We start from the raw sequence: 57671 nt of genomic DNA, 5'->3' as shown, positions 1-57671 counted from the left end.
ACCATGGCCGGGCTGGCCCTCTTGATCAGCCCGCCGTGGATCACTCCGTCGCGAAGTTCCCACTCCCACTTCGTCTTGGCCCGGGCGCCGTTGACCAGTCCATCCCGATGGCAGACGTAGGCATGCGGACCGCGGCACTCCCCGCACGCGGCCTCTTCCCGCAGGTGCAGGTCGCACAGGTGCAGGCCGCACATCTCGCCGGCCCGGAACCCGCCATCGCTCAGCCACTCCACCACCAGCCGATCCCGCAAGGAGTTGACCTCATCCAGCAACACCGCCCGCGCGCCGTCCGGCAGTATCTTCTTGTGCCGACGCCGCACCGACTTCGGCGCCAGCGGATTCGCCTGCATGCTCCGCTGCAGATGGCCGAGCAGCGACCGGTCCCGATCCCGCTGGGTCGGCATCCGGTGCAGCTTCAGCGCCCCCACCAGCTCGGTGTTGACGCCCGACTCTGCCTGCTTCAGATAGAAGCCCTTCACACACGCCGCGGCGCCGCGCAGAGCATCGTTGCCGTACGGCCGCTTACCCACCCGCCACGGGCGCCCATAAGGCCCGGCGACCTTCGCACCGATCGCACCCATGTACCGCTCAAGGTCACCGAACCCGACGTCCTCCGGCGTCAGCCCTTCGTACTCCAGCCACCGAAGGTGATCGACCAGCAGATAGGCGTACGTCCGATCCGACCCCGAACAGGCATAGCTGGCCAGGTACCGGTCCGCCCCGCCGTGCACTCCGCGCATCGAGTCGAAAATGGTGTACGCCACGCGGCCATCGCCGTGCCGCACCGACTGCACCCTGAGCTGCCCAACCGACAGCGTCCGCACCACAGTTCCTCCGAGCCGACCTGCCCACCGACATGGCGAACATCACGGCACCGGTCGGCAAACGAGTACGTGACGTACGCGGTCACTGGCTCGGCGAACATCCCGAACAGCCCTCGCCCCAGCCGGAAAAACGACGGGGCTACGACCCTGTGGCGGTGCCCGACGCCGCCGGGCCGGCACGAAGCCGGGGACGTGTGGAGGTACTGGAAGGACCCGGCGGACACCATCCCGCTCGGCCCCACCACCCTCCTGGCCCGGACCGACCTGGTCCGCGCGGCACCCATGGGCGGGTTGGTGCAAGGCGAGGACTACTGCGCCCTCGCGATCACCTGCCTCGCGCCGGGAATCCTGCTGCCCGTCCCGGTCTACCGGTACCGCAAGCACGCCGGGCAGATGACCGCACAGAACTCGTACGACCAACTGGAGGCGAAGGCACGGGTCTTCGCCCACCGGTTCGGCGCCAGCCTGCGCGCCGCGTCGCTTTCCCTTCGCGATGCCGCCTCCGCCACCACGTAGTTGGGGCACCCGCCTTCATCGCGCCCCGCTCCGCCCATCCATCCAACCGAGAAGGCCCATGCCCAACGACCCCGCCCAGGACAGGCCCCGGGAGAAGGTCCTCATCTCCCCCCCCATTACCGTCTTCGTAGCCCCGCAACGGGGTTACCGGCCTTCGGAGTTGGCATGACTACCTCCCCTTGTCGAGTGCATGGCCCGGGGGGTGGTGTCACCAGCTCCGAAGGCACTGACAGACCGCTGATTAGGGGCATGACCACCGGCCTTTCCGCAGGTCGGGAGGCTCTTCGTAATGTGGATGTGGCGATCAGTGCCGTGGCAGGCCGGGTGAACAGCACCGAAGGAACAACGACGTGATCGACACCAGCGACATCGACGTCTACCTCGGCCTGGACGTCGGCAAGGGCGAACACCACGCCACCGCACTCACCCCCGCCGGGAAGAAACCCTTCGACAAGCGGCTGCCCAACAGCGAGCCCAAGCTCCGCGAGGTCTTCGCCAGACTGCAGGCCAAGCACGGCACCGTCCTCGTCATCGTCGACCAGGTGGCCTCGATCGGGGCCCTGCCGCTGGCCGTCGCCCGGGACCTGGGCTGCCACGTCGCCTACCTGCCCGGACTGACGATGCGGCGGATCGCCGACCTCTACCCCGGCGAGGCCAAGACCGACGCGAAAGACGCCTTCATCATCGCCGACGCGGCCCGGGCGATGCCGCACACGCTTCGCTCGGTCGACCTCGACGACGAGACGATCGCCGAGCTCCAGATGATCGTCGGCTTCGACGACGACCTCGCCGCCGAGGCAACCCGCCTGTCCAACCGGCTCCGCGGCCTGTTCACCCAGATCCACCCGCACCTGGAACGAGTCATCGGCCCGCGCATGCAGCACCCGGCCGTCCTCAGAATGCTGGACCAGTTCGGCTCGCCGACCCAGATCCGCAAGGCCGGACGCCGACAACTCATCACGCTGATCCGCCCGAAGGCGCCCCGCATGGCCGAGCGTCTGATCAACGACGTCTTCACCGCACTGGACGAGCAGACTGTCGTCGTCCCGGGCACAGACGCTGCCGCGCTGATCGTCCCCAGCCTCGCAAACTCACTCCAGGCGGTGCTCGACCAGCGCAAAATCCTCGCCCACCGGATTGAGGAACTGCTGGAGGCCCACCCTCTTTCCAAGGTCCTGACGTCCATGCCCGGCATCGGCATCAGGACCGGAGCCCGCATCCTCATCGACGTCGGCGACGGCACCGCGTTCCCGTCCGCCGCCCACCTCGCCGCCTACGCCGGCCTCGCCCCAGCCACCCGAAGCTCCGGGTCCTCCATCCGCGGCGAACAGCCCTCCAGACGGGGAAACAAGCAGCTCAAACGAGCCTTCTTCCTCTCCGCGTTCGCCGCCCTGGCCGACCCCGCCTCCCGCACCTACTACGACAAGAAGATTGCTCAGGGAAAGCACCACACCCAGGCTCTCCTCTGCCTCGCCCGACGCCGAGCGGACGTGCTCTTCGCGATGCTCCGCGACGGCACCTTCTACCAACCACCAACCCCGACTACCCCTTGACCAAAGCCATAGGGGCCCCCCGCTATCTGGCCGCCAGCCTCCCCAGCGACCACCACCAGCTCCTGGACGTCTTTGCCGAGGACTCCGCGTGGAGCGTGCACACCGACGACTCGTCGTTGACCGTCACCAGCCCGTGCCGGCGCATCACGATCCGCCATGATCAGACAGCCGTGGGCCGCGGCCCCCATCTGGTGATCTCGGCCCGCACCGACGAACAAGCGCCTGAGCGCGGCGGACGAACATCAACGGCAATGTGCCGATCGAGTTCGTCTCCACGCTCATCGGCACCCTGGCAGCTGAACTTGCCGCCGACCCGGATCACGTCATCTACGGCATCGGCGCCGAGCCGGGCCTGTTTGAGCTGTACGTCGACATCGACTCCTGGAGCTACTTCGACGACTTCGGGCTCTCCGGATTCATCTCGCACGACGGGCACGCCGCCGTGGTTGGGCGCCCCGCGGACTCGCCCGCGCCGCCCATCCACGGAGACGCATCCATCACCTGGCACCTGGCCGCCTCCCCGGACGACCTCGGTCACCTGTGGGACATCTCGTTCACGGAGAAGACGCCTTCCTTCCTCATGCACGCGGTCGTCGCCGAGACCCTGGACCCTCGGCCCACTCTGCGCTCCACGGCCTTCCCGTTCCCCAAAGCCGTCGTCCCCGTGGTGACCATCGAACGCGTCCCGTCGCCGCCCCGTCCCCCCTCGAACCACCGCGCAGCACCGAGCCCAAGCACACCCCGAAGTCCCGCTGAGCCCCGTCCGCCTGGACGAACGAGCCCGCGGGCTCGACCCACCAGGACCTTGACGCCCACCCCCTCCGCCGAGATCACCCTCACCACCAGCCGCGCCCTGGGCCTTGTCGCCATCGCCTCCGGCGAGAAGTACCAACAGGCCCACCGCGCTCTCAAAGACGCCGGATTCCGCCGCCTGTCCAACGGGGTGTTCGTCTCCCCCGCTGACCGACGCACAGGCCGTCCGGTCCACCGCCAGTGCCCTGGTGCACCACGCCCACGAGCACGGCGCCACCATCACCCCCAGCAGCCGGCCCTACCTCGGCGACATCGGCACCGAGATCGCCGCCCGCCTCCCCGGCGCATGGAGCGCCCAACTGGAGATCTACAGCCACCCGCTGTGGCAGGAAGACCTCTCGCCTGCGCTGTGGGAAGCCGGCGACCTCTACCGCGCTCTCGTAGACCACCGCGTCCCGTTCGCGTCCGTGCTGAAGTACGACACCGGCACCGAGCTGCTGCTGATCGAGCGCCCCGGTCACCGCAGCGGCTACCTCCTCGGGGCTCTCACCGAGCACGAGAAGGAGGACCCGCACGATGACCCCAGCACGCCACCCAGCATCGTGCTGCCCGCCGATCCCCAACTGGCCGCGCACGCCGTCTCTCACACGTTCCTGCCCGCCTACCGCCACGCCGTGCACAACCGGGACCTGAACACCGTCCTGAGATCGCTGGAACGTATCCGGGAAGAACACCAGACCCTCCAGGCGATCAAGGACTCCGGCCGGTGCAGCGACGGTGTCCCGCTCGGCGACTCCCGCCTGATCGCCGGAATGGAACGGGACTTCGCCGACCACGCCTGGCTCTCCTTCGTCCATGTTCTCGACCATGCGACCCTGCTACTGACCCGGTGCCGTCCTGCTGCCAGTGCCTGGCGCGAGGACGCCGCCGCGCTGACCCGACTGCGCGAGGCGCTCGCCAGCAGCCAGGACGCCTGGAAGGAGTGGAACGACACGCGGCGTGAGCTGTACTCGATTCCCCGGACGCTGCCGGCCCACGAATGGAGCCAGGCCCGTGGGCAGCTCGGCCTCGCCGTCCTACCGGCCATCGAGACGTGGCTCGCCGACAGCGAAGCGTTCGAGCGCCAGGCCCGCGCCGCCGTACCGGGCGGGCCGGCATCTCTGCCCGCGCCCAGCCCGCGGCTGCTCACCACCCGCCCCACGCCGCCGCCTTCGCCTCGCGCCGCGGCAGCACACCGCTGACCGCTCACGCAAAGGATTCGCCTCTGTCTGACCATTTCCGCTTCGGCGTCCACCCGGATCACGGATTCGTGGCCGCCGCCACCGCGAGGATCCCCGCGCACCTCGCGAACTGGTTCCTCGTCCGCGAGCAGTTCGAGCCCGTCCCCGACACGCCGGGCCTGTACCGGCTCACCAATCCCGAGCAGGACGGGACCCGCCATACCCGCCAGGCCGTTCACGACTTGCGCCGCCACGGCTATGAAGTCCAGGCCGACTACAGCCTCGAGCCCGGCCGCAGCGCCAGTCCGCCGCAGCCGGTGGTGCGCAACGGGCTGATGGAACGCCGCAACCGCATCGCGCAGGCAGCGGCCACCCGCTCCCCCCAACAGCGCACCGCTCCTGCCGCCACCCTCCCTGAGTTTCTGCCACAGCCCGGCGCCGTGCCGGTGCGCGGCCGTACCCAGACGGCCGGGAAGGGGCGGAGTCGATGAGCGACGAGCCGATCCGCATCACCCGCGGCCAGGGTGGCGAAGTCGACGTCGAAGGCGCGGTCGATGGCTTCGCCGCGAGCGTCCTCAAGCATGCCGGGTTCGACACCTACCCCACGCTGCGCGGCGTCTGGATCCGGCTGCCGTTCGACCTGGGCCGCACCTGGGAGAACGAACACGCCACCTGGGCGGCCGAGATGCTCACCGCCGCCCGCTACAGCGTCGACCTCGATCCCGACCTACGCAACTCGCCGCCGCCTGGTCCCGCCGCGCCTTCGGCGCCGCTCCGCGCAAAGGCGATGACAGCCCAGCCTCCCCCACCCACTGCCCCAAGACGGTCCGGGCGCTGAACCCTCACCGACGCGACGCGTACTGCCGCGCAGGACCCACCGTGGTGTATTTGGCCCCGCCAGTCCCAGATCCGTTCGTTCTCAGCAGGTCAGGGACGAGAACCTCGCGCCCTGGGCGAATTGAATGACCGTCACCCAAATGGGTGACCAGCGCTCTACGGCCAGGGCCGGGCTCCGCGAGCCGGCCCGGCCGCCCGGCCACCGGCCGGACCTGCGGACATCCGCAGGACCTGTCCGCCACCGCAGCATGCTCCGGCCGCAGTATGCGACGCAGCCCCACTCCAGAAAATACCGACCGCCAAACATTACCCATCACGCATTTGGGTGACCGACGCGAAAAGTCCGGCCCACTCCCCCAGCATTTGACACCCCGCAAAATCAAATACCGGGCCGCCGCGCAAAATTATACCGACCATTTCGGTGACACGGCGGGAATACCGATCCGCATTTCCGGTCCCGCGAAATCACTTCAGTGATAGAGTCTTAAGAGCCATCCACAATGACGGCGGGGCCTGCCCGGACTCCAACCAGTACAGACCCCGCCAGGGTTGACGTGGATGCCACGTAGGAGTCCGCCTCGCGCGGACTCCTACGTGGACACCCTGGCTAGAGCAGCCACGACTTGACCACTTGCGCGGCGCGCACAGCGATCAGCCCGAGCTGCGCCACGAGGGCCACAGCCCTTAAGCGTCGAAGCCGGCGCACGCGCAGGCGACGCCGGCTCCTCGACCTCTCGACCGACTCTCCATTATCCAGGGTCACGTCTATCACCCCCTTCCGATTCACGCCCGGAAAAGGGCTTCTACAGGGTTCAACTTACCATCCCAAGGGGTGGTCAACTCGCTGCTGGACACGCGATCCTTAACCGTCCCGCGCGCGGTTGGGCGAGTTAGAGATTGGTCGCCTACCACCCCAACGGAGAAATCAATACCAGCTTTAGGCCGGATTCCGCAGGTCACTCAAGGTTTCCTGCAAGCCTTAAGCGTCAATCACCGATCCGGAAGTCTCCTCAACCGGTTTCGAGACCCGTCCACTAAGTGGCGCAGGTCACAGATCTTGCTTCCATGTGCGCCCTTCAACCGAGGCACCTCGGCCGACGCCGTCCTCGTCACACCTCTGTCGGGCCTAGCGCCGTCCGCCACGTCCGACGGGCACCCATGCACCGCCCCCGATTCCCCACAACTACCAGGAGTTCTATGACCGTCCGTACGAAGTGGACCGTTCAGCACGCCTGTGGTCACGAGATCACGCACGACCTGTCCGGCCGCCCCGCCGACCGCCGCGCCGGATTCACCCGCTGGCTTGAGGGACGCGACTGCACCGACTGCTGGAAGGCCGCCCGCGACAGCGACGATGCCAGCAAGGAGGAGTGGCTCGCCGCCCGGCGTGCCGCAGAGCAGCAGGCCGCTGCGGAGTGGACCGAGCAGTTCGAGATGCCGCCGCTGGACGGCACCGAACGCACCCGCGGCTGGGGCGAGCGCTCCCGCCACGAGCTGGCCACTCGCGCGTACGCCGCCTTGGTCACCGAGGGCACCTGGGACGAGACCGACTGGGCGGTACTGGAGGAGAAGATCCGCACGATCAGCAGGGCCGGGTGGTGGATCGACCAAAGGGATGCCGAAGGCACCGATCTGCCCGAACTCCTCGACGCCGCCACTGAGAACGACCGCAGTACCGAGAACCCGTTCCGGTAGACACAGGGGCTTATACCCGACGATCCCCGGTTACCGAAACCAGGGATCGTCCGGATCCTTGTTCCTCCCACCGCCTCCCCTGCTTGTGATCGTGGAAGGAACCCCCTGCTGTGCCCGACGCCGATTCCCGCCATCCGCACGCCCCAGGTGACATCGTCACCCCCGAACGGGACATCACCCACCAGCACTTCCGGCCCGGCGACCAGGTCGTCATCCTCAAGGGCACCTCCGGCAGCGAACTGTGGGGCGACGTCTACAAGGTCGTCACGCCCTCGTGGCACACGCCGACCGACGAGGAGGGGTGGCGGCTGTACGACCCGGCCGGTGGCGAGCGCACGTACCTCACCGCTCACCCGCGCTACCTCGTCCATCTCTCCCGCCGCTGCCCGGACTGCCTCATCTACCAGCAGGCGCTGCGTACTTACCTCGTCCCCCGCCTGGCCGGGGCCGAACAGGCAGTCGACTGCGGCTGGTACTCGGTCAACAACCTCAGTCAGGTGGTGCACGCCGCCGATGCCCGAGGTGGGCAATGATCATCCGTATCCATCCACGCGACATCAGCTCCAGCGAGCCGCTCGCGGAAGCCCTCGGCCGCCCGGTCAGCGATCAAGAGGGTCTGACCGAGCACACGGTGGTCGCCCACTGGCCGGGGCTGGACTATTGCACGCTCGACGACGAGCAGAAGACGTGGACGTCCGCCGAGTGGGCCGAGTACTTGGACGACCCCAGCCGGTGGCACGCGTTAACGGCGAGTCCGCAGGGCGACCGGCGCGCCATCTGGCACGCGGATGTGCGCCTGCACCCCAGCGACCGTGACCTCATCGGCCCCGAGTGGTCCGAGATCGCCCACCGGATCGCCCGCATGGCGGGCATCCAGCGGCCGGGGGATGACCACGGCTGCCGCTGGATCGCCGTCCAGGCACAGTCCGGCCGCCTCGACCTTCTCGCCAACCTCATCCGCCCGGACGGCAGATGGACCGCCCAGCCCCACCGGCTGTTTCCGGCCCTGGCGGCCGAGTGCCGGCGAATCGAAGCCGAGCTGGGCCTCCGCGCTCCCCGGCTCGGTCCTGATCCCGAGCATGCCGCCCGGTTCGGCCAGCGCTCCACCGAGCCGGCCAACGGCGCTTCACCAGCCGCTGTGGACGCCACCACACAACTAGCAGGACTGCTACGGCAGCTCGCCGACGAGAACACCGGACCGCTCGCGACCGTGCGCGGCCTCGTCGAGCACGCGGCCCACCGTCTCGACCGACTCCCGCACACCTACGGCCCGGCCGCAGGACACCAGCTGGAGCTGATCGCCCGCCGCTTGCACGGCGTCCAGCAGGACCTCGACGCCACCGCCGCCGCCCTGCCCGCCACCGCGCGACGGGCGCCCCTCTCGACCCGGATGGCCTCCACGCCTCCTACACCCGGCGCCCGGCTTACCCGCTGACCCGACTGAAGGAACCATCTTCTTGGCCCTTGCCGAACGCTTCTTGTCCCTGGGGCGCGACGTGCACTCCGGAGAAGTCCTCGCCCGCGGCGGCGATCCGGAAGCCCACAGCATCCTGCAGCGCACTGGCTTCGTCCCCGTCGTCCGCCTCCACGAGACCTATCACCGCCTGCCCCTCGGTCTCGATGCAGCCGAGGAGGAACGTCTTGCCACTCGTGCCGTGGCCCGGCTGCGGGCCGTGCGCTACCACGTCGACGCCGATGACGCCTTCGACACGAAGACGCGCGAGGCGCACTACCTGCCACTCGGCTCGCAGGTCGCCCACCTCGCCGAACGGATCGGTGAAGCCATCACGAGTGACGAGGTCGCCGACGCGCTGACCGAACTGACCGCCCCTCACGACGGAGTGCTTATCGCACTGGGCGGCGTCCTCACCGCGACCGCCGCCTTCTATGAGGACCTGGGCCAGGGCGCGGATCCGCACACCGCGAAACGGCTGCGGTACCTCGCCGAGCACCGGCTCGGCGTCATCCGGTCCGACCTCACCCACCTGCGCAACGACCTCGCCGACCGGCACCAGGCCCATCCCCAGCGCCGCACGTGCACCACCGAGGTCGGCCGGACGAACGCGAAGCCTCCGCCGCCTGCGCCTGTCCCGCGCCCCCACCTCGCCTGGCCACCAGCCCCGCCGCCGCACCCGCCCAAGCAGCCCCGGTACACCGGCGGCGCTGACCCCCACCCCCGATTCCTTTCGAGGAGACCATGCACGACCCCACCCCCGACATGTCTCTCGGCTCGTTTGCTGCCGTCCTCGCCGGCGAACTGCCCGGCGCCTGGACCAGCACGTATCACCCGGACCGCGGCGGCAACCACGACGCCCTCACCGACCACGTGTGGGACATGAACGATGTCGCCGACACCCTGGCCAAGCGCACCGTGGACCACTGCGCCGTTCTGACGTGTGACGACGGCACCCGACTGTTCGTCGCGGACCTGCTGGGGGCCAGCGAGGGCTACCTGATCGCCGCCATGGCCCCCACCGACGCACCGGCCGAAGCGTTCCGTGGCGTCCGCGAGCCCGACGGAATCGCGGTGGCCGCCGATCCGTTCAGCGCCGCCGAGGACATCCATTGCGACCTGCTGCCCCGGTACGACAAGGCCCTCGCCCAGATCCGCCACAACGCCGCCCGCCTCACGGCGCCACCGGCCGCCGAGCCCGAACACCTGGTGATGACGTGGTCCGGCAACGCCATCGTCGTCGACAAGCCCGACCGCGACGACATCGCCCAGATCCTGACCGGCGCCGGCTTCGCCTTGGACGCGGACCGGAAGGAGTTCGTGCTGTCCGATGGCGACTCATTCCACGTGGCCGCTTCCGTCCGCGCGGCCGGTGACCGCCTGTCCGAACTGGGCGTCGGCGTTCTGCTGTCCCACTCACCTGTCCGACCCGCGCCCAACACCGCGCCGGCCCACCTGCCCGCCACACCGGCTCCGGCCTCGTACCGGACCCGGTGACGAACCAGGCACCCGGCGACGAGCCGGTGTTCTTCGTCGACACCTACGTGACCATCACGCGGGATCCGCGCACTCGGCTCGTCGTGGCGATCGGCGGCGACGACCGCGCGGCCAGCATCCTCCAGAGGACCGGCGGCTTCATCCGACACCCCGGTCCGCGCGGCCCGTACCACCGCCAGCCCCATGTGCTGTCCGCCGAGGAACAGCGTCGAGGTGCCACCGGCGCGGCCCTGGCCCTGATGCAGGCCGGATACAGCGTCCACCTCGACCCCGGCCTCAACACCCTCGACACGCCAGACGAGGGCCGGCAGGCCACCCACCACTACCTGGACCAGCTCACCGAACGCGCGCGCAACGCCGACGTCGGCCCCGAACTGGCCGCCGTCCTCACCGAGATCGTCGCCCCCGGCGACGGCGTGCTGCCCCGCCTGGGCGACGTCCTGGTGGCTGTCTGGATGAGTTGGGACGAGCACCTCCCCAGCGCCGGGCGCACTGCCGCCCCGGCCGAACGGCTGATCGACACGGTCAACAGCCTGTCCCACCACACCCAGCGGCTCGAAAACATCCGCGACCAGGCCGCCCGCCCGCCATCGGCTCCATCCAGCCGCGCCACGGCCACGCCCGTCCTTGTCGCGGGCCGCCGGCGCCGCTGACCGCCCCTCCCTTCCGACACAGGAGCGTCCACCCCCGATGGGTAACCGTGCCGACGACGAAGGCACTGACGTCGAGATCCACATCAGAGCGCTGACCGACACGGTCCACGCCGACACCCCCACCGTTGCGCCCGAGGAACTCCTGGCCCTGCTCGACCAACTCGGCTTCGAACGCAAGACCCTGACCACGGCCGGGCCCGTCTATGTCTGGCACGAGCTGCCAGACCACCTCAGCGAGGCCGCGAAGAAGAGGCTCGCCACCAGCGCCGTTCCCTCGCTGATCGTGTCCGGATACCTGGTCAACATCACCGATGCCGTCTGGGATGCCGCCGCCAATCAGGAAGCCGCAGAGGCAGTGCGCCGCTGCCGCGCCGGACACCTCGGCCGCCTCCGCGGTCCGCGCCCGCGGCGGTGCGGCGACACGGCGCCCGCGGTGAGCCACGATCGAAAGGAGTCCCGCTCGTGAGCCTGGCGGACGAGTACGCGGTTGACGCCGAGTTCTATCACCGCGTCGGCACGATCTACGTCGATACCCGCACCAGCGCCCCGGAGCAGCTGCTCGTCCTGCTCGACGGTCTCGGCCTCGAACGCCACGGCCAAGGGGGCGAAATCTGGCATCAAGTCCCCGACCAGATGGACGAGATCGCCATGAAGGACATGGCCGACCGGGCCGCGTGGCTGCTGGCCCGTCACGGTTTCCAGGTCTCCATCGATGCGGGCCTCTTCGGCGGCACCGCCTACCGCGCTGCCCTCGCCGTATCCCCAGCACACCGGCCGTCACTCGCGTCCGCGCCACCTGCCGCGCGCGCCGCGCCCTCGCCGCACGCGCTGACCGCCCACCGCACCGGCCCCGCAACGGGGCCGGACCCGCCCTCACTTGGAGTCCCCGTCACCCGCGAAACCGAGCGCACCCCACCGCCCATCACCGCCGACCGCAAGCCGCGCCTGGTCACCGCTCTCTTCCGCCGCTACCTGCGGGCCGTCACCGCCGACAGTTGCACCCGGACCAACCTGCTGGCCGGCGGGCACCCCGAGGCCGCCCTCGACGAAGCCCGGCGCAGGGACCTGTTCCTCCTCGTCGACAGCCACCGCATCCGCCACCACAACTAGCAGTACGAACTGGCCCGTTCAGGAGGCCCATGACCAACCCGCCCCTCTCCGTACGGCTCGCCGACGACGTCGCGCACCAACTCAGCCAGCTCACACAGCTCTTGGCCCAGGCCCCGGCGCACGAGGCCGCCCAGATCCTCGGCAAGGTCCTCGACTCCGACAAGGGACTGCTCGGAGGAGTCACCGCACTGGTCGCCACCGGATCACGCTTCGCCCAGGACCACTCCCAGCGCGGCATTCTGCACCCCGAGGTGTGGCTGGCCCTGGGCCGCGCCGCCAACGAACTGAGCAGCGTGGGCGAGGACCTCAACGAGCACACCGGCACGATCAGACAGCTCGCCACGCCCGCCATCCCGGCAACTAGCCAGGCCGCGCGGCCCACCGGATCGGCGATGGTCGTCAGGCGGCACCGGTGAGACAGAACAAGCAGTGGGCCGGCTGGGGCGCCACCGGTCAGCAGGCCCAGCAGCACTACCTCGTCGAGCCCCGCCATCTCGCTGGCGGCGGCGACCTGCGCCACGTCACCGAGTACCTGCGCGCCTCCGGGTGGAAGGACAAGTCCAAGACCGGCGGCCCCCTCGTCTTCCACAGCCCGGACAAGTCCGTGCGCATCGGATACGACCCGTTCACCCAGCCCGGCGGCTGGACCATCAGCGGGAAGAAGACCGCGCACCAAGAAGCATGGCACGCGACCTTCGGCCGGCAGACACCCGTCGAAATCGTCGCCAGCCTCACCGACGCCCTGTTCACGACCCGCAAGGCGCACGCCCCCAACGTGTGGGAGCCCCTGCTGCAACAGGGCTGGGAGACCGAGCGCGGCCAGCACGTCACCACCCGCAGCCCGGACGGCGACGCCTTCGTCCGCTTCCACCAGTCCAGCCCCGGGCAGGCGCACTGGTGGGCCGGCGCCCGCAACGAGCACGGCCGCATGTGGGAGGCAATGTTCACTCCGACCACGCCGATGCATCTGGTGCAGGCATTCAGCGCGGCGCTCGCGGATCCGCAGCCGGTGATGCGGCCCCTCGGCCGCGTCCCGTCCTCCCAGCGGATCCGCACCACGTCCGTGTCCGTCCTGCCCTCACAGCTCGGCGCGTGGCAGCAGGCCCGGATCACCGCCGCCAGAGCGGCCATGTGGGCCCGCAACTCCGTCGCCACCAACCGGGCTCGCTCCAGCCCCGGCGCTCACCCGTACGCGACGTCCGACGGCCGACGCCGCTGACCGGCCTCGGGTGGTCACGCCCGCCGCCCTGTCCCCAACTTCCCTCGACAGCAAGGAGGTTCATTGCCCGTCTGAACTGCGACGACGCCCCCACCACGGGAGATATCCACAGGGCTGTCCACAGCCTGGCCCGGCTCACCACCACGTTCACTCAAGGACGCTGATGCCCAACCCCTCCACCCCCAGCTCCGACCAGATCGCGCAGGCGACCGCAACCCTGACCCAGCTCAAGGACTACCTGCGCACCAACCCGCCCGTCAACGACGTGCTGCCGCTGCTGGCTCGCCTCCTCGACGAGGACACCGGCGTCCCCATCCTGCTCGGCGACGTCCTGCGCAGCGCCGCGCGCCTCGTCTCCCTGCAGACCGCCATCCCCAAGACCGACGAGATCCGCCTGATCATCGACGGGCTCCGGGACGCCGCCCAGGAGGCCACGGACTGGCACGTCCTTCACTGGGACGTCCAGCGCCTGAGCGGCCACGCGTTCGAGCCCGCAGGTCCGCCGACGACGTCGTGACCCGCCCCTACATCGTCAGCAAGGCTGAGGACCCCTGGTCTCGTATCTGGTTCGACACCAGTCCCCGTCATCTCGCCGGGCCCGGCGACCCGCGCCATGTCACCCAGGCGCTGCGGGCCGGCGGGTGGAAGAACTACGCCGACCCTGACTTTCCTCATGTCGTCCTGGCCAGCCCCGACTTCCGGTACACGCTCGTGCTCGAACCCGCTGCGGACACGTACTCCGCCTGGTGGCGGATCTCCGCACAGCGCTGGCATGCGTCGTACGGCGGCAACACACCCGCCGAGATCATCGCCGGATTCACCGACGCCCTCCTACAGCCCGTCCCAGCCGCGGAACCGGGCGTATGGGCGACGCTGCAAGCGGCAGGCTGGACCTACGAGCGCGACGAGCGGGGCAATGAGAGTGCGCGCCATCCGGACGGCATCACCACCATGGAGCGGCGGGCGACGCTGACGAGCGACTACTTCAGCTGGAGCGCCGAAGTTGCGCTTCCCACCGGTCTCGGCGGCCACCAGCGGCTGTGGCACGCGTACTTCGACGACCGCACGCCCCGCCACCTGCTCGCCGCCTTCGCCACCGCCCTCACCGACCCCGCGCCCGTGCCGCGCGGCCACTACGACGTCCCGCACTCCCACCTGGTCAGCCAGGTGGAACGCGGCGCCCAGCGCGAGCAACTGGCCGCCGCCCACGAGGCGCGTCTGAAGGCCATACGGGCCGCCGCCCGCAAGGCCCGCCGCAGTGGCGCGCCGAACACGCACCCCTCGGCGCCGATTCCCGCCGCCGAGTTGGCCGCTGCTGCGGCCCCGGGCCGCTGAACCACGCGGCGCGGCCCTGGTGGCCGCGCCCCCTCGCCGTCACATCTGTATGCCCGAAGGCCCTTCTTGACCATTTCGCTTGAACCCGCGAGCCCGGCGCACCACCTCTATCTGAGCCAACTCGCCATCTACCTGCGGGAAAGCAGGCAGATCCTCGCTGCCTGGGACTCCTACTCCGACCAGCACTCCGACCCCGACACGCACCAGCCCTACGACGAGGACGCCTACGGCCTGCGGCAACGCCGGCGCGACGCCGACACCCTGGGTGCCTTCGGCCGCGTTTACTACCACGCCGACGCACTGGTGCACGTCGCCGAGCAGCAGCTCGCCCAGCTGCCCGCCTCCGCCCGGACTCGCCGCTACGCCTGGCAGGTGCGAGAACTGTGCGACAGCACCAAGGGGCTGTACGCCGTCCACGACTACTGGCTCACCGTGCGCCGCGCACTGCCCGCGCGTGCCCGGCCCGGGACCAAGGCGTTCGAGGAGCCGCTCGCCGAAAGCTACGCGGACGCCTGGCACTACCTCGACCAGTGGGCGATCCACGGCCAAGCGCTCTTCGCCATCAACGCGCTGGCGCAGAAGCAGCCGAAGGCATCCGCGCCAGGATCGGTCAAAACGACGCCCGTGCCCAAGACTGCCGCAGCGTCATCTGCGGCCCGGCGGTGGCGCGCGTGAGCAACACCGTCGAGTAGGCGCTCATCACCCCGCGCCATCTCGCGGGCGGCGGAGACCCCGGGTGGATCACCGTGCCGCTGCACCGCGCCGCCGGCTGGAGCTACGGACACGACCCGCTGATGCCGCGCGTCCTGCTCACCAGCCCGGACCAGCTCACCCAGCTGCGTCTGGACCCCGACCCGGACGATCCGGGCTGGTGGACCATCCGGCACGCGCGTACCGCGGATCACCCCGGCTGGACGGCCACCTTCGAGGCCCGCACCCCCGTCGAGATCATCGCCGCCTTCACCGACGCCATGGCCGATCCTTCCGGCCCGCCCACTGCAGCGCTCGATCCCTGCGCCCCGCTGCGGGACGCCGGCTGGGACACGCCGCGCCCCTCGGCGGCCCTGCCTCCCCCGACAACGTCGCGCGCGTCTGGCGGATCGGCGCCCCCGGCCGGGATCTGTGGAGCATCGAGACCGCGGTCATCCAGGACCCGACGATCTGGCGGGCCGTGTTCACCGGCACCACCCCGCTGCACCTGATCGCGGCCGTGACGCAGTCGCTCGCCGACCGGACGCCCATCACCCGCGATCCGAGCCGGATCCCGGGCCTGGCCCGCGACCGCATGACCGTGCACACCCGTCACGTCCCCGCGCCGGACATCGCCTTCGCCCTGGAGCGACGCGTCAGCGCCCTCGCCGCCCGGCACCGCACAGCAGCTTCTTCCCCGCCCCCGCCGCACGGCCCTTCGCCGCGCCGCACCCGCTGACCGGCCCCGCCCACGCCGCGCTCCTCACCCCACGTACCTGGAACAGCCCTTGCCCCAGCCCTCCTCCACCTCGTCCACCGACGGCTACGACATAGCCTTCCGCGTCCTGGGCGTCGTCCTCGCCATCGCCGTCCCCCTGTCCAATCTGGCGTGGCTGGGCGGCAACCTCACCGCCTGGGCCACCAACGCCGCTCCCCGTGCGCCCTATCAGCCCGTGCAGGCCCTGCTCCATCCCGATCAGCTGTGGCCCCGCCTCGGCGACACGTCCCTGCTGCTAGGCACGCGCATCCTGCCCGGCGCCGTGCTGCTCGCACTCGGTATCACGGTCGCCATGGTGTACAAGCGGCACAAGGACGGCGGCGGACGCAGGACGCGCGTCGCTGGCATGGCCAAGCAGCGGGACATCGAGCCGCTGATGTCCAAGGCCATCACCGCCAAGGCCCGCTCCCTGCGCCCGAGTCTGAAGGACGCCAAGCACCTCGACCCGGCCGACACCGGCATCCTGCTCGGCAACCTCCAGGGCACGAAGTACGAAGTGCGCATGGGGTACGAGGACGTCGCCGTCGCGATCATGGCGCCGCGCTCCGGCAAGACCACGTCGCTGGCGATCCCCTCCATCCTCAACGCGCCCGGTCCGGTCCTGCTCACCTCCAACAAGGCCGCAGGCGACGCCTACACCGCCACGCTCGACGCGCGGGCGGCCGTCGGCCGGACCTGGTCGATGGACCCGCAGCAGATCGCCCACGCCGAGCGGGCCATGTGGTGGAACCCCTTGTCCGACGCCAAGACCCTCGACGGCGCCGGCCGCCTCGCCGGCCACTTCCTCGCCGCCAGCGTCGACGCCTCCCAGCAGGGCGACTTCTGGTCCAAGGCCGGATCCAACATCCTCTCGCAGCTGTTCCTGGCCGCGGCCCTCGACGAACGGCCGATCACCGACGTGATGCAGTGGCTGGCCTTCCCCGCCGACCGCACCCCGCTGGACATCCTGCGCGACCACGGCCTCGCCGCCGTCGCCGCCCAGCTCAAGGGCACCGTGGAAGGCCCGCCGGAAACCCGCGACGGGATCTACGAGACCGCCCGCCAGTACGCCGCCGCCCTGCTCAACAGCGAGATCGCCGCATGGGTGACTCCGCAGAAGGACGTGGCGGAATTCAAGCCGAGCGAGTTCGTCACCTCGAAGGACACGCTCTATCTGATGTCGAAGGACGGCGGTGGCGGCGCCTCGGCCGTCATCGCCGCGTGCGCGGACTCGGTCATGCGGGCCGCGACAGCCCAGGCCGAACGCGCCGGAGGACGCCTCGACCCGCCCATGCTCGCGATCCTCGACGAGGCCGCCAACGTCTGCAAGATCAGCGATTTGCCGGACCTGTACTCCCACCTCGGCAGCCGCGGGATCATCCCCATCACGATCCTGCAGAGCTACCGGCAGGGCCAGAAAGTCTGGGGCGACGCCGGAATGGACGCCATGTGGAGCGCCTCCACGATCAAGGTCATCGGGTCCGGAATCGATGATCCGGACTTCGCCGACAAGCTCAGCCGTCTGATCGGCGATCACGACGTCGAGACCACTTCCACCTCGACGTCCGAGTCCGGTAAGTCCACGTCCGTCAGCGTGCGGCAGGAACGCATCCTGGCCGCCGACGCCATCCGCGCCCTGCCCAAGGGCACCGCGCTCGCGTTCGCCACCGGCATGCGCGCGGCCATGCTCGACCTGCGCCCCTGGTATCTCGAGCCCGGCGCCGGCCAACTATCCGCCGCCTCCGCCCGCGCGTCCCAGGGCATCACCGAACGCGCCGTCACCAAGGCCGCCCCGAAGCAGACCGACTTCGGCACCGCCGCCTAGTCCGCGCTCCCCTTCCCGCCACTCAACTCGCCCACGGAGGCGCCCATTCACACCTACGAGCCCGCCGACCTGGAAGACATGGAGCCGCACAAAGCCGTGGATGCCGTCATCGCCGACATACGCGGGCACCGCATCACCGGTGATGGAAGCGGCCTGTTCACCGCCACCCGGCACATCGGCCTGCTCTGCCATCTCGCCGCCCGCATGGCCGCTGACGCCGAATACCAGCTCGCTCCGAACATCTCCGACCTTCCTCCGGCCCAGACCCTGGGGCAGACGGCCGCACACCTGGGACGGGCCATCGCCCACTACACCCAGGCCCTCTCCCCGCTCGTCACCCTCGCCCAGCCCGGCGCGCAGGCCACGCTCCAGAAACAGCTCGACGCGATCGACCAGCACAGCCGCCTGCGCGTCCACCTTGACGACGCCGGAAAAGCCCTGGCAGCGGCCCGCGCCTGTCTTGGTGCGCCCCGCAATCCCGCGACACCGAACACGACCGCCGCCGTATCCGTGCAGGCCACGACCGTACGGCGCCGCTCGTGACCACGCCGCCCACCGAATCATGGTTGTTCGACGTGCCGCCACCGCTGACGCCCGTGGAGCGGCTGCTCCGCCTCGCCGATCAATACACCCGGCACAACGATGCGCTCGACCTCCTCTTTCGCACGGCAACCTCGCCCGAGCCGCAGGCCCACGTCGCCTCCGCCAAGCGCCTGGCGTCCGACACCCGCACCGCGGTCAAGGCCATCCACGATGAACGGCTCTACGAGAGCACGGAGTTGACGGAGACAGTGGTGCGGCTCAAACAGCTCGCCTTCCTCACCACCGCGTCAGCCGACTTGGGCGTCCGGGCGGCTCGTGAGCTGACTGCCCTGGCTCCTCAAGCCGCGGTCGGCTGCGCCGCAACTCTCGCCACGGAGACGCGGCGACGTCACTGGTCGACCGCCATCGCACCGGATGAACGGCTCACTGCCGCGCAGCGCACCGCCCTGGCGCAGATCGCCTGCGGGCATGTCGTGGCCAGCAGCTCCCTGGGGCGGGAGTTCACGCGTTCCAGGGAGCCCAAGGTCCTGATGAGCACGCTGCGCGCCCTGGAGTCGAAGGACCTTGCCGAACGGACTCCGAACTCCGCTCTCGGCGCCTACCTCGGCGGCCCGGCCCAGGACCGCGTGTGCCTCACACAAGCAGGCGTCACCGCCCTCGCCTCCGTCATCGGACTACCTCCAGCGCGGCCAGGCACCGCCCCCGGCACCACGCCCCGCCCGATCCCCACCGCCACACAGGCAACCACCCGAATCCGCTGAACAGCCGCTCCCGGGAGCCACCCCATCTCCACAACTCCGCTCGACCTGAACGAACAAGTCCGCCAACTCCGCCAATTGGCAGGAGACTTCGAAGCCCTTCGCGCACGCGTACGCGACGTCTCCTACACTCCCGGCAGGGACGCGCTGCGCCGAATCAGCCCTCTCCTGCTCAAGGCGCAGGACCTCACGGCCACCGCCCTGCTGGGCCTGACCGTCCTCGATAACAGCGCGTACACCGACATCGCCGGCAGCCGCGCCGGCCTGGAGCTGCTGGCCTCGGTCGTGGTCGCTTCCTCCCTTGCCGGCAACGACCTCGCCAACGCGCTGTATGCCAACCCGTACGAGGGCGCGCAGTTCTCCGGCTACCCCGCTGACGATGAGTCGGTGCGCACGGCAAGGCACACCGAGGCCATTCCGCGTATGGCCGAGCACCTCGACGATGCCGCTCATCAGCTCGACCTGAGCGCGACCGGGTGCCGCTAACTCGCCCACGCCATCACCGATGACCTGGCATCCACGCAGAAGCGCCAGGCGGCATCCGCACAGCAGACGGCCGGCCCCGCGCCGTCACTCCCGCACAGTACGACGCCCTCAAGTCCCTCCTGGGCGGCGGACGGCTGTATGAGAGTTCAACACGAGGGCTGGGCGTCACTCGCGTCGCCACCGACGACGGCACCCACGTCTCTATCGCCACCTACCGGGCTCTGGAAAAACGCGGACTCGTCACCGCCGACAACAGCACCTCGCTCTACCACGGCCAGAAGATCACCGTCGCCGAGCACGGCCAGCGAGCCCTGGCCAAGCCGCGCCCGCACGCCGCGCTGACCGCCGCCGGGACCGCCGCGCCCAAGGCCGCGGTGAGGCAGGAGGTACGCCGGTGAACCCGTACACGCACGACGACCGGGTCATGGTCTCGCCTCGGTACATGGCGGGCGCCGGAGACCGGATCGCCGACGTGATCGGCCCCCTCATCCACCTCTTCGGCTGGCGCCACGAGCACGACGCCGCCTCCGGGCACGTCAAAATAGACAGCCCCGACGGCAGCATGTTCCTCGACTTCTACCCGCTGCACCCACTCGGCCGGTGGGTCACCGTTGGCCACCATGAGCCGTTCTGGGAAGTGATGTTCAGCAGGCAGGCGCCCCTGGAGGCGGTGGCCGCCGTCACCCAGGCACTGCCCCAGCTGCTCGGCGATGCCCGGCGCTCCGAGAGAATCCCGATCACAGACGTGCCCCTGGAGCAGCTCGCCGAGCTGAGCGACTGGTCCGCCGACGGCGGCACTCTCACCTCACCCGACATGTACTGCAGCCTGCGGCACACGCCCGGCGAGGACATCTCCTGGCAGGTCGAGCACCTCTACTACGAAAACGAGCCGCTGGCCACGTTCACGCAGGACGCCCCCGAGGCGCTCGTCTGCAACTTCTTCGCCCACCTGGCCACGCCCTTGGCCGTGGAGCGAGCCTACGCCGATGTCCCCCTCAGCACACGGCACGCGGACAGCGCCCTGATCACGCCCGTCCGCGGCGCCTCGGTGAACCCGCACGTCCATCACGCCCTCACCCAGCGCGACCGCGCCACTGCACGCCGCCGCTGACGCCGCCCCCGAAAAAACGGACCCCCCTGCCCCAGAACATCGCGTCCACCGCACCTGCCGAACAACTCCTGCTTCTGGGTGCCGACTTCACCCGGTACAACGACGCCCTTCTGCGACACCGGATCAACGGTCCCAGCCCCTCGGCCTTCCTCACCGCCCAGGCCACCGCCGCCCAGCACCTGGCCCAAGCGGCGCTGGACATCGTGGACACCCTCAACGCCCAGCGGATGTACCACAGCCCCGTGATCCGCTCCGTGTACGCACGCGTGCGTCAGCTCGCTCACCTGGCCACGGACACCGCCGATCACCTCCTGGACGCCGCCGAAATCCTCGACAACACGCGCGCCGGACTCCCCGTCGAGATCGACGACTCACTCCTGGTCGTGCTGACCGGCCAGCAGGCCCTCGGGGAGGCCTGCAGCCGCCTCACGCTTGTGAGAGATCTGACCGCGCTCGGGGCCGACGACGCACTCACGGCCGCCGAGGCGTACGTCGCCGAGCGGCTTCGCCGAGGCTCTTCACTCCCGCACCAGCCACCCGTCCTCACCGCGGCCCAGGACGCCGCACTGCGCGCCGTCGCACGCGGCGAGGTGACAATCGCCGACAACAAGCCCTACGTCCGCGCCGACGACCTGCGCGTGACGATCAGCACCGTGCGCGCCCTGGAGGCCCGCGGCCTCGTGGCCCGCGAGGAGTGCCCGCTGTGGCTCACAGACGAGCGGGTCCACCTCACCCCCGACGGCGGCCGTGATCTCGCCGCCGCCTTCGGCCGACCCAAGCACCTCGCACCCACCACGGCGCGGCCCGCAGCGGCCCTGCCCCAGGCCACCGCCGGCCGCACCCGCTGACCCCCGCGCCCGATCCTCGGGAGAACTCACGCCCACCGACGCCCCGCGTCCGGGTGGACCTGAGCGGCCAGCGCGAGGGCGATGTGTCGTGCGGGGTGCACCTGCTGCCGTTAGACCGCGTCGCGCACATCGTCACAGCCGCCCAGGACGCGGGCGCCGAACTCAGCGCGGCGCTTGCCCGACCGTGGAGAACCAGCGCCGTCGAGCCCACGCCACACGCGAGCCGCTCGTCCTCCTCCGTCCCTCGCCCCAGCAGTACGTCGAGTCGGCCACCGATCTGCTCGATGCCACCCCCGCCCTGTCAGGCCATCCAGCGCGACTCGCTCACGATCGTCAGCCTGCCTGCGAGCGAGTCCCGTTGAGGTCCGAAATTCGCACCCGTCACACCCAGGACTGCCCATTTCCAATCAGCCTCAGTTCCGTGCCCTCTCCTTGGGCGCGGGAGTTCAATCCAGCACCCTCCTCGCCCTGTCCGCCGCAGGCGCCCTTCCCAAGGTCGACTACGCGATATTCGCCGACACCGGCTGGGAACCAGCAGCCGTCTACAGCCACCTGAACCGCCTCGAACGAGAAATCGCCGAACCTGCCGGAATAACCATGCTGCGTGTCACGTCCGGGAATATTCGCGACGACGCTCTCGACCCGGAGCACCGGTTCGCCTCCACGCCTCTCTACATCCTCAACCAGGACGGTAAACAGGGCATGACCAGGCGCCAGTGCACCGGGGAGTACAAGATCAAGCCGATAAAGAAGAAGGTCCGGGAACTCCTCGGATACCCCTACCCGCAGCGCATCCCAGAGAGCGTGTTCGTCGAGCAGTGGGTCGGCATCTCGACGGATGAATTCCATCGGGCCAAGGATGCCGACGTCAGGTACATGCGCAACCGGCATCCACTCATCAACCTGGGCTGGTCCCGCACAGACTGCGTCCGATATCTCACCTCCATCGGTCTGGCGGATACGCCGAAATCGAGTTGTTTGGGCTGTCCATTTCACGGAAACGCGCAGTGGAGAAATATCAGGGATACCAGTCACCAGGAATGGGCGGACGTGGTCGCATTCGATGCGGCCATCCGCCAGGGCAATGCTCGCGCGAACGCTGCTGGCAATCGGCTGCTGGGGCAGGCGTTCCTACACCGCTCCCGCGTCCCCCTCGACCAGGCCCCCATCGACCACGTCACGGCCGCCGAGTGGGCCGCCCGCCAGCAGGAACTCGACGACCAGGCGACGGTCGTGGAGGAACTGGAGACGGGAGTGGTCGACGGCTGCTCTCCGTGGGCATGCCGCGGATCCGAACCCGAGCCGGTGCAGGACGACTTCGGCCTGGCCTCGTGAGGCAGATCATCCTCGACCTGTTCGCCGGCCCCGGTGGCTGGAGCCACGCCCTGACGGTCCTCGGGGCGCGGGACGTCGGTCTGGAATGGGACGAGTGGGCCTGCAAGACCCGTGCCCGGTCGGGCCAGTTGACGATCCGGACCGACGTCGCCGCCTATCCCACGTGGATCTTCTCAGGGCGGGTTCTCGGCTTCATCGCCTCCCCGCCGTGCCAGGCGTGGTCGATGGCCGGCAAGCGTCTCGGCCTGGTGGACCAGGCACTCGTCCATCAAGCCGTCGCCGACCTCGCCGCCGGACGCGACACCCGCGAGCAACTGCTCGGCGCGTGCGCGGACGAACGCTCTCTCCTCGCCGCCGAACCCATGCGCTACCTGCACGCCCTCAACATTGCGGGCGAGCCTGAGTGGGTGGTCATGGAGGAAGTCCCCGACGTCCTGCCGCTTTGGCGGCAGTACGCGGCCATGCTGCGCGAGTGGGGCTTCTCCGTGTGGACCGGGATACTCAACGCGGCCGACTACGGCGTCCCGCAGACCAGGCGGCGCGCGATTCTGCTCGCCTCCCGCGTCCAGGCCGCCGGGCCCCCGCCGCCCACGCACGCCCAAGTCGCCGAGCCCGAGTCGCTGTTCGGGCCGGGCCGCGAACGCTGGGTGTCGATGGCGCAGGCGCTCGGCTGGGGTGCCACCGACCGTCCCGTACCCACCGTGTGCGCCGGCGGCGGCCCTGGCGGCGGCCCCGAGCCGTTCCCGTCCGGCTCCCGCAAGACCCTCGCCGATGCCCGCACCCGGGGCACCTGGGCAACCCGTGATACGGAGACCGTCACGGCCTCCCACCAAGAAGCGTCCGCCGAGGCACACCGCTGGTCGTGGTCGCTGCGCAGCAACAACCAGACCAACGCCACCGTGCGTTCCCTCACCGAGCCCGCCGGCACCCTGTTCTTCGGTCACCGCGCCAACGAGTGCACCTGGGTCGCCGAGCCCACAGGACACACCGAGAACGAAGTGACGCCGACGGCACCTGCGCCGATCAGGATCACCGCCCGCGAGGCGGGCCTCCTGCAGACCTTCCCCGCCGACTACCCGTGGCAGGGCAACAAAGGCCAGCAGTTCTCCCAGATCGGCAACGCAGTCCCCCCGCGCCTGGCCGCACACCTACTCCTCCCTCACCTGCACGCCGACAAGCCCTTCAACCCCGACGACTTCATCCTCACCGCCTGATGCCCCCCACCCCCGACGCCTTCGAGGACGATGGCATCGACCGCGTGCCCGCGCTCAAGCCGGTCCACTACGCCGAGCAGGCGCTGCTTGGCGCCCTCCTCCTCGAACCCACGCGTCTCGCCGACATCGAACAGCTGACCGCCGACCACTTCGAAAGCCGCACCCACGCCGCGTTGTTCACCGGGATAGCCACGCTCCCGGCGCCCGATCCCGCCGACCACGCCAAGGACACGACCTGGCTCAACCAGGTCCTGGACTTCGCCCGCCCGCATGCACCCGGCCTGACTGCCTCCTACCTCCACGCCCTCATCCAGTTCTGCCCTCGCTCCCAGCACGCAGCGGCGTACGCGCGGATGATCCGCGCCGACTACGCCCGACGGCTCCTGCGTGGGCACGCCGTGCGGCTCGGACTCACCGCGGCCAACCCCGGACTGCCGGACCCCGCAGCCACAGTCCTCGTGCTTGCCGACGACTTCAGCCGCCTCCTGGACAGCCTCGCCGGCGAGTTCGCCCCTCACCCCGGCTCCCTGCCCCGTACGCCGATCCCCAGCCCGGCCGTACGGCTAGCCGACGATGAGGAACTCGACGAGGAACGGCTGCTCCTGGCGTCGGCCACCGCCAGCCCCACGGACGTGCGCCAGATGCGGTGGCTGACGGCGGACGACTTCGTCCTGCCACTGCACGCCGCGCTCTGGCAGTCCATCACCGCGCTGGTCCACCGCGGCGACATGCTCGACCCGGTCACCGTCCTCGGCGAAGCACAGCACCGCGGACTGCTCACCGAAACCCTCACCCCCCGGGATCTGATGGCCCTGGTCTCCACCCCCGCAGGCTCTCCCGAGCACTGGGGCGAACAGATCCTGAGGCGCGCCCTCCTCGCCCACGCCCAGACGATCGCGACACGGATCACCACTTACACCGACGACCTCGCCAACACGCCCCACCAGCTCATCACCGGCAGCCGCCGCGCCCTGGCCGACCTCAACACCCTGCGCAGCCGCTACCGGCGCGCCGCCGCCCCCACCAGCACGCTTGCCACCGGTCCGCCCGCGCGCGCCGCGCCGCTTGCCCGGGCGGCCGGACATCCGCCGCAGACCGCCCTACGAACCCACCGATGACCTCAACCACCGGACCCACCCCACCGGCGGGCCCGGACCGAATCGAGCCCGCCCTTCATGGCCGCCACTTCCTCCGACGTCCGCGTTCGCCTCGACGCCCACCCCGCCCGCACCAGTGCCGTCACCGCTCACCTCACCGGCGGCCCGCTGGGTCCCACACAGGCGCTCCTGACCGGCCGGGGCTTCGAGCCCCTCGACGAACACACCATGGTCCCGGCCCGGATCGACCACGAAGAGCCCTACTGGGCCCACCGGGCCACCCAGGAACTCACCGACCAAGGCGTCGTCACCGAGATCACACCCCGGCTACGGGAGGCCATCCACGAGGAGTGGACCTGGGCCGACCACCCCATGTCATGGCTCACCCGCAGGGAGATCCGCGACGTCTCCAACGAGCCCCAGCAGATCCACGACGACATCCGTCACGGCCGCCTACTCATCCACGCCCACGCCGACGACAACGGGACCGTTGCTTCTAGCGAGGTCGACCGTTGTGCAGCGTGATCCGATGAGGATCGGTGCAGCTCAGCAGCAGTGCGGAGGACGCTACCGCGCGCAACAGGTGTGGCGCTATCACCCGATCAGGTATGGGACGCACCGTCTCATAGAGGTCCGCACCTCAGATCGAATGCCAGTGCGCATCGCCTGCGGCGCGGGATGCCGTTTCCAGATGGATCATGAGCAAGGGGAGCCGTAGGGAGGCCAGCACCAGCATTCGCCGCCACATCGGCCGACCGCTCGGCATCCGACCCTGGCGCTGACGGACTCACCGACCGGCAGCGGAGGGTCCTGACCTGCATCACCGACCCGGTCGAGCAACGCGGGTACCCGCCGTCGATGCGCGAGATCGGGCAGGCGGTGAACCTTTCGAGCACCTCGTTGGTCGCCCACCAGCTCCTGGCCCTGGAGAAGAAGGGGTTCCTTCGGCGCGACCCGCACCACCCGCGTGCTGTGCACTGGTCCAAGACGCTGAACCCACACCGAGCGACGGTTTCTTGGAGTAACTGGCAGAGAAGACAGCGAAAGCGACTAGTTGGCCCGAGTCGCTGAGGCAACGGCATCTACCACTTGGCCTCGTACCGCGCGCCGGCTCCAGTCGGCTGCCCGTCTTACCGACTGCAGACCCCAACTGCTTACTGCCCGACACCGGCACGGAACGTGAGACGCGCACGCGGCGCCGGAACAAGTCATGGCGGATCAATAGCTCTTGTGGACCAGCGCGAAGGTTCCTGCGTGATCGACAAGTGCGGAGACGAACACAGGATTGATGCACCCAGCCGATCCGTGTTCACACCATTTCCCATCGGGGTGTGGCAGTTCTGCCACGACGAGAGAACTGACCCACCCATCTGGATCTTGGGTAGGAACCTCCACCGAAGGTAGCCGGAAGAGCAGCGTCGCGTCCTGGGCCCACGCATCGTTTGGCGTGCAAGTGACGCGATACGGGCCCGATACGATCTCTCCGAGTGGGGTGTCGGTGGGTGCATCTGCGCCAGGCGACTCAATCATGATTTGGTGGGCGGCGTCGAAAGTGTCGGCCTGTAGACGAACCTTGAGGCGCCCATCACTGCTCTCGAACGTCGTCGGCTCATCGTCTATGGCGCCAAAGGCCACACCGCGTTCGTCTACGATCTCGTCACCCTCAGCAGTTAGCGCGACTACGGCGACGACTCCAGTGCCCTCGCGTGCGAGCCCGCCGACAGTGGAGGTGCCAACCGCAGGCCGCAGGTGTGTGTAACTAGAGGTGCCTGCCGCCGCGTCACCGCTGATGACGTAGACGTCGGGTGGGCGGCCGAAGGTCGCCGCCGTGTCAGGCGCCTGCACCTCGATACTCAGGGCGCCGACGGGGCTCAGCGTGAGCCCGACGGGGAACGGAAAGACAAGACGGCGCAGGGCTATCACCAAGGTGTGTGGTTCTGCTCGGGTAATGGTGGCCTTGCCGAGGAGGATCCCGCCATTGGGAGCGGCGCCCATGACGGATATCTCGTCGTCTATGTGGGCGCCGCGCAGTGGAAGTTCACCGTCGCCCGTAGTGACTCCGTATGCCTTGTTGTACGAGCGACTTGTCATGCCCTGAAGGAGCCGACGACCGTTTGTATGCTGATGCAGCCATACCTTCTGCCGGCGTACTGGGGAGCCATTGAACTCAGCGCGTACGACGACACCGTTCACGAGAATTCCTCGGTGATCGCGCACTGAACGAACGAACGGTTTCCAGTCGGCGACGGGGATGAAACTTGGGACCTGTGTGTCGGCTCCTTCTGGTTGTGTTGTGCGCTGAATCGGTACACCCGAGTCGCGTAAACGACCAACTATGACACCACGAGTGGAGGGAGTTTGCAGGCGCCACTGGTCCTCGCTATAGCGGCTGAGCACGCTGCTCCAGCAGTCCAGTAACCCTTGGTCTGTGCCCCCGACATGCGGGTTGTCGGGATGATCTGAACAGAGCTTCTTCTTATTCATTTCTTGTGCTCCCCGCATAAAGCAGGAGTCTTTTGTTCCTCCGGAGGCAAACGGGCCTCCGGAGTCGGAACTCTGCAGTGTGCAACGAACGGGGCCGTTAGCAGGGTCCCAATGGTCCCCCTCGTACTCATCTCGGGCTCCCAGTGCGTAGTGGCCCAACTCGTGAAGTGTTACGCCACTGAAAAGGGCGTCATCGGGGTTCATGCTGACCTTGCCCGTGCTGTCGAACACGCCGCCGACCCTGGCGGTGGACTTCCGGTTGAGATCAGCATAGATGCGGATATCGGCATCGTCCCACCCGCCGGCACTCTCGGAAGTGTTCAGGCGTTCGATCAGAAATTGGCCGTCAGTCGCGTTGTAGAGGAGTTCGGAGACCTCGACGAGTCGGTCGTGCAGGCGTGCGCGCTCCTCCGGCGAGGCGTCCCACTCAATCGAGACTCTAAAGTTGAAACCAATGAGTGTGTTGCGGCGCTGGACTCGCAGATCAATTGGCTGGCTCGGATCGTTGACGGACAAGAGTGGCAGCCTCGCGTTATTTCCGTTGGTGTTATACCGAACGCGAACGCTGGTTGCGTACACGCGGTAGGCCCAGTCGGCCGTCCCGCCACCCGCGTGTCCCGGACGCTCGGATGGTTCTTCGTGGAGCAACTTGCGCGCAGCAAGTAGTTGTCCAGCGGCTAGCGAGGGCACCAGGTGCAGTTCGCCACTGAGGCCAGTGGCGCCCGCGTGAGCCCCGTCTACGTACACATCTGCTCCTGCGACCCGAACGCCGGCGTCGTCAAATACGCGCACGACGGAAGCTCCTGATGGGCAGTCCGGGAAGATCTCACCAGTCACCGTGACATCCGCTGCGATCAGTCGGAGCGGGCTCCGCCAGAGGAGCGTCGGACCATCCAGGATTTCAACCCGTACATGCGATGGGAATCCACAGTGTCCGGTATCCGCAGTCGGTTGAAAAGTTGTTGCAAAAAAGCCTTCTGCGTCGGTACGGGTCTGGCCAACGTGGCGTGTGTGGCTATGAGGGATGCAGGGTTCGCCTGGTCGATCGATTCCAATGGTCGCCTTCTCGGTGACAACGACATCGAGGTTGGCTGCTGGCCGGCCGCACGAGGTGAATTGTCCGTGCACGGCACAGCTGTCGAGTGTGGAATCTGGGGTCGTTGGGATGCTGTCCTGGTGGAATTCGACGATTGGATTAGGGGTGCGCGCGGGGCTACTCCATACGAGGGTGGGGCCGTCGTACACGTCAATCCGGACGGATGTCCTCCAATCACAAGCGTCAGGCGGGGCCACGGCAGGGGTGTACTCGATCTCGAAGCAACCCTCAGAGTCTGTTTCCGCGGCCCCTACGGCACGGACCCGTGGCCAGCTTGTTCGATGCGAATCGATTCCCCCAAGCTGGTAGCTCGCGAGCGTTTCTTCGACGGCCACGACTTGACGAACCGTGCTACCCGGCTCGCCAACAGCTACTCGTCCCTGAATGGTTGCAACCACAGACATGGCGAACCTCGCTTTTCTGGCGACGTTCCCCCACTCTGCTCCCCTACTACATGATCTGGAAGGGCCAGCGCATCGGTTCCGGAGATTACCGGTAGTTGTCAAGTCCGGCAGTGATGTGGATTGACGGCAGACCGGGTTGGCCTGTCGGGCCGCGCTGAAGACTTCAGTAGCGCACCAGAGATTGCAGTAGGTTCTTCAGCGCCGCACCGAAGATTTCAGTGCGGCGGCCACGAGGCGCCCCTCAGCAACCGCTGACCGCCGCTCAATCGTCCTTCTGGTATGCCCCAGCCAAGCCCCGAACCGTCCCCGACTCCGCCCAGCTGGCCGCACTGTGGCCAGGACACCACTGTGGAAAACCCAGTCGGCTGTCGAGGCATCCGCGTGACGGGCCACACCGTATGCCTCGCACACCTGGCCGACGCCGACCGCGACGCCTACCTGGCCGGAATGACCCCGGGCACTGACATCGACCACCGCGGCACCTCCTTCACCGACCTCCTTCTCGATGCCCTCCTCGCCGCCCTCCTCGACCCGGCCACCGGAAACCCCCGCATCGGCGGAGCCCGGTTCGAGTCGACAGTCTTCGAGGGCGGCCCCGGGTTCAGGTCGGTGACCTTCGAGCGCGACGCCTGGTTCGAGTCGGCGACCTTCACAGGCGCCGTCGGGTTCGAGCGGGCGACCTTCAAGGGCGATGCCGTATTCATCTTCGCGGCCTTCGAGGGCGTCGCCTTATTCGGGTCGGCAACCTTCGAGCGCGGCGCCTGGTTCGAGTCGGCGACCTTCACAGGCGACGCCAACTTCACGTCGGCGACCTTCAAGGGCGGAGCCGGGTTCAGGCGGGTGACCTTCAAGGACGGCGCCGGGTTCACCTCGGCGACCTTCACAGGCGGCGCCGGGTTCGAGCGGGCGACCTTCAAGGACGCCGCCGGGTTCAGGTCGGTGACCTTCAAGGACAGCGCCAGGTTCAAGCAGGCGGCCTTCGAGCGCGGCGCCTGGTTCGAGTCGGCGACCTTCACAGGCGACGCCAACTTCACGTCGGCGACCTTCAAGGACGCCGCCGGGTTCAGGCTGGCGACCTTCAAGGGTGACGCCAGGTTCGGGTCGGCAACCTTCAAGGGCGACGCCGGGTTCGAGTCGGCGACCTTCAAGGGCGACGCCGGGTTCGAGTTGGCGACCTTCGAAAGGGCCTCAGCCCTGGGGCCGTTGGTGTGTGCGAAGCGGGTCAGGTTGTCTGGGACTGTGTTCGGCGGCCCAGTGACCCTCGCGTTTGCCGCATGCCACGTGGAGTGTCGGCGGACCCGCTGGTCGTCAACGGCCGAGGGGCGTTTGCGCTACGCCACGGTGGACTTCTCCCACGCCGTCTTCGAATACCCCCTCACGATCGCCGCGGAGCAGGAACCCTTCGTGCTCGCAGGCGGCCAAGTAATGGCAGAAGCGCCACTCGCCAGCATGCCCGATGCCACGGTGCGGATGACCTCGCTGCGCGGGGTGGACGCGGCCCACCTGGTCCTCGCCGACGTCGACCTCTCAAGCTGCCTGCTCACCGGGACCGTGCACCTGGACCAGATACGCCTGGAGGGCACCTGCTCCTTCGCCACGGTCCCGCCCGGCACGCACCGGCGGGGCGGGCTCCCGGTGCGGTTCACCCGGCGCCGCACGCTTGCCGAAGAGCACCACTGGCGCGCTCGGCAGCCGAGAGCAGCCCTGGGCTGGAACGCGGCGATGCCCGACGTCGGACATGCGGGGCCGGCGCAGATGGCGCCGGTGTACCGGGCGCTGCGCAAGGCGTTCGAGGACGGCAAGGACGAGCCGGGGGCGGCAGACTTCTACTACGGCGAGATGGAGATGCGCCGCCGCGACCGCACCGGCACCAGTCGCGCCGAACGCGGACTGCTGCACGGCTACTGGCTGCTGTCCGGCTACGGCCTGCGCGCCTCCCGCGCCCTGGGCTGGCTCGCCGCAGCCATGCTCGTCACCATCGTGCTGCTGATGGGCTTCGGCCTTCCCCAGAACGACCCGAAGCAGGCAGCGACCGGTACCGTGCCGCCCGGCGGCGGGAGAGTGACCTTCGAGATCGGCAAGGACGATCCACGCAACCCCACCGGGAACCGGTTCACCGGCGAGCGCTTCGAGAAGGCCCTGAACATCACGCTCAACTCGGTGGTGTTCCGCTCCGCCGACCAAGATCTGACCACCGCCGGCACCTATATCGAGATGGCCTCCCGCGTGGCCGAGCCCGTCCTTCTCGGTCTGGCGGTCCTTGCCGTCCGCAACCGCGTCAAACGCTGACCCATCACTCCCACGGCCAAGGGCCGCTGCAGCCACCGAACACCGAAGCAACTGGTGCGCCCGAACCGCCATCAGCCGCCGCACGGAAGATTTCAGTGCCCAGGTCACGGTCCCGACCACTGAAATCTTCCGCGCGGCCCGACATGGCCGTAAGCCGGTGGTAGGAGTCAACTGCTGTACTGGGGGAGGAATGGGGGGCAGAGTCATGCCGTTATGACGCAGGTCATAGAGAGAGTTTGGGAGTTCGTTGTCGGATCGGGCTCGCCTGAGCCCTGAGAGGAGAAGGATTTCTCACCGCCGCAAGGAGGCGCCCATGACCGCCGAGAACCTGCCGCCCAGCTACACCACGATCGAGGAAGACAGCCCCGACGTCTTCTTCGCGGAGCGGATCAACGACTTCAACTGGCACTCGGGCACCGGCTTGGCGATCACCGCCTTGATCCCGGTCCAGTGGAGCGGCACCGACGGCGACCTCGTGGCCCTGCGCGACGACGGATCTGTCGCCATCGACACGGACGGCACGTTCGAGCCGCCGGAGCCGTTCAACCGTTCCGCTCCGCGAACGGTGATCACCACCGCCACGGGTATGGTGGCGCTCCACACCGACCACCCGGACAACCGGACCATCGAGTCCGGGTTCCAGGCGCTGAACATCCCTGTCCCCGACGTGGTCCAGGCGCTGAATGCCCGCGAGGCCGCGCTCGGCGGCGGTTCGCGACTTCACCTCCGAAGCGCTGGGGCGGTGGAGAGGATGGAGCGAGTCGGTCTCCACCGCCCTGCTTGGCAACTGGGCGGACCCGCTCCACGACGAGGGCCAGTTGACCCCCGGCGCGCTGGACCGGCTCAAGGTCGAGGCCAGCGTGGTCCACCGACAGCTGGCCCCGGTCTGGAGCCGCGAGGCCAACGGGTCGCGGCTCCTGCTGCTCGACACCCCGCTCGGTGACGAGCTGACCCTGTACGACCTGGTCCCCGGACGGCTCGACGCCGACAGCGGCGTTGAGGGCTTCGACGATCCGCGCTTGAACGAGATCCTGGGGGCCCTCTCCCCAGCTGAGCGAGCGGTGACCCTTGCGATGAGCCTCCGCGGAGTCTCCAGCTGGGCCGAAGCCGCTCTGGCCGCCGGTGTCGCACAGAAGGAGGTCTTCGGCGAGCGGGTCCGCCGGAAGGTGAAGCGGCTTGCCGCCCGCATCACCGGTAGCTCCCCGGAGACCGGGGGGATCCCGGGGCACGGCCGGTAGGCGCCCCGTCTCCGCGCCGACGCGCCGACGACCCCGGGCGGAATCCGGGCCAGCTCGCCGTGCCGCTGTAGGCCGGTGCCGTCGGGAAACCCGGTGTCCGGCCGGACGTCCGCCGCCTATACATAGAGGGACGGCAACTCCGCCCCGGCCGGCCGCCGGGCCAACCCGCACCGCGCGGGTCCTGACAGAACAGCGAGCAGCTGGTGCAGAGCCTCGAAGAACGCATTGCCCGTGTCTGGCACCAGGAGGTCCGGCCGCTGGTCGACGACGCTTTTCGCTGCCACAGCACCGGTACGCCCCGGGCCGCCATCGTGGCGACCTGGACGGCCGTCTGCACCGACATCATCCACAAGCTCTACCAGCTCGCCGAGGACGGCGACGGCAAGGCCGCCGAGATCGTTGCGAAGCTCAACGAGGCCCGGGGAAAGCTCGATGGCACAGCGATCAAGATCGTGGAGGACGTGGAGAAGAAGCTTTTGGAGGACGCGCTTGATCTGGAGCTGATCGACGGGATCGAGCACCGGCAGCTGCTGCGCCTGAAGGAGGACCGCAACCTCTGCGCACACCCCTCCCTCCGTTCGCTCGGCGATGTCTTCGCCCCGACCGGTGACTACGCGAGGGCCCACCTCGTGGCCGCGCTGGACGCCCTGCTGGTGTACCCGCCCACCCAGGGGCGCAAGGCGTTCGACCGGTACATCGCCCACGTGGACGACCCCTCGTTCGTCGGCCACGCCGACTACCTGGTGCAGATGTTCGCCCAGCGGGTCAAGTCCAGCGCCTGGAAGCAGATCGTCGCCATCGCGGCCAAGCACGCCATGCTCGAACTGCCGGTGCCCGAGACCAGCAGCATCCCCGCGAGCATGGCCGCAGACCGGCACGCTCTCTGCCTGATTGCCTTCGCCCAGCACGACCGCGACGCCGTGCGGGAGGCCGTCACCAAAACCATGGCCAAGTTCAACGAGCTTCCCATCGACCGGCAGCTGAAGGGGCTTGCGCGCCTGGGCGAGTTCGACGTCTTCACCGACGCCCTCGACGCGACGGTGTGCCAGCAGATCGGCACCTACGTTGACCAGGTTCAGTACCCGCCCGCCGGCACGAGGGCCCGCCGGGTGATCGACGTGATCGCGTTGGCCGGGAGCGACGCCATTCGGGCCCGCATCCCTGCCCTGGCCAGCAAGTTCGCCGAGTCCGAGCCGTACCAGCAGGCCAACGTCATCGCGACGAATCCCTCCGCCTACTTCACCGACGTCGTGGCGGAGATCCTGGCCGGGGCCGGCAGCTACCGCGTCGCTGAACACTTCGCCGAGAGCGTGGTGATCCCGCTCGCCGGCTTCATCCAGCCGGAGCAGCTGGAGGGCATCCTGACCGCCTGGGCTGAGAACCAGGAGTGCCGGGCCGCAGCGAAGATGCCCGAGTTCGCGGCGCTCTTCTGGACGCAGGCCCCCCAGCTTCACGGTCTCGCGGCGTGGACGGAGTTCGTCAAGCGGGTGCGGGGGCTCGCGGAGACGGACTGGTACCAGTACGACGAGCTGGCCGCCCACATCCACTACCCGGAAGCCGCCGCCTCGTAGGGGTCTCCGGATGGGTCCAGGTCGGGTTCTCGTCGCGCCCGTAGGCATACGGCCCGCTCACCTCGCCCGGCAGATGGAAGTGTGCGGAGAAGACCGGCCCGGGCAGGGTCGGCTCGTTCTTGACCGGCTCGGACAGTCCCGTGCGCACCGCGCACGTGCCCTCGCCCATGGCCGCCTCGCTCATGCCGCCGTTCCCTCCACTTTGGCCCGTACCGCGGCGAGCAGCCCCAATTCCTCATCTGGTGTTACTGCGTGGTGGCGTTTCTGGTCCCGATTGCTCTCCACGCTGGTTGAGGGTCCGGGTCAGCTCACGATTGGCTTCCCGGGCCGCCGCCAGATCGGCCTGGCTCTCTTCCACGGCCTCGTTCAGCTCGACGTTGCGCTGCTCGAGCCGCGTGATCGTCCGTTGAAGCTCCTCGATATCGGTGGGAACACCAAGGCCCGACTCACGCCAGGCTTGTTCACCCAGCTCCTGGGACAAGCGCCTCTCCAACTGCTGAATGCGTGCGGACAGGCGGACGGTGCGGGCCTGCGCGTTCGCGAGATCGGCCTGAAGCGAGGCCCTGCTCACTGCCGAGGCACCCGACGCCGGATCCCGCTCGGCCGGCTCAAGCTCGGCAGCGTGAACCAAGGCGAGCAGATCCCGGTGCCGGTACAGAAAGGTCCGGTCCACCCCGGCTTGACGGGCGATGCCCGAGACCGTGATGCGGCGTCCCTTCTGTGCGGCAACGTCGATGGCCTTCACGACCCGCTGGCGGCGCCGGTCGCCATCCACCTTGCGGCCGGCGCTCATCGCGGAACTCACGTAGTCCTCCTCGGCCGGACGTCGGGCAAGGGCTGGCCGATGCGAGGCATCCCCAGCATCACGCTGCGACCGCGGCGGATAACGGAGACCGCCTGCTGGATCTGCGCCTGCTCCTCCTCGGTCAGGTCGTCCAGGTCCGCCTTGACGCGGTTGATCAGTCGGCGGACCCGGCGAATCTCCTCCTGGGACGGCATGGCCTCGGCGCGGGCCCAGTCGTCCGCTTCGAAGGCGGACATCAACTTCTCGCGGCTGCGCAGGAGGTCGGCGTGGTACGCCTCCAGGTCCGGCAGGTAGGAGACGTCGGTGTGGAAGTGTTCGCAACCCAGGCAGCGAAAGCGCAGTGGGCAGCTGTGCCCGCCGGCCGCCACGTTCGTAGGTTCTCTGCACACGCCGTACGCCGTGGCGACCTCGCCGATCTCGCGCCGCACGTGCTCGGAGTCCAAGAGCCCCTGAACCTGGCGCCACACGCGCTTGCCATGCCGGTCGAACTGCATGACCGCGACTCGGTCGATGGCCTCACGCCGCCTGTCCTGGCCGATGCGGTAGTACGCCTGGCTGGTCTGCAGCTGGCGATGGTCCATGAGGTCCTTGAGGACCTCCGGCTTGACTCCCGCGTCGGCGTGCCGCTGGGCGAAGCTGTGCCGGTACGCGTACGGGAAGATCTTCTTCCTGTCGAACGGCAGGAGCTTCGTGACGAGTTCGCCGTCCACCTCCACTTCGAGGGGCACGAGGAATTCGGGCAGGGCGCGGACCCAGTTCCGGTGCTGCTCCCAGACGCCGGAGATCGGCTTGGTCCCCCACGGGTTGGCGACTGGAGAGGGCAGCAACTTCAGCTCGGATGACGGCGTGTCGGGGAAGTTCTTACGCACGCGTCCCTGCTGAGCGGTGATCACCGCCGCGGTCACTTTGGCGATCGGGAACCTTCTGCCCAGCCGGAAGGCCTTGTGGTTGTCGTAGAGGAGCACGGGGCTGCCGTCCGGATCTCGCTCAAGGCAGTCCAAGGGGAGACGGCAGACTTCGTCGGGCCGACGGCCCGTGTCGATCAGCAGTTCCGTGCAGACCCGTACTTCGGTGCCGCTCATCTCCTCCAGGAGGTTCAGGTTGTCGCAGAGCTGCTGCATCACCTCGTCGGGCAGGTCCTTGCCGGCCTCGGTGTCTTCCGGATCATCGGGCATGTCTTCGGGCCCCATGAGGAAGTCGGCCCGCAGACCTTCGAGGATCTCGCCCTTGCCCGTGAGACCGAGGGTGCGCCACCGGTTAAGGATCTTTCGTACAGTCCGCGCCATGTAGAGGCGCTGGTGTGCGCTCAGCTGCCCGTTCTCTGTCTTGAAGGCGAGCCGGTTGCAGAACGCCACGATGTCGCGCCGGTCGAGCAGCGCGACGATCCGCCCGCCGTCCTCGCGCTGGAGGCGCAGGCTCTTCGAGAGCTCCACCATCGCGTCGATCTGCCGATGCAGCGTGCGACCGCCGCCTTTCCCTCGGCGGCGCGGCAGATCATCGGCGGCCCAGATCCGCATGGCTTCGCGCAGTGCGTCCTGGCTGATCTCGGTGAAGTTGGCTCTGCCGCTGAATCCGAAGATCGCGAGGTCCCATACGTCGCGGCGCGACTCCTCCTCCGGGGTCGTGCTATGCCGGTGGAGGATCCTGCGCATGGTCGTGACCAGCGAGACGTTGTGGTCCTTCAGCCCCGCCGCCTTCGGATCTCCGAGGTCGTCGAGGGTCTCGCACTGCAGGACACGGAGCCGGTCGCAGATCATCCGCAGCCAGTGCCCGAACGTCCGCACGCCGCTTGCAGTGCGCTGCTGCACGCAGTACAGAAGCTCGGCGATCAACCGTCGCGGAAGCCCTCGCATGCTGACCTCGCGGCCCATGTGGACCGGCGGAGCCGTCAGCCGCCACAGCTCCTCGTCGCCGCCGAAGGTGCCGGTGAGCTTCGCCTTGCTGAGCTTTTGCCGGTGCGCGTCGCAGTACGGCGTGCTCGGGGTGACCCGCTGACGCAGGCAAGCTGCCACTCCGCACGCTCCATGACCTGGAAGCGGCCGCGGGAGAGGGTGGACGAGGAACTCGTCGAGAGAGATCTTCAGCCGGTGCTTCCGCTGGTAATGATGGTTCTGACACAGAGCCGCGGTCGGGCTCCGCCACGGCCGCTCGCAACCCGGCAGCCGACACACCTCCTGGCGAACGTGAACGACGTTGTACCGCTCATGAGTGCTGAGGAAGTCCTCGACGCTCAGTCCCGACTTGTTCAAGCGAATACGACAGCCGGAGCACAACGGGCCCCTGCTCTCGTACCCCTTGTCGCATCCCCTCACCTGGCACTCCGGCATCCCGATCACCGGGTGGTCCAGAGGATAGAGAAGAACGCCCAACTCCCAGTCCCAGGAGATGAGGTCGAGGAACTCAGAGTCCAGGGCTTCGACCAGTTCCTGGGTCCTCGCGGCAGTCGCCGACGGCTGCACCGGCAGGGAGATCGCCGGCATCAGAGCTCACCTCGCCCGTACAGCTCCCGAGGAGACGGAACACGCTCCACCGCCTCCCGCAGCCGGGCTGGATCCGGGATCACGTAGGGGCGGGCCGACTCGGGGTGCTTCTGCCCCAACAGGGCTTGTACCTCGTCGAGTTCCCCGCCGGCGTCCGAGACATTGCTGCCGAACGCGCGACGGGCCATGTGCGGTCCCACCTTCCTGGAAAGCCCCGCCCGCCGCGCCAGCCGCTCGAACAGCTCGTAGATCGCCTCCGGCGTCATCGGCGCCCCGAGCACTCCACGGAAGAGGTTCACCAGCAGGAAGTCGCTGCCGCCGGCGCCGAGCAGGGTGAACCGCTCATCGACGTACTGGTCGTAAGCCTGCACGACAAGGAAGTCCACCGGCTGAATCCAGGACTCGCGGGACTTTGACCAGGCGCCATTGGCGTTGTCCCGGCGCCGCACGTGGATATGGGGCCCCTTGTAATCGCAGCCGAGCACACGCGAGTGCGCCAGCATGTGGCAGTCGGACCGATGGATGCCCGCTGCTTGCCCGCGACGGAGTCCCACCCGCCCCAGCAGCAGCACGACGAGTCGATCGCGGGCACAACGGCACTCCATGAACATGCCGACGATCTCCTCGTCGGAAGCCCGGTCAACCTCGGTCTCCGGCTCCTGGAGCCGGTGGCGGGCGCGGAGCCGGTAGAACAGACCAGAGTCCTCCCCCTGCGCCTCCGCGGGCAGGTCCCGGCTGTCGCCCAGTTCGTAGAGCTGCCCGAGCACGGACCGCGGGGCCTCGGCGATCGACACCGCGTACGAGAGGAACCCGCGGGTTGCCGAGAGCACGACATTGATCCGGCGCTCGCGCCGAACCGGCGTGCCGCCCGGACCGGATCGGACAACGACGGGGCCGTCGTCATCCGCTCGGGAGGGAGTGTGCTTCAGCCAGACGATGAACAAGCCGAGGTCGCGAGCGGCCTTCCTCCAGGCGCGGCCAGTTGCGCCGCACCAACGGAGGTAGAGCGCCGCGCCTCCCGCATTTGTCTTGGTCGTGAGTTCGGCTCGGCTGCGGCCGAAGCGCTGGTATCGCCCCCAGCTGTCGGCGACGGGGACGACGACGAGGTCGTCATCGAGGACGGTCCAGTACCGCGTGCCCGAGGGCAGGACCACGGGGAAAGCCCGCATGTGAAACTCCGGTGCTCTGACGGATCATGCAACAACCCGCCACAGAGCCACACCCCGCGAGTACGAGCGTCCAAGCACCAACGAGGAACACTCGCACCACGTCACACCACACCTGTAGGAACCCCGTAGAACGTCGCGGCCGTCGGCACCTACCGTGACACCTGCAAGAGCGTCTACCTCCACGGCGAGAACCACCTGCGGACGATCGCCGGCACCTTCGACTCCATCGCCGAGGCCCTCACCGCTTTCGAACGCGCCCACCGCCGTCTCCCTCGCCTTGTGCCAGTCGGTCGACCGCGTCCGCGGTGATTCCGGAATAAGTCTGGAGCCAAAATTTGATGGATGGCGCTGCCAGGTCCTGACTGGCGCGGGCCGAGTGTGGAGTAGGCACGGCACCGACCTGACTCGCGCATTCGCGGATATTGCGCAGGCGCCACGCGCGCAGCCGGACTGCGTCCTGGACGGCGAACTGGTCGCCGTCCTCGACAGCAGGGACTAGCCTTCGGGAAAGCTGCAGTCACGCTCCGGCCGGGGGCCCCGCTCCAACAAGGGCTTCACCGTCCACTTGGCCGCCTTCGATGTCCTCCCCGTCGGCGACACGGACTGGCGGCCCAAGCGGTACGAGGAGCGGCAGGGGCGACTACTGGACCTGCTGGACGGCGGGCCGCTGGCGATCCGCCCGGTCCCGGTCACCGCCGACGTCGCCACAGCCCTGGACTGAGTGGGCGCCCTCGGAGGAGTCGAGGGGTGGTCATGAAACCGAACCTGCCCTACGTCGCGGGTCGCGGCTCGGGCTGGTTGAAGTGGCGGCGCATGCACAGCAGCGAGGCCGCGGTCCTCGGGGTGAGCGGCCGGGCCCCCGCAACGCAGTACCTCGTCCTCGGTCTGCCTCGAAGCGGCGGTCAGATGCAGGCGGTGGGAGTCAGACTTCCTCTCGGTCAGGCGGTACGGCACGCCTTGCTTCCGCTGCTCCGGCCGGCCGCAGATACCGAGGCTGAGTTGCCCGGGACCGTGGGCGGGCTACCGAGCGCCGAACCTATCCGGTACCTGCCAGTGGTTCCCGAGGTCGTCGTGGAGATCGAGGCCGACCAGTCAGGGCCTCGCGAGTTCGGGCGATTCCGGCACCGCCCACGAGTGCTACGCGTCCGCGGCGACATGAGAGTCCAGGATCTGGATCCGGGGCCGTGAACCTGCATATGGGCAAAGAGGATCGCGGAGAAACCTTCTCGAAGTGGTCGTGGCGCGGTGGCGTGCCGACATGAGCGGCGACGGCTGATGTCTTGTTGGGAGGTTCGCACAGTGCCGGCGGCGAGGGCCACTGCTTCCGCCCGAAGGTGCCGAGGGCGGGGCTGGGCAAGCCCGCGCGCCAGCGCAGAGTCGACAGCTGCCCGCGGAGTCACGAAATACGCTCGTGCGGGCGGGGTGGGGTGTGTCAAACGAATTACAGGTGCGGGCGGTGCAACTCCTGGGCTGATGTGGGGCGTTGTGGCGGGGCGGTCATGCGCATCAGGGTGAGGCCGTCGAAGTCGATGGGTACGCGTCGGCGGGTGCCGGCTGTGCGGATTTCGTAGCCTTGTTCAGTTGGGGCGGGGTGGACGAGTACGGCTGCGCCGTCGCTGACGACTTCGGTGACGGCCTGCCAGAGTTCGTCGCGTACGCGGGCGGAGACGGTGCCGACGAAGATGCCGGGGACGACTTCGGTGGTCCATCGGCTGAGGGCGCCGCGGAGGTGGTCAGGCACAGCCGTGGTGGCGATGACGAGCATGGCGGGCATGTCAGTCACTACCTTCGGACGCATAGTTGACGCCGGCGGGCAGGACGCCGGCCTTGGGGTCCCATAGGTGGACCATGCCGACGTCGTGCCGCTCGGTGTGGTCCTTGATGTCGTCGATGTCCGGGGTGAGGAGTGCTTGGACGTCCTGGACGATGCGCGGGAGAAGGCGGACGAGCCGCAATTCCTCGCGGAACTTGCGGCGGGCGTCCTGTTCCGGGTCAGCCGACTGGTGCAGGGAGAAGGCGACGGGCAGCGTCGTCTCGGCCTTGTAAAGGTCGGCGATGTCGTACACGAAGGCGTGCTGGGTGCCGGAGTGGACGAAGCCGAGTGCGGGTGAGCAGCCCAGGGCGAGAAGGGCGGCGTGGACGATGCCGTAGAGGCATGTGTTGGCTGCGGACAGGGCGAGGTTGACGGGGTCCTGCTGGTGCCATTGGTCGGGGTGGTAGTTGCGGCGGAAGCGGCCGATGCCGTGCTGCTGGGCGAGGATGCGGTAGAGGGCTTTCATGCGCTGGCCTTCCATGCCGCGCAGTTGGGCGAGGGTGACGGTTTCGGGTACGTCGTCGCCGAAGCGTTTGGCGTACATGCGGATGGCGACGTCGAGTCGGCTGTCCGGGGTGGCCCAGGCGTTGACTTGCTGTTCGAGCCAGCGGGTGGTGAGGGAATCGGGAAGGACGGCGGCGTAGGCGCGGACGCCGCCTGCGCCCGTGGCGATGACGCTGGTGCCGTGGCGGGCGAGGGTGGCCAGGGCGCGGGTGGTGATGGAGACTCCTGGGCCCAGCAGGAGGCAGGAGATGGCGGCGGTGGGGATGTAGACGGTGTCGGTGTGGTCGTTGCCGGTCTGGATCTGGGCGCAGACGCCGGTGTCGTCCTGGACGACGCGGACCTTGTCGAGGTAGAGGAAGGACAGGGAGTCGGCGACGCGCGGGAGCATGAGGGTGGGGGCGGCCAGGCGTTTGCGCGCGTCGCCGCCCCGCCGGGGTGCGCTCACGCGGTGCTGGTCGGGGCGAGGCTGAGCAGGCCCGCTCCGTAGGTCTTGCTGCGTCCGATGCCGTTGACCAGGGCGGTGGTGAGGGCGTCGGGGTCGGTGACGGTGGCGGTGCCGTCGTAGCGGGTAAGGCTGTGCCGTAGCGGGGAGCCGCCTCCTGTCGCGGAGCGTACGAGGCGCAGGGGTGTCGGCAGCAGGGTGTGGAGGTCCAGGCCGGCCGCGGCGGCGCGGCGGGTCCACCACTGATCGGCCTCAGCCCCGGTCAGCGGCGTGATTTTGCCGCGCGTGTTCTTCTGTTCCATGGGCAGGCGTTCGCGTTTGGCAGGGTCGACGGTGGTGCGGTAGCGGACGGTCAGTCCCTTGCGCAGGGCGGCGAACATGGGGGCCAGGTTCTTGATCTCGGTGTGGCCGTACCCGGCGGGAAGGCGCCTCACATCCAGCGGGGTGGTGGCCTGTACGAGGAGGGTGCTGGTCTGCTCGGTTTCGTCGACGCGGAAGAGCAGACCGGAGTTGTGGCGCGGGGTGTCGCCGAGGTCATCGGGGACCAGGCGCATCAGGGTCTTGTGCATCTGGGCGGCATCGCGCAGGTCACGCTGGACGTCGCGGCTGTGCGGGTTGAGACGGATCCGGGCAAGGGTCGCGGCGTCACTCACGCGAATTCCTCCTGGGCGTAGTCGATCAGTCGTTGGTGCAGGCTGGCTTGGTCGGGCCGCAGGGCTGCTGGCAGTCGCTCGGTGGTGCGGTACACGAGGCGTTTGCCGTGGCTGCGGCTGTGCTGGGCGAAGCTGAGCGGGACGTCGTGGACGGTGAGCGTGACGGCGTCCTGGGGCAGTTGGTGTTGGTGGTATGTCTCCCACAGGAAGTCCACCGGGACGTCCCCCGCTTGGCGTGAGTGTCCCTGCTCGCCGGCCTCGGGAAGGCTGAGCGGGACCCGCTGCAGCAGCTCGCGCACGGGATTGTCCACGCAGGTGCGCAGGAGGAACGGCTCGTCGGGTACGCAGGAGCGCCGCCCCAGGTAGGGGGCCCAGTGTGGCTGGTGGAGGGCGGTGGCGATGGCGGTGACCGTGTCGTCGGGTCCGCTGACGGCGACGGTGAAGACGGCGTCGGCGAGGTAGTGGCGCCGGGTGATCACGGCGTCGCCCTTGTGGTCGCCGCCGCTGGTGGCGGCGGTCAGGTGTTTGGGCTGTCCGCCGCCGACGGTGTGGTAGTCGATCAGCCGGACGCCCGGCCGGTCGATGCGGACGGTGAACTCCAGTTCCGCGTGTCGGGCGAGGGTGTCGTCGTCGGCGTCACGGGAGCGGCCCTGTGCCGCGCAGAACATGCCGATCAGGGCCGAGCGTGTGGGGAAAGCAGCGGTGTCGCGGGTCGGGGAGAACGCCGAGCGCTCGCCCCAGGATTGCAGGGGTCCGGCCAGCCGCAGCAGCAGTCCGCTCACCGCTCGTCCTTGGACTCGGGCAGCGCGGCGTCGACTGCGGCGTCGATCAGGTCAGGGAAGGAGTCGTGCGCCGCGCCGATGCCGTCGAAGGATTCGGTGCTGATGCCGGCGTGGCCGTGGAAGGGCCGGTTGCGGTTGCCGGTGAGGCGGTTGATGGCCTGCGCGTGGGTGGCGAGTGCCTGGCGGGAAGGGCGGGAGTAGCCGCCGGCGCGGTCGGCGGGGACGGGGGTCTCGAAGGCGGCGGCCAGGGAGATGGGCCGTTGGGTGCGTACGGCGAGGTATGCGAGGTCGGGGAGGGTGTGTGGTGCGGTGCTGTTCTTCTTGGCCTGGGGCAGCGACATGAGGAACTGGTCCGCGAAGGATGCGAGGACGGTGCGGGATGCCTTGTGGTCGCCGTCGAGGTTGGTGAGCAGGTCGGTGACGTTGATGGTGGCGAAGCGGTAGAAGACGCCGGCGCTGAACTCGGCGGTGTCCAGGTGGCCGCTGCCGGTGTCGGCCGCATCCAGCCAGTCGTCGACGGCGGTGAAGTAGTCGCGCTGCGGTTCGCTGGCGTGGGTGGTGAAGGCGTGGGCGACCTGGGCGGCGCCGTCGACGTTGGCGCCGGGGAGTTCGGCGAGCATGCGGCCCAGCAGGCTGATGGAGGCGGTGCGGCGTTTAAGGATCTCCTCGATCCGGGCGGTGGGCAGCAAGGCGCCGGGATCCTTCTTTCCCAGCCCCTTTTCCAGTGCCTCGCGGTGTTCGCCGCACACGGCGGTCAGTTCCTCGATGCCGCTCTCGGGGAGGAAGAGCAGCACGGAGGTGTGCCCGGCCTTCTCCGTCTTCAACGGCTTTTTGCCCGCGCTCGCCGCGACCTGGGCCCCGGCGAACTCGGCCAGATCAGCTGGCCAACCCGCCCCGACAAGGGCCTGCTTGACTTTGATGGGTACGAGACGGGTGCGGGCGGCGGTCTCGCCGAGGTCCTGCTCGACGCCGTGGCGGATCACCCGCTTCCAGGACTGGCTGGAGACACGGATACGCGAGGCGCCGCCGTAGGTGACGGTTTTCGGCGAGCCGAGATCGTCACGGTTGAGGTTGGCTGCCGGAACGGACTGGATGGCGCTGAAATCGACGAAGAGTGACATTACTTGTGTTCCTCCAGCGAGTCATGGCGGTCGTCGGGAGTGCGCGTGCGGAAGTAGCTCTCCAGCCAGCGCGTGGCGATGCGGTCGCGGTCGTGGTTCCACCAGGAGAGGTCGTCGAGCAGCACAGCCCAGTCCACCCGCACGCCGCTACTGAGCAGGTGCCGCGTCAGGGAAGGCAGACGCGGGTGGATCGCGTCACTGCTCTGGCGGGTCATCAGGTGGAGATCGCCTTCGGCCGACGCAGGCTTGAGGGCCCTCTTGTTGACCGCCTGGGCAAGAGCGACCCCCAGGTTGGGCCGCTTCCACCACTCCGGTACCGGCGCGCCGGCACTGGCTTCAGCTGCAGTCGCGTGTGCCGCGGCGTCCGCGTCACGGGCGACGCGCGGGCGACCGGCGATCAGGGCCGCGACGGCGTAGCGAGCCCGGCGGGCGTCGGGATGCTGCCGCTCGGGCAGGCGCGGGACGAGGTAGCGGTGCAGGTAGGTGCAGCGCTCGACCGGCAGTCCGAGCCCGGTGCGCAGCTCTGCCTGGGTCTTCTTGTCCCTGCACAGGCCAAGGACGTAGCTTACGAAGGCGTCGCACTGCTCGATCTGTGTCTGCTTCACCGTTTTCGGCGGCGAGGAGGAAGTCATCTCACGTCCTTGAATCGCTGAGCGGGAGTCCACCGGCCGGGATGACGGAGCGGATGACGGCGTGGGCGCGGCTGCGAGCGCGGGCCGCCCGCACGTCGGCGCGAGCGGAGCCGATCGCCTCGTCAAGTGCGCCCAGCGCTGCTTCCACGAACGGCCGGTGCGGCAGGATGTCGCACCGCTGCGCGGTGAGCAGGTGCCAGAACTCCCGCTCGGCGGCCGGCCAGTAGCGGGCGAGCGCTGCTGAAGCCCACGGTCCGGGCTTCTTGGGGTCCAGCCTCACCTTCGCCGACGGGTCGGTGCCCGGATCGGTGGTCAGTTTCCAGGCGAGCCGGGCCGCGAACCGCAGTTGGTCGCCGACCGACTCGGCAGCTCGGTGACAGCGGGCCACGTGCAGGGCCATTTCTTCGTCGACGTCCGCCTGCCAGCGCAGGACCGGCGGTGTGGTCGCCTCGTACCAGCCGTTGTCGCGCTGCTGCCCGTCCTGGTCGAACCCGTACGCGCGCACCCGCAGCACCGGCCGCAGCGCGGGCGGCAAGTGCTCGAACGTGCTGGGCCGCCGGGACTGGCCATCGCCCTTCAGCAGCAGTGCGTCCAGGTCGCGCCATACGGCGCGCTGGCCGTCGGCGGGGCGTGCGAACGGCGCGCCGGCGCCGGTCTTCGGCTGGTCCAGCACGACATACGGGTCGGCGGCGCTCAGAGCGCTCTGGTGCGTGGACCAGGTCACGTAGGCGTTGGTGACCGCGGTGCGGTCGGCCGACGGCTCCAGCAGCAGGGCGTGCCGCGCGCGCCCGGTGAGCAACCGTCCCGGCCAGGTCACGGGGGCGAGCGGCCCGAGCGGATCGCCAAGCGTGTCCTCTTCCCACGGGCAGCGGTCCTCGCCGTCCAGATCCACGCCGTCGCCGGGCGCGGGCACCTGGAGGATCAGTGTGGTGAACAGGTCGGACGCCCAGACGTGGAAGGAGACGCTCTTGCGCAGCGGTCCCGCGTCGCCGTTGCCCGGTTTGACGGTGGTGATCCGGCGCGGAGTGCACTGTCCCGACGGCCCGTAGTACAGCTGCGCGATCAGGTGCCAGGCGGCTTCGCCCGCGGGAACCGGCACCGGATCCTCATCGGTGAAGTGGCCGAACAGCACCGCCCCGTTGACTCCGGTGGGCCGCCCCAGAACCAGCTTGTTCACACCGGACGGGTTGGGCTTGCCCTTGGCATCGACACATTCGGCTCGCAGGCGTGGATCCTGCAGGAACGGCCTCTCGGCGTCGAAGAGGTCGAATCGCCCGCTGAGTACCTCCGTGTCGAAGTAGGCATCCACCGCCTCGGTGTCGAACCGCCCCCGGGCCAGAACCTTCGCCCGGTGCGTGAGCCAGTCCTCGATCTCATCGGTCAGTTCCTCATCCCCGAGTTGCACACCGTCCTCGCGGGCGATCCTCGCCGTCATCGCGGCCAGGATGCGTAACAGCCCGGAGGCCGCCGGTGGCACCGGCAGTTCCACGTCCTCGATCTCATGGGCCCGGTGGAACAGCTCCCGCAGCCCGACCCGCCGTGACTCCCCTAACAGGCGTACCGGGATCCATGGCTCGTCCCGCAGATCGAATCGACCGGTCATCCTTCCTCCCTTCCCTTGCGTTCATCAGCACGTATCAAGGCATGGCGGTGCCCCTCGCGTGATCTGAAGGGAACCGCTGCGCACAGTGAAACAGGCGCCACTGACAACGCCCTCACTCCTGCTGAGACCACCAGTTGAGCAGACACAGGCTCCGGCTGTCTCAAGAAGCCTGAAGGTGCTTCCTGTGCTTCAACTGGCCATTGCGATCACGGCCGTTGGGGCTGTACAACGTCTCCTGAGCACGCGACGTGTGATCACGCGCGCCACGGCCGTCGCCCGCGGCTGGACAGGGCGCCGTACAACCACAGGAGGCCCTCATGACGTCACGCACAGCAGGTGTTCCGGCCTTATGGCCTGATCGGCAACACGGGGCTGGGCCCCTTCTCTTCATCACGCTCGTGATCGTTGTGGTTCTGGTGGTCCAGCCGACTCCCGCTGTCGGTACGACGTGCGGTGCCCTGCTCCTCGTCGCCGCAGAGGCTTACGGCCGACTGGCACGCCGCCGGGTCTGACCTCGCCTGCGCCGTCCTCCCGCGCACCAGGGTGGTGCGGGTGGCGGCTGCGGTGTCCTCGCCGATGTGAGGGTGTTTCGCCTGAAGGTGCGGCCTGCCTTCAACTGCCGAGTTCTCCCCGCCGATGTGGGGGTGCACGCCCTGCCACCGGGTTTCATCGTTCATTCCCTCACCAGCCCCAACTCCGCGTCCAGCCAGATGCGTTTACCGCCAACCTGGACCGCCTGCACCTGCCCGTCACGGACGGGCTGCCTGAGGACCACAAGATCGCCGAGCATCGGATGATCAGACCATGCGGCTGGCGGCTGGAGCCCCCCTACCTCATCGCGGAAATAGTCGGCGCGCACGGGGATCGTGCTGCCCATCACCGTGCGCACGTCACCCACCTGTATCCGCCCGCCCTCACCAAGTTCCGGCAGGAGCTGCGCACCGTCCACGTCCAACGTGACACGGCCGTCGTCGTGCTCGTACACACACAGCAGCCGGACCGAGTCCGCCCCGAGCCTGGTCGCCGCCTCCCACTCGTCCTCCGTGCCCTGCAGGTGGTGCAGGGCACGCAGTTCGAGCCCCTTCTGCGCCCGGGGAATGGCGACGAGAGAGCCGACGCTCCGCTGGGCGTGATCGTCGCCGGTGTACGCCGACCATGCCGCGGACTTCTCCAGGTTCTCCCAGTCGAAGCGGTCAGTGCGGTCCCCGTGCACCAGCTCGACCAGCTCCTGGACGTCCCCGGGGATGGCGATGGGCCGAGACCCACGCCCGGCCAGGACCTCCGAGGTCTCCGACAGGAGGAACTCCGCGTACACGCTCCCCCACTGCTTCGGCACCGTCCCCGCGCCGGCCAGCGGATCCAGCACCACCAGGCGGGGCCCAGTCTCGGCCGCCCAGGCCGGGCGTGACCGTCCGCCCGGCCGTCCGTGCGCGGCCCACCAGGTTTCGTGCCGCCAGCAGCGCCCGGCCCGTTGCAGCAGGAGTGCCAGCGGAGCCAGATCACTGATCACCACATCGGCGTCCAGATCGAGCGACTGTTCCACGACCTGGGTGGCCACGATGATCCGCCGCCGCGGCCTCGGTCCCGTGCGCCCCATTCCGTCGGCAACACCCCGTGTCCGCGCCTCGCGCACATCGCCCGGGAACCGCGCGTGCAGCAACTGAAGGTCCCCGTCGGCCAGGCCCCGGCCTTCCCAGCGTGCACGGAGCCGGGTGTAGGTCTCTTGCGCGTCACCCACCGTGTTGCACACCACCAGCGCGCAGCCCCCCTCCCCGGTGACGACCGGCTCCAGATGGCGTTCGATGACCGCGAACCGGTTGCGGGCTCCGCCGGACGAACCGTGGACCACCGCCTCCACCTGAACCTGAAGGTCCATGGACCGCTGAGCGGCCTGCTCCTTCTGCCGGCTCTCGGAGATCGCGGCACAGGCCATGTCCGTGCGGTCGCTGCTGGCGGCGTCCACATACAGCCAGCCCGGATAAGGCGCCCTGAACGACCGCCCCTTGAGTTCGCGGCCTGTGTGTCCCGCTCCCCGCAGGTACTCCTTGATCAGCCGGTCACTGACCGAGGCGGGCAAGGTCGCGGACAAAAGGATCACGGGAACGCCGTAGGCCCCCAGCCAGTTCAGCAGCCTTCCCAACAGGACCTGCATGTACGGGTCGTAAGCATGCGCCTCGTCGACGATGAACGTCTTGCCGGAGAGTGCCAGCAGCCGCAAGGCGTTGTGCCGCACCGGCAGTACCGCCATGAGCGCCTGGTCCACCGTGCCCACCGCGTACTGCGCCAGCAGCGGTCGCTTGGAACCGCGCAGCCACTGCGGGGGCCGCATCTGCGCCTGGTGCCGAGCGGTGCCGCTGCCCGCGCACTCCTCCCCCTCGCAGACCAGCACCTGCGGCCCGGCGCCGAGGACATCGTCTGCGTACGCACTGCTCAGCCACGCCATGCTGTGCGTCAGGGTCAGCCCGGCGCCCTGCCCGTTCTGCCGGGCCAGCACGCCGGCGATGCGGCCGTGCATCTGATCGCTGGTGGCCATCGAGGGGAGCAGGAACGCGAACCCCCGCGTCCCGAAGACCGCGGACATGGCCCGCTCCGCCTCCAGGGCGGTCTCACTCTTGCCGTCCCCCGGCGCCGCGGTAACCAGCAGGATGCCGGCCCTGCCCCGATCCCCGCCCATGCCCTTCAGCGCCGCCGAGAACTCCTCCGTGATCGACCGCTGCAGGGAGTTGGGCTCCCCGTCGATCCCGTACGCCTCGCCAAAGTCCTTACGCTCCAACTCCACAGGCACGAGCCCGGCCTCACGCGCCAGCCTCCCCGCCTGCGCGCACGACTCCACAAAGTGCCCCTCCAGCGAAACACCAAGCCGCCGCTGGCGCCGCTTGAGGAAATCCTCCTGGCTGACCAGCCAGTCCGCGAGAATCACCACCCCCGTCACCAGCACCGCTGCCGGGGCCGTGAACTGCTCCGGCGGCACAGGCGACCCGAGCGCCTCGAACACCGCCGACGCGTGCGCCGTACGCTGCCGCGCCCAGGCCGCTCCCCCCAGCAGAGACTGATAGACGGGACCGCCGCTCCGTTCCCTCTCCAACCGGTAGAACCGGCCGTGATGTCCGCCGACGATCTCCGCGACCCGGTCGACAGCCCCTCTCCCCGACATGTCATCCGCAACGCCCAGCGCGGCAAGCACCGCCGGCAACGCCGCCATTCCAGCCACGTCATGCGACAGCTTCTCCACGCCGATTTTCCCCATGTCCCGGAGAAACGCCGCACTCAGCCGCTCACGGCCACGGTCATCACATAACTGGAAACCAGACAGCTTGCCAATGTCATGAAGGCCCGCACACAACGCCACGACCGCCCGCGCCCGCTCATGATCATCTGCCAGTCCAAGCCCAGCGGCTATACACCGCCGCTGGTTGACCGAGAGATAGCGGTCCCAGATCCACAAGGCCATCGCAGCAGCATCCAGCAGATGCCGCACCAACGGATACGGCGGAAACAACGGGTCGAGACCACGTGACTTCCCCCAAGCCGACTCGTCCGGCCTCTCACACGGCCTTCGCATCATCGAGCGCCCTCCCCACCCACCACACTTCGACCTGACACCCCGACTCAACCAGACCGCACTGACAACACCCCCTGGAACAGGGGCTTGTACCGTGAGGCCATGACGACCCGCTACCCTGCAACCAATTTGGCAATGACTACGCAAAGCCACCGCTAAACAGCAGGTCAGAAAGTGTCCGTCCCGCCGACGCGGGGGTGTTCCGGGTGCCCGCGGCTACAACGACCGCCTGTTCACGTCCGTCCCGCCGACGCGGGGGTGTTCCGCCGGCGGCGGCCGCAACGTCCACGAGCTGGACGTCCGTCCCGCCGACGCGGGGGTGTTCCGTTGCCGGTCGCATTGGGGGCCTTCTCCGATGCGTCCGTCCCGCCGACGCGGGGGTGTTCCGGTGCAGGACAGCCTCGTCACGGCCGGGCCGCGGTCCGTCCCGCCGACGCGGGGGTGTTCCGCCCCTTCGGCACACCTCAACCATCGAGAAAGAGTCCGTCCCGCCGACGCGGGGGTGTTCCGACCTGGATCACGTCGGCTGCTCCTCGGCGGCGGTCCGTCCCGCCGACGCGGGGGTGTTCCGCCCGACGACGACTCCGGCACCGCCGAGCCCCCGTCCGTCCCGCCGACGCGGGGGTGTTCCGGCGTTGAAACGGACCTCGGACTGGCCGGGCGGGTCCGTCCCGCCGACGCGGGGGTGTTCCGATGGCCCACGGCAGCTCCGCCTACATCAAGAAGTCCGTCCCGCCGACGCGGGGGTGTTCCGCGCATCGGCCATTACCCGGGCTGCGCCGTGAAGTCCGTCCCGCCGACGCGGGGGTGTTCCGTCGTGGACCGCGGACGCCGGATCGGGCGACGAGTCCGTCCCGCCGACGCGGGGGTGTTCCGGCTGTCTGCGTGCCCGAAGTGCACGTGTTGACGTCCGTCCCGCCGACGCGGGGGTGTTCCGGGATAGTCCGATCCGGCAATATCGAAGGCCGCGTCCGTCCCGCCGACGCGGGGGTGTTCCGTCGCCGCCGAGGTCGAGGGGCACCGAGAACGAGTCCGTCCCGCCGACGCGGGGGTGTTCCGTAGTCCAGGTCTCGCAGGGTGTAGCGCACCATGTCCGTCCCGCCGACGCGGGGGTGTTCCGCCGTATGAGCTGGACGGCGTGAAGGTGGTGCCGTCCGTCCCGCCGACGCGGGGGTGTTCCGTCGGCGGCACCTCAGGGCAGAACTTCGTCGGCGTCCGTCCCGCCGACGCGGGGGTGTTCCGCCGAGGATCCAGGCGCGCGGGTCGAGGGAGGCGTCCGTCCCGCCGACGCGGGGGTGTTCCGCCGACGATCGCCTCGGAGGTGTCGGGGACGGTGTCCGTCCCGCCGACGCGGGGGTGTTCCGACGCCGATGGACCGGTTGTCCAGCCGCCACCGGTCCGTCCCGCCGACGCGGGGGTGTTCCGCCGCCGCAATCCGGCACCCGGAGATGGCTGGTGTCCGTCCCGCCGACGCGGGGGTGTTCCGCGGCAGGCCGACGTGGGCGCCGCCTGACCCCGGTCCGTCCCGCCGACGCGGGGGTGTTCCGGAGGACCAGGGCACAGACGGTGTCCCGCCGAGGTCCGTCCCGCCGACGCGGGGGTGTTCCGCCTCGTCCTCACCCTGCCCGTCGCGTCCTAGCGTCCGTCCCGCCGACGCGGGGGTGTTCCGCTGACGTGCACCGGCTACGTGCCCGACTCGATGTCCGTCCCGCCGACGCGGGGGTGTTCCGTCGGGCAACAGTGCTGGGGTGCCACAGGCCGCGTCCGTCCCGCCGACGCGGGGGTGTTCCGATGCCGCCTTCGGCGAACCCGCGGAACTGGGAGTCCGTCCCGCCGACGCGGGGGTGTTCCGCTGGCGGAGGCGGGGGTGACGGCGTTCTCGTAGTCCGTCCCGCCGACGCGGGGGTGTTCCGGAGGCCTGACCATGGCTGAGGCCTACCCGACGGTCCGTCCCGCCGACGCGGGGGTGTTCCGTAGATGAGCTGGTCCACGGTCCACATTTCCTTGTCCGTCCCGCCGACGCGGGGGTGTTCCGCCTCAACCAGCAGGTGCGAACGCTCAGAACTCGTCCGTCCCGCCGACGCGGGGGTGTTCCGGCACCGGACCCGACCCGGCACCCCGGCATCATGTCCGTCCCGCCGACGCGGGGGTGTTCCGGCCCCGTCGTACGCAGCAGCGCCGCCGTCACCGTCCGTCCCGCCGACGCGGGGGTGTTCCGCAGGACGAGGTCGCGGGCTTCGAGTGGACGATGTCCGTCCCGCCGACGCGGGGGTGTTCCGTTGGCGGCGAGATCGAGGCCCTGCCCGAGGACGTCCGTCCCGCCGACGCGGGGGTGTTCCGCTCGCGATGTTGGCGCGGCTTCTCGGCTCGCCGTCCGTCCCGCCGACGCGGGGGTGTTCCGTCCAGGGTGACGTCGAGTTCCTGGATGGCTACGTCCGTCCCGCCGACGCGGGGGTGTTCCGTAGACCGAGCCGTCCGGCCAGTCCTACTCCGCGTCCGTCCCGCCGACGCGGGGGTGTTCCGTCCATGGTCGGTGTCCTTCGCGTTTGTCCTGGGTCCGTCCCGCCGACGCGGGGGTGTTCCGTCCTCCCGGTTCCACGCATCGACCAGCCGGCCGTCCGTCCCGCCGACGCGGGGGTGTTCCGCCGCCGTAGGGCGCGCCGTACTTGACGTTCCCGTCCGTCCCGCCGACGCGGGGGTGTTCCGCCTCGTACCACGACGAGTGAGGACACCCCAGCGTCCGTCCCGCCGACGCGGGGGTGTTCCGATCGGCGACGCGCCCCCGGTCCCGCAGCCCGAGTCCGTCCCGCCGACGCGGGGGTGTTCCGATCGCACGGTCGGCGGCCACCCACGCAGCATCGTCCGTCCCGCCGACGCGGGGGTGTTCCGTGGCCCTGGTAGGCCCGGCGGGTGCCGCACCGGTCCGTCCCGCCGACGCGGGGGTGTTCCGCCGACGCGCATCTTGACTTGCCAAGGCTGGTCGTCCGTCCCGCCGACGCGGGGGTGTTCCGTCGGTGCGGCGCAGGCCGAGGACGTCCATCTGGTCCGTCCCGCCGACGCGGGGGTGTTCCGCCGCGCCCTCGGGCAAGGTAACGCGGGGGGTGGTCCGTCCCGCCGACGCGGGGGTGTTCCGATGATCGCCACCTTCAAGGCCGACCCGAAGCGGTCCGTCCCGCCGACGCGGGGGTGTTCCGCTCCGCGGGTCCGCGGTCGTCATCCTGCTGACGTCCGTCCCGCCGACGCGGGGGTGTTCCGATCATCACCACGTCGACGACGTACCGGTCGGTGTCCGTCCCGCCGACGCGGGGGTGTTCCGCCAGCTTGACTCCCGCGGCGTCGTAGAGCCCGGTCCGTCCCGCCGACGCGGGGGTGTTCCGTAGAGGGAGGGTGTGCCGGACGCCTTGGGGGCGTCCGTCCCGCCGACGCGGGGGTGTTCCGTCCTGGTGTTCTTCGCCCCATTTGGCGGCGACGTCCGTCCCGCCGACGCGGGGGTGTTCCGCTCGTCGTCACCGGCTCGATGTGCCAGGGGACGTCCGTCCCGCCGACGCGGGGGTGTTCCGATGCCGGTCTCATCGGCGGTGAAGACGCGCGTGTCCGTCCCGCCGACGCGGGGGTGTTCCGAATTCGCTGAGTTGGTCACGCCCCTCTTCGGCGTCCGTCCCGCCGACGCGGGGGTGTTCCGCCCTACCTCCACCGACCCTGCGGCGTCCGTCAGTCCGTCCCGCCGACGCGGGGGTGTTCCGCTGTTGGGCCCGGTCGCCCCCCCCACACGTAGGGGTCCGTCCCGCCGACGCGGGGGTGTTCCGACGACACGGTCCTGCTCGAAGTGCCAGGTGTCGTCCGTCCCGCCGACGCGGGGGTGTTCCGATCTTCCCGCCCATTTCGCGGCGTGGGACATCGCCCGTCCCGCCGACGCGGGGGTGTTCCGCTGTCGACCACGAGAGGGCGCGGTGTGTCGTTGTCCGTCCCGCCGACGCGGGGGTGTTCCGATGACGACGATCGCGCGGGCTCCCGGTGACGAGTCCGTCCCGCCGACGCGGGGGTGTTCCGATCCGACGCGGTATCCGTTCTCCGCCCTGTCCGTCCGTCCCGCCGACGCGGGGGTGTTCCGTCCACATACAGGCGCTCAGGCGGCAGCTCAGCGTCCGTCCCGCTGACGCGGGGGTGCTCCGTCCTCGGGGTGCCGGGTGGGAAGCCGGTGGCCGTCCGTCCCGCCGACGCGGGGGTGTTCCGGCGGGGACGTATCTCCTCCGCAATGAAGGAGCGTCCGTCCCGCCGACGCGGGGGTGTTCCGTTCGGTGCGTGTGCCAGGTGCGGAGCCCGGCAGTCCGTCCCGCCGACGCGGGGGTGTTCCGGTCTCCTCGTAGCCCTGGACGATGAGCTCGACGTCCGTCCCGCCGACGCGGGAGTGTTCCGCAGGCCGAGCTCGGTGTCGCACTGTTCGGTGAGTCCGTCCCCCCGACGCGGGGGTGTTCCGGTTCTGGACGCCTTTGCCAGGACGTATCCAGGGTCCGTCCCGCCGACGCGGGGGTGTTCCGATCATCCTTCAACACCTGTGGCGTACCCGGCAGTCCGTCCCGCCGACGCGGGGGTGTTCCGGTGGCGGCGATGGTGGAGTCGACGTTGACGCCGTCCGTCCCGCCGACGCGGGGGTGTTCCGCCACGGCGCTGGAGTCGGCCTACGCGTACCTGGTCCATCCCGCCGACGCGGGGGTGTTCCGGCGTCGACCTGGTCGCCGTCGTAGAGCAGGACGTCCGTCCCGCCGACGCGGGGGTGTCCCGATATCTTGCGTGCGGCGCTCTTCCCCGAAGTGGTCCGTCCCGCCGACGCGGGGGTGTTCCGATCGTCGGTGTCACAGTGAAGGAGACGGGCGGGTCCGTCCCGCCGACGCGGGGGTGTTCCGTCGTCCTGGCCCCTGGTGCGCGGCCAGTTCGCGTCCGTCCCGCCGACGCGGGGGTGTTCCGCTGGTCGAGCAGGCTCTGCACCAGCTGCTTGAGTCCGTCCCGCCGACGCGGGGGTGTTCCGCTGCAGCGGACCCAACTCCGCTATGCCGCGGCGTCCGTCCCGCCGACGCGGGGGTGTTCCGGTGACCCGGTCCAGTGCGTGGCCGGTGCGGGAGTCCGTCCCGCCGACGCGGGGGTGTTCCGCCTGGCCCAGCACCCCCGAGGACCTCGTCGAGGTCCGTCCCGCCGACGCGGGGGTGTTCCGTCGCCGTCCAGGTAGAGGTCACCGACCTCGTAGTCCGTCCCGCCGACGCGGGGGTGTTCCGCGGTACCTGCGCGCGTCCGTCACCACGTCCGGGTCCGTCCCGCCGACGCGGGGGTGTTCCGCCCGCTGCCGGTGCGGTTGGTCGGGCCCGGCCGTCCGTCCCGCCGACGCGAGGGTGTTCCGGACGCACACGTGCGGTTAAACAAGAAGAAGCAGTCCGTCCCGCCGACGCGGGGGTGTTCCGCCGCCGTTGCCGGTCTTGGTGGCGATCTTCTCGTCCGTCCCGCCGACGCGGGGATGTTCCGAACGCGGTGTACTCGATGCGCCCGTCCCTCAGGTCCGTCCCGCCGACGCGGGGGTGTTCCGTCGTCGCCGAGGGCGGCGGACAGCCGACGGGTGTCCGTCCCGCCGACGCGGGGGTGTTCCGCTGGTCAGCGCCGGGGTGTTCGACATCCGATGCCGTCTCAATCCCGTCACTGATCTGTACTGCGTCAACGACCGCGAGATCGACCCCGCCGCGGTGCCCACACGGTTGGGCGCCGATTCCGAACGTATCCTGCCCGCCTTCGTCACCGCCGACGGCCAGCAGTGGCTCGATGCCGCCCGCACCGAGCCCCTGCCCATGCCGGCACCGGACCGTAAACAACTCGACCGGGCCACCGTCGCCCACCTGATCCGCGTCACCGTCCAGGCGCCCTCCCGCTACCTCACCCACGACGCAGGCCCCGCAGGCGTGGTGCAAAACCCCAGCGCGGCGGAACTGCGCCTGCTGCCCCACCCGGTCTCCCGCAACGGGGACGCTGGCCCCTACGTCACTGGCCGCCACACATTCTGCCTGGGCCCCCGCCTCGGCCTCGTACGGGAGCGGGCCTCATAAGGTCACCACGCGCCCCCCGCCAAGGCCAGTCACGAATAGCCGGGAGCGGCCTACCGACCACCCGGCAAGTGACAGCAGCTCACCAGTCACGGCGTGCACGAGGCCCCGCGTACGGGGGATGGCGCGGGGCCTCGTGCACGCAATCTAGCGTGGACAGCCCCCTGAGACAGCCCGGTCGAAGGACGAAGCGGCGGAACATCGCAGCGGATCCCCGGTTGGCCAAACCGGGGATCGTCCGCACCATTGAGTACTCCACCGCCACCCCTTGACCGTCACGTCGGAAGGCTGCGCTACGAGCTCTGACCAACAACTGCACACCCCGCACCACCACCGCGCTGGCCCAGCCCGTACCGGATGTGCTGACCTACGCCGCGGCGTAGCTAAGACGAAGCAGGTCCTTGGCTCGCTCCAAGTCCCGCTCCGTACGCAGCTGCAGTTCCAGGTGACCCGTGCCGTGATGGCCGAGCCCCGTCACATCCCGAGTGAAGCCGGGAACGAGGTCGACCTGTTTCGGGTCAGCCTTGAGGTAGACGAGAAGCTTGGTCTGCTGAGGCGGGCAGATGCAGGCGAAGTTCAGCAGCCGCTGGTAGGCCCGGTACTGCTTGCGCTGCACCCGGGTAATGTCGTCCCCGAGGCCGAGCAGGACCTCGTCGACGGCCGCAGCCAGCTCGGCCATCGCGCCGTCCGCCGTACGCACCCGCGCCGTCTCCGGTACGCGACGGCGACGGGCTGTCCCGGAAACTGCAGCCAGGCCGCTGACCGAAGCCACCGTCTCAAGGCCGAGGTGCTCGGTGCCGAAGTAGCGGTAGCGGACCAGGTCGATGCTGCGCCGGTGCTCCCGCACGGCGTGCACGTACCGCATCGGCGCCCGACCGGTCATGGTCGGCGGACTGGCCGCCTTCGCCGGGGCCTCGGCCGCGTACGCCGTGGCGGACAGTCCCGGCTGGCTGTGGGCAGCCCGCCTCGGCCAGGGCGCCGCGGCCTCCGCCTTCTCCCCCTCGGCCTCCGCCCTGGTCGCCCGGCTCAACCCGGCGGCCAAACACGGGAGGGCGTTCGGCAGTTACGGCTTCTACAAGTCCATCGGCTACACCCTCGGCCCGCTGCTGGGCGGCGTGATCGTCTGGTCCGGCGGCCTGCGGCTGCTGTTCGCGGTGATGGCGGTGCTCGGCGCAGTCGTCGCGGTGTGGGCCGTGCTCGCTGTTCCCCGCGTACCTCCGCTGCCGCGCACGCGGCAGACCGTGCTGGACCTGGCCCGGCGGCTGGCCGACCCGGCGTTCCTGCGGCCGACCGCGGCCCTCGCGGGCGCGACCGCCGCCCTGTCCGTCGGGGTCGGCTTCCTGCCGGTGTCCGGGGCCGCGGCCGGTCTTGGCACGGTGGCCACCGGCGCCGCCGTCTCCGTACTGGCCATGTGCGCCGCGATCGTCCAACCCCGAGCCGGGCGGGCCCTGGACGCCGGACGCATCACCGCCCCCGCCGGGATCGGCATCGGACTGCTTGTCACGGCCGCCGGCCTGACCTGCGCCATGCTGCCCGGCCTGACCGGCGTACTCATCGCAGCGGCGCTGATCGGCGTCGGCACGGGTCTGATCACCCCGCTCGGCTTCGCCG

49 protein-coding genes, 6 pseudogenes and 1 CRISPR repeat array (2 of these 56 cut by a window edge) are annotated in these 57671 nt (G+C 69.4%); of the genes and pseudogenes, 38 read left to right on the top strand and 17 right to left on the bottom strand.

From position 1 onward, the window contains the following. Positions 1–764: the 5' portion of a tyrosine-type recombinase/integrase gene (locus tag OG266_RS38375; RefSeq protein ID WP_371551368.1), read on the bottom strand. The gene continues 352 nt to the left of window position 1, outside the view; only the first 764 of its 1116 coding nucleotides appear in the window; it begins with the start codon at positions 762–764; its stop codon lies beyond the left edge, outside the window. A gap of 192 nt (positions 765–956) precedes the next feature. On the opposite strand from OG266_RS38375, the pseudogene OG266_RS38370 reads away from it, so the two are divergent. From OG266_RS38370 to OG266_RS38330, 9 genes and pseudogenes are all read left to right on the top strand, one after another. Beyond that, positions 957–1340, top strand: a pseudogene (locus OG266_RS38370) (glycosyltransferase); the annotation flags it as partial. A 350-nt stretch (positions 1341–1690) separates the two neighbouring features. Next, positions 1691–2893 carry an IS110 family transposase gene (locus OG266_RS38365; RefSeq protein ID WP_371551366.1) on the top strand — a complete coding sequence of 401 codons (1203 nt, stop codon included), beginning with the start codon at positions 1691–1693 and terminating at the stop codon, positions 2891–2893. Between the two features lie 253 nt (positions 2894–3146). After that, positions 3147–3452, top strand: a pseudogene (locus OG266_RS38360) (DUF317 domain-containing protein); the annotation flags it as partial. Between the two features lie 442 nt (positions 3453–3894). Continuing rightward, entirely contained in the window at positions 3895–4887 is a 993-nt protein-coding gene (locus tag OG266_RS38355; RefSeq protein WP_371553193.1) for a hypothetical protein, read from the top strand. Between the two features lie 68 nt (positions 4888–4955). Continuing rightward, a complete protein-coding gene (locus OG266_RS38350; protein WP_371551365.1) occupies positions 4956–5357 on the top strand; it encodes a hypothetical protein in 402 nt (133 codons plus the stop codon). After that, positions 5354–5704 (top strand): hypothetical protein, encoded by a 351-nt coding sequence (locus OG266_RS38345; protein ID WP_371551363.1) that lies wholly within the window; start codon positions 5354–5356, stop codon positions 5702–5704. Before OG266_RS38350 ends, OG266_RS38345 begins: the two co-directional genes overlap by 4 nt. 1196 nt (positions 5705–6900) lie before the next feature. After that, a complete protein-coding gene (locus tag OG266_RS38340; protein WP_371551362.1) occupies positions 6901–7398 on the top strand; it encodes a hypothetical protein in 498 nt (165 codons plus the stop codon). A 110-nt stretch (positions 7399–7508) separates the two neighbouring features. Further along, entirely contained in the window at positions 7509–7931 is a 423-nt protein-coding gene (locus tag OG266_RS38335; RefSeq protein ID WP_371551361.1) for a hypothetical protein, read from the top strand. Next, the gene (locus OG266_RS38330; RefSeq protein ID WP_371551360.1) at positions 7928–8833 is read left to right on the top strand and encodes a hypothetical protein; all 906 of its coding nucleotides are present in this window, start codon (positions 7928–7930) and stop codon (positions 8831–8833) included. Before OG266_RS38335 ends, OG266_RS38330 begins: the two co-directional genes overlap by 4 nt. On the opposite strand, the gene OG266_RS38325 is transcribed toward OG266_RS38330, so the two are convergent. Further along, on the bottom strand, positions 8823–9410 hold the full coding sequence (locus tag OG266_RS38325; RefSeq protein WP_371551359.1) for a hypothetical protein: 588 nt from the start codon (positions 9408–9410) through the stop codon (positions 8823–8825). The genes OG266_RS38330 and OG266_RS38325 overlap by 11 nt on opposite strands. A gap of 185 nt (positions 9411–9595) precedes the next feature. Here OG266_RS38325 and OG266_RS38320 point away from each other — a divergent pair, with 185 nt between their 5' ends. From OG266_RS38320 to OG266_RS38215, 22 genes and pseudogenes are all read left to right on the top strand, one after another. Continuing rightward, on the top strand, positions 9596–10348 hold the full coding sequence (locus OG266_RS38320; protein ID WP_371551357.1) for a hypothetical protein: 753 nt from the start codon (positions 9596–9598) through the stop codon (positions 10346–10348). Further along, positions 10345–11001 carry a hypothetical protein gene (locus OG266_RS38315; RefSeq protein WP_371551356.1) on the top strand — a complete coding sequence of 219 codons (657 nt, stop codon included), beginning with the start codon at positions 10345–10347 and terminating at the stop codon, positions 10999–11001. Before OG266_RS38320 ends, OG266_RS38315 begins: the two co-directional genes overlap by 4 nt. 37 nt (positions 11002–11038) lie before the next feature. After that, positions 11039–11467 carry a hypothetical protein gene (locus tag OG266_RS38310; RefSeq protein ID WP_371551354.1) on the top strand — a complete coding sequence of 143 codons (429 nt, stop codon included), beginning with the start codon at positions 11039–11041 and terminating at the stop codon, positions 11465–11467. Further along, positions 11464–12111, top strand: a complete 648-nt coding sequence (locus OG266_RS38305) for a hypothetical protein (RefSeq protein ID WP_371551352.1) — start codon at positions 11464–11466, stop codon at positions 12109–12111. The genes OG266_RS38310 and OG266_RS38305 overlap by 4 nt, the downstream gene beginning before the upstream one ends. A gap of 29 nt (positions 12112–12140) precedes the next feature. Next, complete coding sequence (locus OG266_RS38300; protein WP_371551350.1) at positions 12141–12527, top strand: hypothetical protein; 387 nt, start codon at positions 12141–12143, stop codon at positions 12525–12527. Next, positions 12524–13330, top strand: coding sequence for a DUF317 domain-containing protein (locus OG266_RS38295; RefSeq protein ID WP_371551348.1), 807 nt, complete (start codon positions 12524–12526; stop codon positions 13328–13330). The genes OG266_RS38300 and OG266_RS38295 overlap by 4 nt, the downstream gene beginning before the upstream one ends. 163 nt (positions 13331–13493) lie before the next feature. Beyond that, entirely contained in the window at positions 13494–13847 is a 354-nt protein-coding gene (locus tag OG266_RS38290) for a hypothetical protein (protein WP_371551346.1), read from the top strand. Then, positions 13844–14665 carry a DUF317 domain-containing protein gene (locus tag OG266_RS38285; protein WP_371551345.1) on the top strand — a complete coding sequence of 274 codons (822 nt, stop codon included), beginning with the start codon at positions 13844–13846 and terminating at the stop codon, positions 14663–14665. The genes OG266_RS38290 and OG266_RS38285 overlap by 4 nt, the downstream gene beginning before the upstream one ends. Positions 14666–14731: 66 nt before the next feature. After that, the gene (locus OG266_RS38280; protein ID WP_371551343.1) at positions 14732–15340 is read left to right on the top strand and encodes a hypothetical protein; all 609 of its coding nucleotides are present in this window, start codon (positions 14732–14734) and stop codon (positions 15338–15340) included. Positions 15341–15411: 71 nt separating this feature from the next. Beyond that, entirely contained in the window at positions 15412–15867 is a 456-nt protein-coding gene (locus OG266_RS38275; RefSeq protein WP_371551341.1) for a DUF317 domain-containing protein, read from the top strand. After that, complete coding sequence (locus OG266_RS38270) at positions 15765–16094, top strand: DUF317 domain-containing protein (RefSeq protein ID WP_371553107.1); 330 nt, start codon at positions 15765–15767, stop codon at positions 16092–16094. Before OG266_RS38275 ends, OG266_RS38270 begins: the two co-directional genes overlap by 103 nt. Positions 16095–16143: 49 nt before the next feature. Continuing rightward, positions 16144–17937 (top strand): type IV secretory system conjugative DNA transfer family protein, encoded by a 1794-nt coding sequence (locus tag OG266_RS38265; protein WP_371551340.1) that lies wholly within the window; start codon positions 16144–16146, stop codon positions 17935–17937. Positions 17938–18015: 78 nt separating this feature from the next. Continuing rightward, on the top strand, positions 18016–18480 hold the full coding sequence (locus OG266_RS38260) for a hypothetical protein (protein WP_371551337.1): 465 nt from the start codon (positions 18016–18018) through the stop codon (positions 18478–18480). Beyond that, positions 18477–19241 (top strand): hypothetical protein, encoded by a 765-nt coding sequence (locus OG266_RS38255; protein WP_371551335.1) that lies wholly within the window; start codon positions 18477–18479, stop codon positions 19239–19241. Before OG266_RS38260 ends, OG266_RS38255 begins: the two co-directional genes overlap by 4 nt. A 75-nt stretch (positions 19242–19316) precedes the next feature. Next, entirely contained in the window at positions 19317–19724 is a 408-nt protein-coding gene (locus OG266_RS38250) for a hypothetical protein (protein ID WP_371551333.1), read from the top strand. A 394-nt stretch (positions 19725–20118) separates the two neighbouring features. Next, a complete protein-coding gene (locus OG266_RS38245; protein WP_371551331.1) occupies positions 20119–20835 on the top strand; it encodes a DUF317 domain-containing protein in 717 nt (238 codons plus the stop codon). Positions 20836–21038: 203 nt separating this feature from the next. Further along, complete coding sequence (locus OG266_RS38240) at positions 21039–21683, top strand: hypothetical protein (RefSeq protein ID WP_371551329.1); 645 nt, start codon at positions 21039–21041, stop codon at positions 21681–21683. Positions 21684–22115: 432 nt separating this feature from the next. Further along, entirely contained in the window at positions 22116–23018 is a 903-nt protein-coding gene (locus OG266_RS38235; RefSeq protein ID WP_371551328.1) for a hypothetical protein, read from the top strand. Positions 23019–23023: 5 nt separating this feature from the next. Then, a complete protein-coding gene (locus OG266_RS38230) occupies positions 23024–24232 on the top strand; it encodes a DNA cytosine methyltransferase (RefSeq protein ID WP_371553105.1) in 1209 nt (402 codons plus the stop codon). Beyond that, positions 24232–25350, top strand: coding sequence for a DnaB-like helicase N-terminal domain-containing protein (locus tag OG266_RS38225; protein ID WP_371551326.1), 1119 nt, complete (start codon positions 24232–24234; stop codon positions 25348–25350). Before OG266_RS38230 ends, OG266_RS38225 begins: the two co-directional genes overlap by 1 nt. Before the next feature lie 57 nt (positions 25351–25407). After that, entirely contained in the window at positions 25408–25854 is a 447-nt protein-coding gene (locus tag OG266_RS38220) for a hypothetical protein (protein ID WP_371551324.1), read from the top strand. Between the two features lie 173 nt (positions 25855–26027). Next, a pseudogene (locus OG266_RS38215) lies at positions 26028–26301 on the top strand (repressor LexA); the annotation flags it as partial. Between the two features lie 246 nt (positions 26302–26547). Here the strand turns inward: OG266_RS38215 and OG266_RS38210 are convergent. Beyond that, a complete protein-coding gene (locus tag OG266_RS38210; protein ID WP_371551323.1) occupies positions 26548–28329 on the bottom strand; it encodes a hypothetical protein in 1782 nt (593 codons plus the stop codon). Between the two features lie 1365 nt (positions 28330–29694). On the opposite strand from OG266_RS38210, the gene OG266_RS38205 reads away from it, so the two are divergent. Beyond that, positions 29695–31602 carry a pentapeptide repeat-containing protein gene (locus tag OG266_RS38205; RefSeq protein WP_371551321.1) on the top strand — a complete coding sequence of 636 codons (1908 nt, stop codon included), beginning with the start codon at positions 29695–29697 and terminating at the stop codon, positions 31600–31602. 339 nt (positions 31603–31941) lie between these two features. Here OG266_RS38205 and OG266_RS38200 read toward each other — a convergent pair whose 3' ends face one another. After that, entirely contained in the window at positions 31942–32256 is a 315-nt protein-coding gene (locus tag OG266_RS38200; RefSeq protein WP_371551320.1) for a hypothetical protein, read from the bottom strand. A gap of 29 nt (positions 32257–32285) precedes the next feature. On the opposite strand from OG266_RS38200, the gene OG266_RS38195 reads away from it, so the two are divergent. Further along, complete coding sequence (locus tag OG266_RS38195) at positions 32286–32840, top strand: hypothetical protein (protein WP_371551318.1); 555 nt, start codon at positions 32286–32288, stop codon at positions 32838–32840. A 203-nt stretch (positions 32841–33043) separates the two neighbouring features. Next, positions 33044–34411, top strand: a complete 1368-nt coding sequence (locus tag OG266_RS38190) for a hypothetical protein (protein ID WP_371551317.1) — start codon at positions 33044–33046, stop codon at positions 34409–34411. 1 nt (position 34412) lies between these two features. Here the strand turns inward: OG266_RS38190 and OG266_RS38185 are convergent. From OG266_RS38185 to OG266_RS38170, 4 genes and pseudogenes are all read right to left on the bottom strand, one after another. Continuing rightward, a pseudogene (locus OG266_RS38185) lies at positions 34413–34595 on the bottom strand (cystathionine gamma-lyase); the annotation flags it as partial. 51 nt (positions 34596–34646) lie between these two features. Further along, positions 34647–35216, bottom strand: a complete 570-nt coding sequence (locus tag OG266_RS38180) for a DUF6262 family protein (protein ID WP_371551315.1) — start codon at positions 35214–35216, stop codon at positions 34647–34649. Then, a complete protein-coding gene (locus tag OG266_RS38175) occupies positions 35213–37228 on the bottom strand; it encodes a hypothetical protein (protein ID WP_371551313.1) in 2016 nt (671 codons plus the stop codon). The genes OG266_RS38180 and OG266_RS38175 overlap by 4 nt, the downstream gene beginning before the upstream one ends. A 467-nt stretch (positions 37229–37695) precedes the next feature. Beyond that, the gene (locus OG266_RS38170) at positions 37696–38865 is read right to left on the bottom strand and encodes a tyrosine-type recombinase/integrase (RefSeq protein ID WP_371551311.1); all 1170 of its coding nucleotides are present in this window, start codon (positions 38863–38865) and stop codon (positions 37696–37698) included. A 154-nt stretch (positions 38866–39019) separates the two neighbouring features. Between OG266_RS38170 and OG266_RS38165 the strand changes: the two genes are divergently transcribed. Beyond that, positions 39020–39364: a hypothetical protein gene (locus tag OG266_RS38165; RefSeq protein ID WP_371551310.1), complete on the top strand. Its 345-nt coding sequence runs from the start codon at positions 39020–39022 to the stop codon at positions 39362–39364. A 66-nt stretch (positions 39365–39430) separates the two neighbouring features. After that, on the top strand, positions 39431–39586 hold the full coding sequence (locus tag OG266_RS38160) for a hypothetical protein (RefSeq protein ID WP_371551309.1): 156 nt from the start codon (positions 39431–39433) through the stop codon (positions 39584–39586). Positions 39587–40306: 720 nt separating this feature from the next. Here the strand turns inward: OG266_RS38160 and cas2e are convergent. From cas2e to cas3, 8 genes are all read right to left on the bottom strand, one after another. Continuing rightward, a complete protein-coding gene (gene cas2e, locus OG266_RS38155; RefSeq protein WP_371551308.1) occupies positions 40307–40639 on the bottom strand; it encodes a type I-E CRISPR-associated endoribonuclease Cas2e in 333 nt (110 codons plus the stop codon). 1 nt (position 40640) lies between these two features. Next, positions 40641–41570, bottom strand: coding sequence for a type I-E CRISPR-associated endonuclease Cas1e (cas1e, locus tag OG266_RS38150; protein ID WP_371553103.1), 930 nt, complete (start codon positions 41568–41570; stop codon positions 40641–40643). Between the two features lie 53 nt (positions 41571–41623). Continuing rightward, positions 41624–42277, bottom strand: a complete 654-nt coding sequence (gene cas6e / locus OG266_RS38145; protein ID WP_371551307.1) for a type I-E CRISPR-associated protein Cas6/Cse3/CasE — start codon at positions 42275–42277, stop codon at positions 41624–41626. Further along, positions 42274–43059: a type I-E CRISPR-associated protein Cas5/CasD gene (gene cas5e, locus OG266_RS38140; protein WP_371551306.1), complete on the bottom strand. Its 786-nt coding sequence runs from the start codon at positions 43057–43059 to the stop codon at positions 42274–42276. Before cas5e ends, cas6e begins: the two co-directional genes overlap by 4 nt. After that, a complete protein-coding gene (cas7e, locus tag OG266_RS38135) occupies positions 43056–44180 on the bottom strand; it encodes a type I-E CRISPR-associated protein Cas7/Cse4/CasC (RefSeq protein WP_371551304.1) in 1125 nt (374 codons plus the stop codon). Before cas7e ends, cas5e begins: the two co-directional genes overlap by 4 nt. Beyond that, positions 44180–44812: a type I-E CRISPR-associated protein Cse2/CasB gene (gene casB, locus OG266_RS38130; RefSeq protein WP_371551302.1), complete on the bottom strand. Its 633-nt coding sequence runs from the start codon at positions 44810–44812 to the stop codon at positions 44180–44182. Before casB ends, cas7e begins: the two co-directional genes overlap by 1 nt. A 1-nt stretch (position 44813) precedes the next feature. Beyond that, the gene (gene casA / locus OG266_RS38125) at positions 44814–46415 is read right to left on the bottom strand and encodes a type I-E CRISPR-associated protein Cse1/CasA (protein WP_371551300.1); all 1602 of its coding nucleotides are present in this window, start codon (positions 46413–46415) and stop codon (positions 44814–44816) included. 673 nt (positions 46416–47088) lie between these two features. Then, complete coding sequence (gene cas3 / locus OG266_RS38120; protein ID WP_371553101.1) at positions 47089–49977, bottom strand: CRISPR-associated helicase Cas3'; 2889 nt, start codon at positions 49975–49977, stop codon at positions 47089–47091. A gap of 176 nt (positions 49978–50153) precedes the next feature. Continuing rightward, positions 50154–55613: a CRISPR direct-repeat array (repeat unit 29 nt; unit sequence GTCCGTCCCGCCGACGCGGGGGTGTTCCG). A 15-nt stretch (positions 55614–55628) separates the two neighbouring features. Between cas3 and OG266_RS38115 the strand changes: the two genes are divergently transcribed. Beyond that, positions 55629–56063, top strand: a complete 435-nt coding sequence (locus OG266_RS38115) for a hypothetical protein (protein ID WP_371551298.1) — start codon at positions 55629–55631, stop codon at positions 56061–56063. A gap of 364 nt (positions 56064–56427) precedes the next feature. On the opposite strand, the pseudogene OG266_RS38110 reads toward OG266_RS38115, so the two are convergent. Next, positions 56428–56913, bottom strand: a pseudogene (locus tag OG266_RS38110) (DUF5655 domain-containing protein); the annotation flags it as partial. A gap of 7 nt (positions 56914–56920) precedes the next feature. On the opposite strand from OG266_RS38110, the pseudogene OG266_RS38105 reads away from it, so the two are divergent. Next, positions 56921–57671: pseudogene (locus OG266_RS38105) on the top strand (MFS transporter); its annotated part runs 278 nt beyond the window's last position; the annotation flags it as partial.

The sequence above is a fragment of the Streptomyces sp. NBC_00554 genome (assembly GCF_041431135.1).
Taxonomy (GTDB): Bacteria; Actinomycetota; Actinomycetes; order Streptomycetales; family Streptomycetaceae; genus Streptomyces.
Note: the sequence above shows the minus strand (reverse complement) of the source record. Positions and strands in the feature narration are given on the sequence as shown.

What these genes read in the sequence shown, in the direction of transcription:
- OG266_RS38195 (WP_371551318.1), top strand. Translation starts at nt 32,286, where the DNA reads ATGCCCGCGAGGCCGCGCTCGGCGGCGGTTCGCGACTTCACCTCCGAA.
- cas3 (WP_371553101.1), bottom strand. Translation starts at nt 49,977, where the DNA reads ATGCGAAGGCCGTGTGAGAGGCCGGACGAGTCGGCTTGGGGGAAGTCA.
- OG266_RS38310 (WP_371551354.1), top strand. Translation starts at nt 11,039, where the DNA reads ATGGGTAACCGTGCCGACGACGAAGGCACTGACGTCGAGATCCACATC.
- OG266_RS38290 (WP_371551346.1), top strand. Translation starts at nt 13,494, where the DNA reads ATGCCCAACCCCTCCACCCCCAGCTCCGACCAGATCGCGCAGGCGACC.
- OG266_RS38340 (WP_371551362.1), top strand. Translation starts at nt 6,901, where the DNA reads ATGACCGTCCGTACGAAGTGGACCGTTCAGCACGCCTGTGGTCACGAG.
- OG266_RS38200 (WP_371551320.1), bottom strand. Translation starts at nt 32,256, where the DNA reads ATGTTCAGCGCCTGGAACCCGGACTCGATGGTCCGGTTGTCCGGGTGG.
- cas1e (WP_371553103.1), bottom strand. Translation starts at nt 41,570, where the DNA reads ATGCTCCCGCGCGTCGCCGACTCCCTGTCCTTCCTCTACCTCGACAAG.
- OG266_RS38225 (WP_371551326.1), top strand. Translation starts at nt 24,232, where the DNA reads ATGCCCCCCACCCCCGACGCCTTCGAGGACGATGGCATCGACCGCGTG.
- OG266_RS38170 (WP_371551311.1), bottom strand. Translation starts at nt 38,865, where the DNA reads ATGCGGGCTTTCCCCGTGGTCCTGCCCTCGGGCACGCGGTACTGGACC.
- casA (WP_371551300.1), bottom strand. Translation starts at nt 46,415, where the DNA reads ATGACCGGTCGATTCGATCTGCGGGACGAGCCATGGATCCCGGTACGC.
- OG266_RS38260 (WP_371551337.1), top strand. Translation starts at nt 18,016, where the DNA reads ATGGAGCCGCACAAAGCCGTGGATGCCGTCATCGCCGACATACGCGGG.
- OG266_RS38320 (WP_371551357.1), top strand. Translation starts at nt 9,596, where the DNA reads ATGCACGACCCCACCCCCGACATGTCTCTCGGCTCGTTTGCTGCCGTC.
- casB (WP_371551302.1), bottom strand. Translation starts at nt 44,812, where the DNA reads ATGACTTCCTCCTCGCCGCCGAAAACGGTGAAGCAGACACAGATCGAG.
- cas2e (WP_371551308.1), bottom strand. Translation starts at nt 40,639, where the DNA reads ATGCCCGCCATGCTCGTCATCGCCACCACGGCTGTGCCTGACCACCTC.
- OG266_RS38220 (WP_371551324.1), top strand. Translation starts at nt 25,408, where the DNA reads ATGGCCGCCACTTCCTCCGACGTCCGCGTTCGCCTCGACGCCCACCCC.
- OG266_RS38345 (WP_371551363.1), top strand. Translation starts at nt 5,354, where the DNA reads ATGAGCGACGAGCCGATCCGCATCACCCGCGGCCAGGGTGGCGAAGTC.
- OG266_RS38300 (WP_371551350.1), top strand. Translation starts at nt 12,141, where the DNA reads ATGACCAACCCGCCCCTCTCCGTACGGCTCGCCGACGACGTCGCGCAC.
- cas7e (WP_371551304.1), bottom strand. Translation starts at nt 44,180, where the DNA reads ATGTCACTCTTCGTCGATTTCAGCGCCATCCAGTCCGTTCCGGCAGCC.
- OG266_RS38330 (WP_371551360.1), top strand. Translation starts at nt 7,928, where the DNA reads ATGATCATCCGTATCCATCCACGCGACATCAGCTCCAGCGAGCCGCTC.